We start from the raw sequence: 53,380 nt of genomic DNA on the forward strand, positions 1-53,380 counted from the left end.
ATATTGCGAAAGTGAGTGAGGATTATCGAAAAGCGACGATGGGGACTTTGCGGATGGCGTTTTTGTCTTCGTTTGCGCTGGACTTCTTTACGATGCTTTCGGTCGCAACGGTGGCGGTGTTTCTTGGGCTAGGCTTGATTGAGTCGACGATGATTTTGCAGCCGGCACTCGCGATTCTTATTTTAGCTCCGGAGTACTTTTTACCAGTTCGTGAGGTTGGTTCGGACTATCATGCGACGCTGGATGGGCAGGAGGCTGGACGTGTGATTCAGGAGATTATTGACAAGGATATGACGGAGGTTGTGACTGGTCAAGTTTTGGATTATGACGCAAGTACATCATTTACTTTGGAAAATGTGACGGTGCAGCACCAGCCGGATTCGCCGATATCGCTTGATGCGGCAAATTTTACGGTGTCGGGTTTTGAAAAAATCGGTATTATCGGTGCGACGGGGGCTGGGAAGTCAACGATGATTGATGTTTTAAGTGGTTTTTTGGAACCGACAGATGGTGCATTTTTGTGGAATGAGGAGGAGCGTGTGGGGTTGCGTGATGCGGCTTGGCAGAGTCAGGTGACGTATATTCCGCAACATCCTTATTTGTTCCATGAGACTGTACGGGAAAATATTCGATTTTATGCGCCGGATAGTGATGATGCAGCGGTGGAGCAGGCGGCGAATGCGGCTGGGTTGCGTGATTTAGTTGCGGAGCTTGATGAGGGTTACGATACGCTTGTTGGTGAGGCTGGGCGCATACTTAGTGGCGGTCAGGAGCAACGGATTGCGATTGCGCGGGCGTTTTTGAGTGATCGCCGGATTGTGCTGATGGATGAGCCGACTGCGCATTTGGATATTGAGACGGAGTATGAGTTGAAGCAGCCGATGCTTGATTTGTTCGCGGATCGTCTTGTCTTTTTTGCGACGCATCGGTTGCATTGGATGCTTGAAATGGACCGGATTATTGTGCTTGATCATGGCGCGATTGTGGAAGTTGGCACGCACGCAGAATTGCTCGCGAAAAATGGCTTTTATGCGAAATTAATCAAAGCCCAATTGGAGGAGATCTAGATGAGACAAAGTAGCTGGATTGGTCCTTATATTAAACAAAATCGGATGCTTTTCCTCTGGGTTATTTTGCTTGGTTTGCTAACAGTATTTTCAACGGGGGCGTTGATGTTTACGTCGGGGTATTTGATTTCGACAGCGGCAACGATTCCGGAGACGATTTTATTGATTTATGTACCGATCGTTGGGGTTCGGGCATTTGGGATTATGCGTGCGGTATCGCGGTATATTGAACGATTGGCGAGTCATTCGCTCGTTTTGCGAATTTTGGCTAAGATGCGTGTGCGTTTGTATCGTATTATTGAACCGCAGGCGTTATTGATGCGTTCGCGTTATCGGACGGGCGATATTTTGGGGCTGTTATCGGATGATATTGAGCATTTGCAAAATTATTATTTGACGACGCTATTGCCGAATATTGTAGCGATGGTTTTGTATGGCGGTATTGTGATCTCACTCGGCGTCTTTTCGATACCGTTCGCGATTTTATTTTTCGCCTATATTGCTTTGCTTGTGCTTGTGATGCCTTGGGTTTCGTTGCTTTATGCCCGTGGGAAAAATGCGTACATGAAGCAGGAGCGGAATAAGTTGTATCAAAAATTCACGGATGCGGTATTCGGGATTAGTGACTGGATGTTTAGTGGACGTGAAAAAAACTTTATTGCGAGTTATGAGGCGGATGAGAAGTTGCTTTTGGCAGCAGAGACGAAGCAGGCGCGTTTTGCGTCGTTGCGGGACTTTGTTGGGCAACTGATTATCGGTGTCATGGTGCTTTCGATGGTGTATTGGACGAATCGGCAAGCTGTGGATGGCGTTTTTGAGCCAACATTTATTGCAGCGTTCGTGTTGGCGATTTTGGCATTATCGGAGAGCTTTATTCCGGTGAGCAATGCAGTCAGTGATGGCTCGCTTTATAAGGATTCGATTACGCGATTGGAAGAAATTGAAGATGCAGAACTTCTGACTTGGGAAGAGGAAGGGGCGCTTGAAAAAATCGCTATTGATACGGAAAATGTGACTTTGCGCACGGAGAAACTGACTTTTAGTTACGCGGAATCGAAGGCACCGGTTTTACGTGATTTGGATTTTGAGTTGAAGCAGGGCGAGAAGGTCGCGATTTTGGGTCGGAGTGGTACTGGGAAATCGACTTTTTTGAAATTAGTGCAAGGAGCTTTGACGCCGACATCCGGAAGGGTAACGTTGAATGGAGATGATGTCGCAAGGCTCAGACCGCAAATCGCGGAGATGATTTCGATGCTGAATCAGAAGGCGCATTTGTTTAATACAACCGTTTTGAATAATATTCGGATGGGTAATCAGGATGCAACGGATGAGGAAGTGGCGGAAGTTGCGAAACAGGTGAAGCTGCACGACTTCATTATGAGTATGCCGGATGGTTATCGGACGCAGATGACGGAGATGGGCGCGCGTTTTTCTGGTGGCGAACGACAACGGATTGCGCTGGCTCGGATTTTGCTGCAGGATACACCGATTGTTGTGCTGGATGAGCCTACTGTTGGGCTTGATCCGATTACGGAGAAGGAATTGCTCGGCACGATTTTTGAGACGCTGCAAGGAAAGTCGCTCGTTTGGGTGACGCATCATCTTGTTGGTGTGGAGAAAATGGATCGGGTGTTGTTCTTGGAAAATGGTGATGTGATTATGGACGGGACGCATCAGGAATTGTTACAGACCGAAGAGCGGTATCGTCACTTGTATGAATTGGATCGTCCGATTAAATTATAAGTAGAGTATTAAAAAGGCCTGTTTTTGTTGTTTTTGACAATGAGAACAGGTTTTTTTATGTTGTGATAAAGTTGATATTTGCATTAGGAAGTTTACTTTGAGTGTGCAAAAAAATAGTAGACATCGATGCGTTGCAGGAGAGTATATTGTGATGCATGTGATTTTTTTACGTTAAGAAAAGCTTTACATTTACGGTTAAGTTTTATATAATTAAGGAACTTAATTAAGTGTTTTAAATATGTTTTGAAGTGGTGAAATAAATGGAAAATAAGCATGTGGTGAAAGTCGCGAATTTGGATAAAGTCAGGAGTGTTTTGTTCAAACATGGTTCAGCGACGAAAGCGAAGTTGGCGAGTGAGTCGGATATAAGTAGGGTTACGGTGAATGGGCTTGTCAAAGAACTAGTGGAGGCTGGCGAGTTTATCGGTGGGGAATTGATTCATCCTAAAATTGGCCGTCCGTCTGTGCATTATCATTTTAACTATAATTTTGAGCACTATATGTTAATTTCGATTCAAGAGGCGGCTGGGAAATTACATATTATTGCTCGCGTTGTGAACATGCGTGGGGATGTGAAACTGAGGAAATGTTATCCGATGGAAGAGGTAGAAGTAGGTGTAGTTGTAGATGCTGTCAAAGAAATTTTGACAGAAAAAATAGCGGTTACAAGCATTGCAATCTCGATTCCTGGCAAGACAATTGGTTCTAAAATTGCGGTTAGTTGGCGCAATGCACTCAACGGTTGGGATTTGGAGACAGAGATAGGGGACAGATTTGGAATCCCTGTTTATGTGGAGAATGACGCAAATCTTGCAACGATTGGTTACTGCAAAGCGGTGAAAGTTCCTGAAACAGATTATGTAGTTGGAATTTATTATTTGCCGATGAGTATGCCAGGCACGAGTCTCTTTCACAATAATCGGCTTTTCAGAGGTCAAGATGGCTTGGCGGGGGAAGCCCGGTATTTGCCACAGTTGATTGGTCAAGAATGTGCAAGTTCGTTTGATGAATCGGTGCAGAATTTGTTGGAGATTATCGGTATTTACAATAGTCTTTTGGCGCCGCATACATTTGTGATTCATATGGCGGGGCTGAGCCAGGCCGAGTTTGAGTTGCGAATATCTGAGAATGGGATTTTGCAAGATCAGCCGAACAAGGCACAATTTTTCTGCGCGGATTCTTTTGATGAGGATGTCATGGCGGGCTTACAGTGGCTCGCGATGTCAGGTGTAGCGTATCTCACCCTGAAATAGTGAGGAGTGTTGGCAATGAGGGGATTGTTGAAAGTTGAGAACCACCAATGTCAGTGGGAGCATGATGTGCGTTGTAAGCTGTCGCAGAATAGTTTGTATATGATGGCGATTCAGCAGGAGTCGGATTATGTAACGATTATTCCAATCCATAAAATCTTGGCGACATACGAGTTAGGTAATCGTGCTGGGCTGAGATTTCAAGACGCTGGATTTACGTATAGTATTCAAAATGAAGCATTGGTTGCAAAATTATGGGAAGCGGTGAAATAGATGATTAAATTAGTGATTACGGATATGGATGGTACTTTTTTAGATAGCAAGGGCGAGTTCAATCGTGAATTGTACCAGGAAGTAAAGGAAATGATGATACGTAAAAATGTGGCTTTCGCAGCCTGTACTGGGAAACAATGTGATCGTGTGGAGCAACTATTTGGGCCAGAGGATACGAAAGATTTGTGGATTCTAGGTGACAGTGCAGCGCGGATTAAGCGAAACGGGGAGTTTGTCTATGAGTCACTAATTAAGAATAAATTGGGGCTTGAGATGATTGCGAAATTGGAAGCGTATCGTCTAGATTATGTGATTATTGCTTGTACTTCGGCGGGGGCGATTGTGAAGGATACGGTTCCGGATGAGCTTTTTAATCGGATGAAATACTCGTATTCGGAATTGCGTCGGGTAGCTGATTTTAGTGAAATTGATGTTGATTTTGTGAAAATTTCAATTTATGATGTGAAAGAAGATAGCTTTCAGACGCGGACACAATTGGAGGAATTTTTTGATAAGGCGTATATTGTGGCTTCAGAAGGGGCTTGGATTGATATTTCGGATGTTGGCGTTCACAAAGGGACAACGGTGGCTAGGCTACAGGAGATTCTTGGCGTGACACATGATGAAACAATGGTCTTCGGTGATGGGCTGAATGATTTGGAGTTGATGGAGGCCGGGCTTTATAGTTTTGCGATGCGGAATGGTTTTCCCGAAACAAAAGAGGTAGCTAATTTTATCACACGGTCGAACGATGAGGATGGAGTATTGCGCACGATTAAGCAGATTTTAACATTGCAGTGAACGTAGCAGAAAAAGGAGTTTATATGGAGAAAAAATGGTATTATGCGATTTTGATTATTTTTACGACGTGTGGATTTAGTTTTTCGAGTTGGATTTCGCGAACGCCGGAATTGCGGGACGCGTTGCATGCGACGACTGGGACGATGGGCATTATTTTGCTCGGGTTGTCGATGGGGTCGATTCTCGGATTGGTTCTGGCTAACTTTTTTGTGCGGGCGCGGGGCGGAAGATTTGCGATTATGACGAGTGCGTTTTTCATGTTTAGTGGGTTTATTACGCTTTCGATTGGTGCGCTTATGGCTGGACAAATCGTGGTTTTCGCGGCGCTATTTATTTTTGGAATGGGCGCGGGAATGTGTAATGTTGCGATGAACCTGGAAGGAACCGAGATTGAGTATCGGATTCAAAAAACAATTATGCCAGTCTTGCATGCGGCGTTTAGTATCGGAACGCTTGTGGGAGCTGGAATCGGAGCGCTTTTTATCAAATTAGGCATATCGGTCAGTTGGCATTTGACGATTATGGCGTGTTTGTTGTTCATGATTCTGATGACTTCAACGCGGTTTGTGCCGGCGGGAATTGGTAAAGATTCGGTAGCGGATAAGAATGTGAGTGCGGAGGAAAGGGCTCTGGACAGACGTTTGTGGTTGAACAAGCGGACGGTAGCGCTGGCGCTTATGGCACTCTGTCTCGCGTTTGTTGAAGGCTCGGCGAATGACTGGATTCCGCTCGCGATGGTGGATGGTTATAACGTTTCACACAGTTTTAGTACGATTATTTATGGCGTTTTCTTGACTGGTATGATTAGCGGGCGGTTGGTGAGTGGTCGTCTAATTGATACGTACGGCCGTGTGTTGTTACTCCGCATCGCTGTAGCACTTGCTGCCGTTGGCTTGCTACTCGTTATTTTGAAAATTTCTATCGTTCTATGTGTTATCGCGATTTTCTTATGGGGACTTGGCGCTTCGCTCGGTTTCCCAATGACGATTTCAGCAGCTGGGGATGAGAGTCAGTTTGCGGTGCGGCGTGTAAGTTTGGTGACGTTGGCTGGATATAGTGCATCACTTGCAGGACCACCGCTACTTGGTTTTTTAGCGAATCATTTTGGTTTGCTTAACGCGTTTATTTTCGTGCTTATCGCAATTTGTGTGGCGGGCTTGTTTACGAGTAATGTGGCGAAGATAAAGTAGGTATCATAAAAATACCCCGAGTTCTTTGTGATTCATGAGAACTCGGGGTATTTTTGGTTGACTTATTGAACAGTTTGTGAGGAAGTGTAGAGAACGTTACCAGCTGTGTCTAATGCTTTTACTTCAAAAATAGTACCGGCGATGCGTAGAGCTGGGACGTCATAAATATATACTTTGTAGTCTGTTCCAGTGACTGCACCATAGCGGATAAACTTACCGTCTACATAGAGTGCAATCATGTGAACGTCGCCTGCGACTGTACCTGTGTTGTAAGTGGAAAGTGTTGTTGTTTCGTTAGGCATGACACTACCTTTGATGGTTTTTACTTTTACGTTAGCAGAAGCGCGTTCGCCTTCGTTGCCAAGGCTATCTACAGCAACTACTTCGAATGTTTGACCTTCTGATTTGAGCAAGGCAATATCGGATGCATAGATCTTAAATGTGTCACCTGTAACGGCGCCGTAGCGGGCGAATTGACCGTCGATGTAAAGCGCGATTTTCTTCGCTTCAGAGGAGACTGTACCTGTGATGTAGTTTGTGCCTTTGAAGTAGTCGTCAATCATTGGTTTAGCAATTTTTTCTGGTACTACTTTCGCAGAAACTATCGAGCTTGATTTGAGTCCAATTGTGCCGTCTGTAGCGATTGGTGCGACTTCGAAGCTTTGCCCAGCGACTTGTAGTTCGGGTGTTGTGCTAGCGTAGATTTGATACGTGCCATTGCTTGCGGCAGCTGTGCGGATGAGTTTACCGTTCACATAGATGCCGACTTTTGTTACGCCTGCTTTCGTTGTTCCTGTGATGTTGTGGTTGCCTACAGTATAAGTGTCGATCGTGACTTCACCGAGTGCGAGTTGGCGTTGTGCTTTGTTGATCGCTTGTTGTAACTCGATTTTCTTGGCTGGATCGATCACGGTGTTTACGAGTTGTTGGGTAGCGTCGATAGCAGCTTGGTCCGTCGTGTTTTTGATAGTACCTTTCGTATCATCGTTGTCGAATAAGGCTTTGACTGTATTCTCGGCGGCTAATTGATTGGCGATTTCTGCATTTTTGGTGTCTAACAACGCTTGAGCTTTTGCGATATCTTGTTCTAAAGTGGCTTTAATAGTCGGGTCTGTGACTTGGTTTACGAGATTTTTTGCATTGTCGATGTCAGTTTGGGCTACGCCGTTCGCTAGATTTGTATGGTTGGTGTCGCTAAACAAGTTATCGACGGTGGTTTTTGCGTTGTTTTGAAGGGCAAGTTGTGTATCTAATTGTGATTGTGCGTTGTCTAATTCGGTTTGTAACGCTGCTTTTTTTGCTGGATCTGTGACTGTATTTATCAGATCTTGGATGGTATCAATAGCTTCTTGGGTAGTTGTGTCTTTGATTGTTCCGTTTGAATCATTATTATTGAACAACTCTTTTAAGCCATTTTCAGCCGCATCTTGGCGTGCGTTTTCGGCTGTTTGTATATTTAGTAGGTTTTGAGCCTTATTTAAGTCTTCTAGTAGTACTGCTTTTTTAGTAGGATCAGTGACTGCGTCTGCTAATTTTTTTGCGGCGTCAATTTCTTGTTGTGACGTTGTGTTTTTAAGGGTGTTATTGGTTGAATCATCTCCTGTGAATAGTTCCTGCACAGCTTTTTCTGCAGCTTCTTCACGGGCTTTTTCGGCTGCAATTACTTCATTACGAGTATTTAGTTGCGTTTGAGCTTCGTTTAATTGATTTTGCAATTCTGCTCGTACGCTATCAGATAGTATAGCGTCCACTAGTAGTTTTGCGGCATCTATTGCTGCTTGATCCGTGTTGTTGTCTATAGTACCAGTCACTTCTTTATCGATAAATAGGTTAGCTACAGTATCCCGTGCCTCTTGGTTTGCCGCTTCATCTATTTCTTTTACAGAATAATTACTCATAGCAGCAAAATGATAGCCAGTGTTCGTACCAAGATTCTGGTAGGACATTTCTGCTGAAATAACGGTTTTATCGGAAGTCGCTCTAAATTCAATAATTTCATCCTTATTCGTTACGGTTTCTGCAGATCTTCCAGCTAAAGTATACGAATTACTTTTGTATGTCACATTACCAGTGTGTGTTGCTACTCGCGCGTTCATTTTGATGAGACCGTTTTGTGGGCTTGTAGCAAAACCGCCTGTATTATAGAGCTTCGTGTCATATTTAAACTGATATAATTTTCCAGGTTCTGTTTGGATAGTTGTCGCAATATACGCTTTCTTTTCTGCAGTAACTGCTGTATCACGTGTGGAGTAACTAAATGGGTTAGTTGCGGAAATTGCTTGAGTGGAGTTGATATTTGTACGTAACCAGTTGCTATCGTTGTACAAGGTTGGCGTTTTTGAGGGATCTGGGTTTGTTATAATGCTCGATTCACTGATTTGGTAATCTTTGAATTTGTTATTGATTGTTGTGAAGTCTTGGCTGATGAGATTCGGTCCGACTGGGGTGTTAGTATAGTTTCCTGTAGGTCCAATGATAATTGCATTTTCTTCAGCCGCAACTGATAATGCTTGAAAGGGTGTCATAAAGCTAGCTCCAACAATAGACGTTAGTGCTAGCGTGCTGACTAATTTTTTCATTTTCATAAATAATAACCTCTTTCGAATTTTTTGCTTTCTTTGTCTGTGTGGTTCTTGCTGATAACTCTATTTTAACCATCGAAGCCGAAAATTGTGTATTCACTTTTGTCAGTTGTAAGTGTCATTTTTAAAATAAAAAGTTGCGATAAAGTTGATATTGCATTTATAATGAGTCGCAGAAAGGAGGAATGATATGGAATATCTATTTTTTTAGAAAGGAGGAATGATATAGGAAATGATTTTCAAGTAGAAACGGTAACATGGAAAAGATATATATCATTTGAAGGAGGGTTTATCATGAATCATTTTTTTTCACAATTAGTTGCTGATAAAAAGATAAAACGCCAAATTAAATTGTTGACAGCTATTTATGAGGCCAACTATCCAATAACACTGGATGAGATTGCAGAGGAGTTTGGAACTTCTAAACGGACGTTATTTCGAGATATGAAGGATTTGGAATATATCTTGCCGGAAGATATTATTGTGGAGTTTAGTTCCATTTCTGGATACACTGTTAGTAACATGCATTTAATTGAAGATTTAGTTGTCCAAATCGCAGAACAATCACCACTATATAGGATTGTTAATAATGTGTATGATGAGATATTTCTAACTATTGATGAATGGGCTGATGATTTATTTTTATCAACCTCAACGTTGTATCGTTATTTGGGTTATCTGAAAAAGATATTAAAGGAATTTAAATTGGATTTGACGTTAACCCCTGTGACAATTGTTGGTGATGAAGTGAATATTCGTCATTTCTATTTTCATTTTCTCTACAATACGAATGACATTTCTTCTATGAACAGGCCAACAGAGCAAGATAGAGAGATTTTTCATCGGTGGTATAGTACGTTTATAGGTAAGATGAATCGTAAAATAGCGACACAACATCGGAGCGCTTTGTATTGGATTATGGTGATAAGGAAACGGTTGGAGCAGGGACATACGATTCTATTAGACCGGCGTTTGAAGGAGTCAGTAAGACAGTTGTCAACGCATAAGTTCATGCCTGAATCGGGGCAAAATTATTTTCCTGGTATTGAGGAACAATATATGACAGAAGATGAGTTCATGTATGGTAGCTTATTATCGCTGGACAACTACGTGTATGAGGAGAGCGAGACAGTTGATATAAAAGGCTTGATAGACACAGAGAATTTAGAAATAATTAATCGATTTTTAGTAGATGCTTTCAAGAAGCTAGAAAAGGAATTACCGGAACCAGAAATATTTTCTTTATATGTGATGTACTTGCGGAATATCTATTTCCTTACTCAGTTAACACCTCTTTTCCAAAGAAACAGCACTGAGGTAAATAGACTTATTAAGCATAGACATCCAACTATGTATAGCAAGTGGTTAGAAATATTGACTGATGCACCGATTGAAAAAAAGTTTGGGATAGAGTATATAGAGGATGTTGCGGTTAATTTTGCGATGTTTACCTATTTTTCGCATCAGAATAGAACACAGAGAAAAAAACATATTTTGTTTGCTTTTGATGGCAAAAAATCTTACCTGAATTATTTGAATGTTCTAGTAAAAAGTTTTATAAATTCAAATATAGAGATAACTTTTCTTGTGAATCAACACATTACGAATAAAGTAGCTAAGGAATTGGGGGTGGATATTGTGATATATAACTACAAGGAGGATGGTGAAAGGCTTGATTGCATTAAATACAGAACGGAACGTATGCCTACAGATCAAGATTGGGAAAAGATAAACAACCTTATTTTTGATATGGAGTAGGAACGATAGGAGCAAAGAAGCGTGGTTTAGTCTACGGTTCTTTGCTTTTTTTGATTCTTTTCACAATTGACAGCCTCTAGTGACAATTGTGATTACCTTAATAAACTAGAAAATGGTTAAATAGAGTTAGCAGCAAAGAAATAAGGTACTGCCGATAAGTTCACAAAATAGTGGAATCAGTAATATTTTTGAAAAACGCAAGATAATTATAACTGTTAGTAGAAATTTTGTATAGTAGACGCTTTATACTCGCTTATATTTAAATATAAGCGAGTGAGTATTTGAAATTTAATAATCATAGTTCACTAATTGTACACAAAAATGTAAAAAAGTCTATAATTTTAGAGCGAAGAGATTAAATTAAGCTGTTATCATATTATTCAGGAGGTATGAAATATGAATATAGCAGAGCTTTATGATGTTCAAGCCATTGAAAGAGATTTTCATCTTGAAAAATTGCTGCCAATATTATTAGCCGATGATAACTATCCTATTGACAGAAAAAGATTAGTCCTAGGGAAATCAGACATATTCGAAAGTAAGGACAATATTGCTTCATATGTATTTGCGATTGAGAGTGGTGTAAGTTCTGTGTGTATGGGAAATCAAATTATAGACTTTGCTGGTTCAGGTGACTTTATTGGTCTACATGGTGAAGGTGGTACTGGAAAAACGAGAGTAAGTGGCCGGGTTATAACAGACGAACTTATTGTATGGCGTTTTAAGTTTCATGATGTATTGGCAAAAATCATGAACATTCAAGAAGGATATCTATACCATTATAATTATATGATGGGTATTTATAGGACTCATCTCAAAAAAATGATGGCAATGCGCTCGGATAAGCAACAAAGAGTGTTAGCCTTTTTACAAATACTTGTAGAAAAATCTGGACAAAAGGATGGGCCATCTGATGAGTTTATAAAGCTCCCCAGTTTCTTTACAAGGAAGTTGTTAGCCGATTATATCAAAGTAAGTCCAATGACACTTAATACAACAATCAAGCAGTTAGAAGAAGAACGCGATATTATCGTGGATGATCGATTTATATATGTCAGACTATATAACACGATATAGGACTCAATATTCAGATTTATAAGATTATTAATTTAGCGTTTAAGGTGGTGATTATTGTGAGCATGTAATCTTAAGCTTAGTTATTTGCAGTAAACACGAATTAAAAATAGGAAAGAAGGAATTAAAACAGATGATTAGAAAGAATATGAAAAAAATAGTTAGTACAATGGCGATTGCAAGTATTTTAGGAACAACTGTGTTAACGCCGTTAAACGTACTATCGACAAAAGGATATGCTATACAAAACGATGTTGCTACATCACCTTACTATGAGTTAAGTAATCCTAACTTGATGACAACATCAATTGAACGAATATCTAATGATGCATCAGCGGAACTTAAACATTGGACGATAGGATCAAGTCATGCAAATCTAGGTACTGTTAGCACGCTATATTCAGAAATTGATGATTCGGTATCAGTTAAAGTACCTTTAGATTCACTGCAGAATAGCACCAGAAAGCTAACTAGTACTGGAGAAGGTAATCTAACAATGGATAACTATAGTGCTTACCTCATGGTAGTGCAAACGATAGCTACAGAAGTCGGTAAAGAGTATACAATATCGTTTAACTATACACAAACAAACTCCTCATCAAATAATAGTTTTTGGTTAGGAATGCTTACATCATCTAATACTATGAATGATGTGAAATATACAGCTGCAAGTGGGGTTGCTAAGTATACATTCGTCGCGACAGAAGATACGTCGCGTGTCTTTATTCAGCTAGAGACAGCTTACAAAGAAGCTAGCAAATTGAATATGACTAATATGACGACAGGTAAATCTGACAATCAATTAGCCAAAGAAGCAGTAGATACATTAATTGGTACAGATGGTAAAGTAAAAACAAACGTAAGTGAAGCATGGATTGAAGACATTCAAAAACAAATTGACTTAGTGGAAAATACAGCACAAAAAGCAGCTGTTCAAAAGACACTGAATGATCTTCTGGTGGAAATTAATGAGAATATAGCACTAGAAAATGAACGCCAAGAGGAAGCAATAACAAAAGTCAAAGAGCTATTTAACAATAACGATGTAACAGGAATAATCAAAGATACAACCGATCAAACAGCGATTGACAATGCTCAAAAAGCAGTAGATGCGGTAACAGATCCAGAGAAAAAAGAAGCGCTACAAAAAGAACTAGATGAAGCACAGAAACAACTAGAAGCTAGAAATGAAGCAGCAGAAAAAGCACGTCAAGAAGTAGCAGAAAACAGCATCAAAGAGTTGTTCAACAATAACGATGTAACAGGAACAATCAAAGATACAACCGATCAAACAGCGATTGACAATGCTCAAAAAGTAGTAGATGCGGTAACAGATCCAGAGAAAAAAGAAGCGCTACAAAAAGAGCTGGACGAAGCGAAGAAACAGCTAGAAGCTAGAAATGAAGCGGCAGAGGCAGTAGAAAAAGCGCGTCAAGAAGTAGCAGAAAACAGCATCAAAGAGTTGTTCAACAATAACGATGTAACAGGAACAATCAAAGATACAACCGATCAAACAGCGATTGACAATGCTCAAAAAGTAGTAGATGCAGTAACAGATCCAGAGAAAAAAGAAGCGCTACAAAAAGAGCTGGACGAAGCGAAGAAACAACTAGAAGCTAGAAATGAAGCGGCAGAGGCAGCAGAAAAAGCGCGTCAAGAAGTAGCAGAAAACAGCATCAAAGAGTTGTTCAACAATAACGATGTAACAGGAACAATCAAAGATACAACCGATCAAACAGCGATTGATAATGCTCAAAAAGCAGTAGATGCGGTAACAGATCCTGCCGTAAAAGAATCATTACAAAAGGATTTAGATACAGCTAAAGCATTACTTGAGATTGGTAAAATTACGAACATTGAGGTATATATCGCTGGTACGGGTTATGTTAAAGGAACAACATCGCCAGGAGTAACTCGCGTAGGTCTATTCGTAAATGGTGTTCTTGTCAAAACAGCGGCCGCAAGTAACGGTGCATTCCAAATTTATGCAGGCGGTACACCTGAAATGAAAGTTGCTGGGCAAATTTTTGAAATTGCTGCGATTACATCAACAAGCGTAGCAGGAATCAAAACAGCATCTACAGTTTCACCAAAATTTACTCCTAAATTAGTAGCTCCGACAATCAATGAGTTCTACAAAGGAGAAGGATATATTACAGGAACAGTGCCAACAGGTGCTGTGAAGGTTGCCCTTTATATCGATGGAATATTTATTCGTTACGGTGTCATCACAGGAAATGACTTCAAAATTTATGGATCTGATGTTGCGGACTTAAAAATACGCGGTAAAGAATTCCATGTATTAGTAGAAGACGCTACTGGACAAAAAAGTGATCTGACAGCAAGTACTGTGAAGTTAAAAGATACAACAGCTGAACCTGATGATGTGACTACGAAATCTAGCTATTTTACTGGAACAATAATTTCCGATAATGCGAAACGTATCGCTCTTTATGTAAATGGAGAATTTGTTCGATACGGAGCTATCAGTGATGGTGGATATCGTGTTTACATGTATGACGTAGCAGCATTAAAACAAGCTGGAGCAGAATATGAGCTACAGGTATTAGACTCAGGAAACAATGTCTTAACATCTATTAAAGGAACAGTTAAATAAGTAATAAATGGATATAAGGCCCAGTGCTTTATAGTATGGGCCTTATTTCTTAGACAATGAATGAGTTATGTCACTTCATAACAGTCACTATCCTCTACCTCAATAAAATACTGAAAAAACACATTATCCCTGGTTAAATAGAATTAAGGAGTCGAGCATAAGTGGTAGTCATCAACAAATAAAGGAGAGTCATTTTATGAAAAATAAAAAGAAGTTCACCATAGCAGGGATTATTGTAAGTACAGTAATCGTTGTTTCCCTCATCATCAATGCCACTTTATTAAAACCGCAAACAGATATTGGTAAAACACAAGATATAAATGGTTTACAGATTACGGTAGCTAATGCAGAATTAGTCAATCAGTCGAGTAAAATCCGAGTTCAGTTTAAAGTTAAAAATAATACGAACCAAACAACAGGAATTGGTGCAGGAAACTTCCACATCAAGGTCGGGAAGAAAGATTATCAAATGACTAGTGGAGACAATTTCGGCCAAGAAATAGCCAAAGATGAGGTAATAACAGGAAATGGCTATTACAAAATTCCAAAAGAGCAAAAAGAAACACTACTAATATACACCTCACCTGAGGGCGAAACATGGACTTGGAACTTAGGACAAGTCTATGAAAAATAGGAGATTGAACGAGAAAAAAATATTTGTATACAGTTCCGTTCATGTCTGGAACGATACACGAATCTACTATAAAGAAATTGAAACACTGCTAAAAGCTGGTTATCAAGTAGAACAAATGGCTGTAGAAGCGATGCAACAACCAGAGATACGTCAGAACTTGACGCAACACTTATTCCAAAATGGTAGCCGATTGAAGCGATTTACAAGATGGTTTACTATTTACAAAGCAATTCGCAAATCAGATGCCAAGTATTATCATTTTCATGATCCTGAATTATTGCTACTTTTGCCAATTTTAAGAAAACGAGATGGTGTTTTCATCTATGATATGCACGAAAACTTTCCGAAAGCTTTAGAAACAAAAGCTTGGGTTCCGAGGGGGCTCCGTAAGCCGATAGCTGAAATTGTAAAACGAGTGGAGCAGAAGTGTCTAATGTTATGTGACAAAGTTATTTTTGCAGAAACTTCATATAAAAAAGATTATCCATGCGTGACACAAAAGAATAAAGATGTACTGAACTACCCTGTATATCAAAAAGTAATACCAGCGGAGGAATTTACAGAGCAATCATTACTTTATGTGGGGGGCATTGAAGAAAATCGTGGCTTATGGATTATGTTAGAGGCATTGAAGAACTTGAAAAAGTCAGGATATAAGGAACTAAAATTAAAACTAGTTGGCCCGATTTCAGGAGCAGATAATGAGAAAATTGATGCTTTTATAAAAGAGCACGGTCTTGTTAGCAGTGTAGAACGATTAGGAAGAATACCGAACGCGGAAATAAGCGGGCACATGGTGACGGCGACGATGGGACTTTGTTTACTAAAGCCGATTCCTAATTATATGGAATCCATGGCAACAAAAATGTTTGAATATATGTCGGCTAAATTACCGATGATTGTGTCGGATTTTCCTATGTGGTCGGACTTAATGAAAGAAACGCAAAGTGGTCTTAGTGTTAATCCACTAGAACCTGAAGAAGTGGTCGGAGCGATTGAGCTTCTGTTGGAAAATAAGGGATTGCGGCAACAAATGGGAGCGAATGGACGTTATCACTATGAAAAAGCGTATAACTGGAGAACAGAAGGACAAAAATTACTCGCCCTTTACGAAGTGGCAAATAGTGAGGTGCTAAATGAAAGTCCTGTATATCAGTCAACATTTTGAGTCGGAAAACGGGCTAACAAGGCCTTATGAATTAGCGAAAAAGTTGACGGAAGAAGATATAGAAGTGACAATGCTAACAGGCAAGAATATGGAGGAGAAGGAGTTAGACGGCATACAAATTGTTTCAACAAAAACGAATTATGATCATACCTTTGCCTTTCATAAACGCTTATTTGCCTTTGTGATGTTTGTTATTAAAAGCATGTATCTTGGTTTAAAGGAAAAGAATGTGGATGTGATTTACGCTAGTTCTGCCCCGATTACAGTTGGGATTACAGCATTCATTGTGTCTAAAATAAAGCGAGTTCCTTTTGTTTTTGAAGTTCGCGATGTATGGCCAGATGCCCCAATTGAAATGGGTATTATCCGCAATAAGACATTTATAAGGGGGGTCCGAGGGCTCGAAAAAAAAATCTATCACCATGCTTCCCATATTGTGGCGCTTTCTGATGGGATTAAGCGAAATATTATGTCAAAAGGCATTGCGAAAAGCAAGATTAGCGTCATCACTAATCTTTCACATTGCGAAAAAGCGTCTCAATACGAAGCTGAAAAAGAAAAAAAACACATAGAAGAAAGGTATCCGGAATTAATTGGAAAAACTATTGCGCTCTATCCAGGTACATTCGGCGCAGCTAATGATCTTACTTTTATAGTAGATATCGCAACGAAATACCCCAATCCAAATATTCACTATATCTTGATTGGGCGCGGTAAAGAGAAGGCTATGATAGCAGAAACAATTCGGAATCGCGGATTAAAAAACATCTGGTTGCTGGATAATATGTCAAAAACAGAGGTTTTTGGCTGGATGTCAGCTAGTGATATTGGGATTGTGAATTTAGCGAATATCCCAATTTTGGCTGCTGAAAATAGTTCCAACAAGTTTTTCGATTTTCTGTCGCTTGGCAAGCCAATCATTTTAAATTTCAAAGGTTGGCAGGATGATTTGCTACGAAAGAATATGGCGGGTGCGGGCTTTCACTATAACGATAAGGCTGGCTATTACGATTTTCTAAAAATAATACATGAGAATAGAACAAGGAAACTAGCAATGGGAGCCAGCGCACGAGCGCTTGCAGAAAACCACTTTGATGCACGAATTTTGAAAAAAAAGTTTGTTGCATTAATTAATCAATATGAAAGTAGCACATTAAACTAGGAGGAATAAGGATGAAAATAGCAACGATTGGACTTGGATATATTGGCTTACCGACAGCGGTTATGTTTGCGAAACACGGGCAAGAAGTGATTGGTTTTGACACGAATAAAGATGTTATCGCAAGTTTGCAATCTGGTCGTATTCACATTGAAGAGCCTGGATTACAGGACGCATTTCAAGATGTTTTAGCCCGTGGATTATTACGTCCGGTGAGTCAGTTAGAGCGAGCGCAGACTTTCATCATCGCTGTTCCGACCCCACATACGGAAGATCATTCATGTGATACGAGCTATATCCGCCAAGCTTTGGAAGCTGTGATTCCTTTTCTTGAAACAGGAAATACGATTATTTTGGAATCTACAGTAGCGCCAAAAACAACGACGTGCGTGATTCAACCGATGCTTGAAGGAGCTGGTTTTACGGTAGGTGAAGATGTGTATTTGGTACATTGTCCAGAGCGTGTTTTGCCTGGTCAGATTATGATGGAGTTAGTGCACAATAACCGGATTATTGGAGGGGTGACGCCTGCATGTGCTATCGCTGGGAAGGCTGTTTACCAAGCGTTTGTGAAAGGCGAAATGCTATTGACGGATGCTTCAACGGCAGAACTATCAAAATTGATGGAAAACACGTTTCGCGATACGAATATTGCCCTTGCGAATGAATTGGCGAAACTATCAACGGAGCTTGGTATTAACTCGCTCAAAGTCATTGAGATGGCGAACAAGCACCCACGTGTGAACATTCATACACCAGGCCCAGGCGTTGGTGGACACTGTCTCGCAGTCGATCCATACTTCATTACGACGGCCGTTCCAGAGCAGACCCCACTTATTCAAACGGCAAGAGAGGTCAACAGCAGTATGCCAAAATTTATTGCGGATAGTGTGGATGCCATCACAAATAGCATGGCCAAAAAAGTGGTTATTCTCGGTGCTTCATACAAAGGCAATGTGGATGATATTCGCGAAAGTCCAGCGCTGAAAATCGCAGAGCACTTGCAACAACGCAATATCGAAGTCCATGTATATGATCCGCATGTGGCTTGTTATAATGTAAACCCAGAAAAAGCTTTTGCAAGCGCAGATATGGCTATTATTGCAACGGAGCATGATGATTTCAAGCAGGTGGACACCTCATTATTGACTAGTATGGCTCATATGCGCATTTTTGATACGAAAAATATTTTTGAGGGTGATCACGAGCAATTGATGTATATCACGCTTGGAACGCTATACCGTTATACTAATCATTCTCAGTTGCAGTCGTAATAAAACTTAAGGAGACGGTAAAACAATGGATAAAACAATCGATTTGAGTGGCATCATCGCGATTTTGAAACGTTTTTGGTGGGTTGTGGCTATCCTGGGTGTTATTGGAATGGGGGTATCGTTCATGTATACGAACCATTTTGTTGAGAAACAGTACGAAGCAACAAGTCAAGTTCTTGTGAAACCTGAAAAAAATGAAGACAATCGTAATTTTGATGTGCAGCTGAATAAACAATTGCTTGGCACATATCAAGTGATTATAACGAGCGGCAACGTATTAAATCAGGTACGAGATAAGTTGGATTTAAAAGAATCTAACAAGGAATTAGCAAGTCGTATTTCAGTTACAAATGAAGCTTCTTCACAAGTTTTGGTTATTGGAGTACGAGATAATGAGCCTGAAAAAGCAGTTCTCATCGTTAATACGCTGTCAGAAATTTTGCAAAAAGAGGCGGAAATACTGATGGATGAGAAAAATGTTCGTGTGTTATCGCCTGCGGAATTGAAAAATAGCCAAACTCCGGTAAGCCCGAACTTAAAAATGAGTATTGCGCTAGGATTTGTAGCGGGTGTTGGATTGGCAATTACACTATTTGTAGTGATTGAATTGACAAACACGAAGCTAAGAACGCGTGAAGATGTGGAAGCTTTTGTGGAGATTCCAATATTAGGAAGTGTGGAGGGGAGGAAACTATGATAAAAAACATGAGGAACAAAGAAGATAAGAAGTTAACGGTTTTTTCACAGCGAAATACGCAAATTGCCGAACAATTTCGGATGATTCGTACGAGTTTACAGTTCCTTGCAGAGAAGCGAAGCGCGAAGCATTTCATGGTGACTTCATCGGCCTCTGGTGAAGGGAAATCAGTTGTTATCGCGAACTTAGCAGCATTTTTTGCACAACAGGACAAGCGAGTACTGATTATTGATGGCGATTTACGGCGCCCAACACAAAATGAGATTTTTCAAGTCGAGAATTATTATGGAGTTGTAGATATTTTGAAAGATGGCGCAGATGTGAAGAAGGCTATTCAGGAAACGAAAGTGGAGAATCTGGATATTTTAGTATCAGGTATGTTGCCACATAACCCTGCAGAGTTGCTCGCAAGTTTTGACTTTGATTCTTTTTTTGCGGAATTAGATAAAATATATGATTTTATATTTATCGATGCCCCACCTGCAATTTTGGCAGATACGCCGATTATTGCTAGTAAGGTAGATGGCGTAATTGTCGTTGTGGCTTTACGAAGTGTGAAGCGCAAAAAGCTAGAGCAGACAATTAGAGAAGTAAAGTCAGCGGGTGCGAATGTTGTTGGAATCATTTGCAACAAGGCAAAACCTTCGAAAAGAACAGCCTATTACTATCAATAAAGAAAAGGTGAGCAGATGATGAAACAAGCAACGAATTTTAAGAAATTTGCATGGCGATTACTAAAAGGTAATGCATTTGCGCAATGTCTCATCTTCCTAGCAGCACCTTTCCTGTCACGTATGTATGGCCCAGAAGTTTTTGGAACGTACACGGTGTATCTCAGTATTATTAGTATTTTCAGCAATAGTATGGCGCTTTCGCTGGAACGAGCAATTCCAATCGCCCAAACGAAGCGTATCGCAACATTGCTCGTCAAACTGTGCTTGATTATTGCTTTAAGCTTATCTAGTTTGATGCTCCTATGCTATTTCTTCACAGGTATTTCAGCTTTCTCCCTTTTGAATGTTCGTGTATCCTCGCACATCATTCTATTGCTTTCTCTTGGCATCTTCTTCGGGAGTGCTATTCAAACTTTTACATTTTGGCAGATGCGAGAACAGCGATTTGCAACGATTTCACACGCGAAAATGGCACAGAGCGCTGTCACATCTGGTTTTCAGCTTGCTATTCCGAGCTTTGGACTTATTGTCGGTGATATGCTTGGTCGTTTCGGAAGTGCCGCGATACAAGGCTTAAGCTTTTGGAAAACGCGAGTAAAAATCGGTTTTACGAAGCGAAATATGGGATTTCTTGTTCGGAAATACTACCGATATCCATTGTTTTCATCAGGTTCCTTATTCCTTAACGCGTTAACGTTACAAGTGCCGGTACTTCTAATCACTTACTATTTTGGAAACGAAGTCGCTGGATTTTTCGGAATGGGTCAGCGCGTTATTGGGATGCCAATCTTTTTAATAACAAGCGTTCTTGGCCAAGTTTTTTATAGTGTTGCGGCAAAAGTCATGTATGAAGAATCATCACGCGTGTTCAGCTTATTTAAAAATGTGATTCGAAAAGCAGTCGTGTATGGGCTACCGATTTTTATAGTTTTAGCTGTGTTTGCACCAAGTCTGTTTGCGTTAGCATTTGGAGAAGAGTGGCGTGTATCAGGTGAATATGTACAGCGCCTCATACCAGTTCTTTATATGCAACTAATTACCGTCCCAGTTTCGCAGACGTTGTATTTGCTCGAACGTCAAAAAACACAATTTCTATGGGACTTCTCACGCTTAGTCAGCATTGTGATACTATTCCTCGTGGCGCATAGTCAACAATGGGATATTTTCTCGGTATTGACGAGTTACGCGATTATAGGTAGCTTTTTTTACGGGATATTTCTAGTGTTGTCTTATCGAGCGCTGAGAGGTTTCACGTTTGGCAGGCATAGATGACAAAGTAAAATACGATGAAATGGCTAATCATGGTTAAATAGAGGTAAGGAAAGGAGCGCGATTAGTGAAGTTAAGAGTAGAAAAGTTAGTCCTTGTTATTGGCGTATTATTCTATATTGCCAGTCTCTATATTGGGTATATTTATCTCATTTCACCAAGCTATAGCTACTATTCATTGATTGACCTCCAACCAACAATCTCCATAAAAGCGATATCCATCGTCTTAGCGCTTATTCCAATCATTTGGTCTGAATCAACGGTGAGTCGCCCCTCACAAGTCGTTTACTGGCTCCTCTACATCTTAGTTTATATTCCGACCATGGTGATGCCCGACTTCGTGCGAGAAAATCCAATGGACGGTTTCTTCCTTTACAAATTAGTGTTGCTTGGCTGTTTAGCACTTCTTGCAAGTGTCGGAAAATGGAAACACTTAAAAATATATCCATTGCGTATCAAGCAGGCCTTTGTTCGCACGATTCTCTATATTAGCTGGTTCGGTTTATTCGGACTCATTTTTCTCAAATTCGGATTTCACTTTCGAATGGTGAATTTGTATGACGTCTATGATATTCGCGAAGGCTATCACGAAGAGGGGAGAGGCTCTGTGGCCGCTTATGCCATGAACTGGCAGTCAAAAATTTTCAACCCATTATTGATGGGAATCGGGATTGTTAATAGGAGAATGATATTCATCGCCATCGGAGTTTTAAGCCAGCTCATTATTTTCTCTACAACAGGTCAGAAAAGTGTGGCTTTCTCCACGCTCTTCATTCTAGGAATCCTCTGGTGTGTCGGGAAAAAAGGCCAGAACTTTGGTGTTCGATTTTTGTTTAGTATCGCCTTTTTAGTATTCGCATGTATCGTCCTCGATTTTCTATCAGGAGGCATTCAATTCACGGAAATCATGACGCGCCGACTCATGATGGTGCCAGGTGTCCTCTCTAGTTTTTACTACGATTTCTTTACAGCGAATCCGCACACGCATCTTGGTTACAGTATCTTCAGCAGTTTTGTCGACTATCCTTACGATGCTAATCCACCATTCTTGATCGGTGAAGCGTATTTCAATAATTTAGAAGCTTCTGCAAACGCGAACCTTTGGGCAGATGCCTTCTCCGCATTTGGACTGTGGGGTGTCGGAATTTACACTGGTATCCTTGCAATCATCTTATGGATTTACGACAGCATCGCCAAGCATAATCAGTTCTTACTGAGTGTTGTACTCCTCGCTATGCCAATTTGGAGCTTGATTGATTCCTCCCTCATCACGACATTCCTCACGCATGGGCTACTCCTCGCGATTATTATCAACTATCTACTCACCGCTAAAAAAACGAATGAAGGAGCAAAAATAAATGAATCTACAACATAAATTGCAAATCGAAACCCGCACGGCCAAAATCACAATCATGGGTCTAGGATACGTTGGACTTCCACTCGCAGTAGCTTTTGCTAAAGCTGGTTTTACTGTGACAGGGTACGATCCGAGTGAGAAAAAAGTAGCCACAATCAACGCGGGCATATCAGATATTAGCGACATCTCGTCTGCAACCGTGAACGAACTTGTCACAACGAAACGATTGACGGCGACAACGGATGCAACAACGATAAAGCAAGCCGATATCATCATTATCTGTGTTCCAACACCGCTAACCGCTTCCTTTGAGCCAGATATGGGTTATATCGAGTCAGCGATGGCAGCCATTTCAGCGAATCTCAAAGAAGGCGCGCTTATCGTTTTAGAGAGCACAACGTACCCCGGAACGACCCGCGAAGTTATTAGCCAAGGCCTCGAAAAACAAGGATTGCGTCTAGATACGGACTTTTTCGCAGCATATTCCCCAGAACGCGTGGATCCTGGAAATAAACGGTTTACTGTTCAAAACACGCCAAAAGTAGTCGGCGGTATTACAGAAGCGTCTAAAGATTACGCGGTCAACCTCTACGATCAGATTATCAATCAAGTAGTTCCCGTCAGCACAACTGAAATTGCCGAAATGAGTAAATTACTTGAAAACACGTTCCGTAGCGTCAACATCGCCTTTATCAACGAGATGGCGATGCTGGCAGAGAAATTGGACATCAATATCTGGGAAACAATCGATGCCGCAGCAACAAAGCCATTTGGTTTCATGAAATTCACACCAGGTCCTGGAATAGGTGGTCACTGTATTCCGCTTGATCCGATGTATCTATCATGGAAAGCAAAATCGTCTAACTTTTTCAGTAGGTTCATTGAGTTATCGCAAGACGTCAATAAAAGCATGCCGGAACACGTTGTCGGAAAAGCGATGATGGCGCTGAATAAAGTAGGCAAGTCTTTGACAACGAGTAAGATATTACTTGTTGGAATGGCTTACAAGGAAAATATTTCAGACTTACGCGAATCACCAGCGCTTGATATTCATGAGTTATTGACGAAACAACGAGCGAGCGTCGATTTTTTAGATACGCATGCAACTTCTTTTATGGATCATGAAAAAGAGACGCAGCAAAGTATTCCGCTTGATTACGATCGTGTTGCAGCCTATGATTTAGTCGTTTTACTCACATGTCATGAAGATATGGACGTGACGAAGATTGCGACGAATGCGACGGCGATTTTGGATACGAAGAACTTTTTAGGAAGAACGTTTGCGGACAAGACGACAGTGCTCGGCTTTGATCCTAACTTATAAAATTGGAGCCCACGGTGAGACATCCCGGTGGCGGAAAGTGGAGGTAATGAATAATGGAAATCTTGAGGAGAGTTGGTCTTTGGTCCATCGTGGATACGGGAATGATTTGGTTGGCGGCAGTGTTTGCATTTTATGGTGCGATGAACGGGAATCCTGTAGTTACTGCCATTGTGTTGACTATTGCTTATCATGTTTTTGCCACTGGGTTTAAGTTGCAGGGCAGAACGTGGACGCATACGAGCGTGAAAGATTTAGTCGCCATCGCAAAAGTGGTTAGCTTGGCGTTCGCGGTAAGTATGTCTGTCGTCGTTGCTATGAAAGGATTCGTTCACCTCGAGATTCGATTCTTCCTCTTCTTTTTCATCGCCCAGTTGTTGTTGATTGGTGGGACACGGTTGTTGGTTCGATTACGTCGTGACCGATCGCAACACCAGGCACAGAGGCAATCCATACGCACGCTTATTATTGGTGCTGGTGAGGCCGGGACGCAATTAGTGCAGCAACTGCAAAAGGGTGCGAAATCAGATGTGTTACCAGTTGGATTTCTGGATGATGACAAGAAGAAGCAGAGAACGAGGTTGCTAGATGTGCCGGTACTTGGTGGAATAGGAAATTTGGAGGCATTTATCGCTAAGACGCAGGCGGAACAGTTGATTATCGCGATGCCTTCGATGCCTAGCGCGACGCTTCAAGTGATTACAAAACAAGCCGTGGCGACACAATTAGTCGTGAAAACGATGCCGAAAATGGCGGATATTTTGTCGGGTAAACTGAGCGTGAGTCAGGTGCAGGAAGTGGATGTCGAGGATTTACTTGGGCGCGAAACGGTGCAACTAGACTTGGCAAAAATTGCGGACAATTTGACGGGTAAAACGGTGTTAGTAACGGGTGCTGGTGGTTCGATTGGTTCAGAGATTTGTCGTCAAATCATGGACTTTGAACCGGAAAAGATTTTACTGCTAGGACACGGCGAGCATTCGATTTACCAAATTCATCGTGAGCTAGAACAGCTAGAGGCGAGCGTGGAATTGCTACCATTGATTGTGGATATTCAAGACATTAAGCGTTTGCGTGATGTGATGCAAACGTATGAGCCGGACGTGATTTACCATGCTGCGGCGCATAAACACGTTCCACTGATGGAATTCAATCCGCTAGAGGCTGTAAAGAATAACGTGTATGGGACGCGAAACGTGGCGCAAGTGGCGCATGAAATTGGTGCGGAAAGTATGGTGATGGTCTCCTCGGATAAAGCCGTGAACCCGCCGAACGTAATGGGGTCGACAAAGCGTATTGCTGAAATGATTATCCAGTCGTTCCATGAGAAGAGCAACACCAAATTTGTCGCGGTTCGTTTTGGAAACGTCCTAGGTAGCAGTGGTAGCGTGGTTCCGCTTTTTAAAGAACAAATCAAAAAAGGTCAGCCAATCACGATTACGGATAAGCGTATGACACGTTATTTCATGACCATTCCAGAGGCTGCGAAACTTGTACTTCAAGCAGGAAGTCTTGCACGAGGTGGCGAAATCTTTGTCCTCGATATGGGTGAGCCAGTGAAGATAGTGGACTTAGCGAAGAACTTAATTCGTCTAAGTGGTCTGACAGAAAAGGAAATCCCGATTATCGAAACGGGAATCCGTCCGGGGGAGAAACTGTACGAAGAGCTCCTAACGACCGATGAACTCGTTGCTGAGCAGATTTTCCCGAAGATTTTTGTTGGAAAAGTGACGCTGGTGGAAGAAAGTATATTGCTTGATTATTTACAAACAATTTTACAACTGGAAGATCGAGAAGCAGCCGAAAAAACAATTCAGTTAGCTAATGCTAGCCATATTCAAGGAGATGAGCAGATTGTATAATCGATTTTTGAAACGTTGGGTGGATATCGTTCTTGCGGTAATCGCGATTCTTTTGTTAGCACCCATATTTGCCTTTGCAGCCATTAGTATTAAATTAGATTCGAAAGGCCCGATTCTGTTCAAGCAACAGCGCGTCGGTGCGCATAAAACGCTATTTACTATCTTCAAATTCCGGACAATGTACGTGGATACGCCGAAAAATATGCCGACGCATTTATTAACTTCGCCAGACGCTTACATCACAAAAGTAGGGCAGTTTTTGCGGAAGACGAGTTTAGATGAACTACCACAATTGTTCAATATTTTGGGAGGAAGCATGAGTGTTATCGGCCCACGTCCAGCGTTATATAACCAAACTGATCTGATTGAAAAGCGCGAGGAAACTGGAGCTAGTGAGTTGAAGCCAGGATTATCAGGACTTGCCCAAGTCATGGGACGCGACACACTATCGATTGAAGAAAAAGCAAAATTAGACGGATTATATGGTCAAAAACTGTCTTTTGCCACTGATGTAAAACTGATTTTTAGTACGATACGTAAAGTTGTGAAAAGCGATGGCATCCAAGAAGGAGCGAGCTAATGCGCATTTTAGTAACGGGAAAGCAGGGTTATGTAGGGACGCAATTTGAGCGTTGGATGGCGCAGTATCACCCAGAAGTGAGCGTAGAGCTTTTATCTGTTCGGACGCAAAACTGGGAGGCGATTGATTTTAGCCAATATGATACGATTTTACACGCGGCGGCTTTGGTTCATCGCAAAGAAACACCGGAAAGTGCTGGAGATTATTATCGAATCAACACGGGACTCACGGAGAGTTTAGCGTTCAGGGCAAAATCGGCAGGCGTGAAGCATTTCGTATTCCTGAGCACTGTGGCTGTTTACGGGGAAGAGGGTAGCTTTGAAGAGCCAGAAAAAGTGATACCGATTCAGCAAGTGCCGCGTCCAACGAGTTTATATGGAAAATCGAAATACGAGGCAGAAAAACGATTGCAGCAATTAGAAAGCCGAGATTTCCAAGTCGCGATTGTTCGCCCTCCGATGATTTATGGCCCGGACTGTCCTGGTAACTATGCTCGCCTTGCGCAACTTGCCCGGAAAACACCTGTTTTTCCAGCTATTAGCGGGAGCCGAAGCATGATTTTCATCGATAATTTGTCTGCTTTTTTGAACGGTATTATTGGCGAAAAGGCTAGTGGAATCTATGTGCCTCAAAACAGCGAGACGATGAACACGACGCAACTTGTAACGCTCATTGCCGAGGCAAGTGGAAAAAGCATGCGAACATCGAAATTCGCGGGAAACATATGCCGAAAAGTATTACAAAACACCGCGATTTTCAAAAAAACATTTGGGACGCTAGTTTTTGAGATGGAGAGCACGATAAAATATGAAGCAGTTAGTTTGCCTGATTCGATTTGGAAAACGGAAGACCGCTAAAGTTAGCCAATCTAGCTTCAGCGGTTTTTTGTCATGAAATCGTCACAGAAAAGCATCTACATACATAGCTAGCCTAGAAAAGCAGCACCTACTTGTTGATAAAATAGACTTTCAGGCCTCTGAGATTGGACAAAATCACATTATTACTAGAAAGGAAAGTAGGTATATGAACAAGAATAAAAGGTGGCTGGCAATATGCATCCTTATTTTAGCGCTGGTCTTGGCTAGTTGTGGCAAAGCGGAGAGCGATGATATCGGCAAAACGAGGACTGTCAATGGCTTAGAAATCACAATCACGAATGTAGCGATGCAGGACGGCAACAACAAGGATAAGCAAATCGCTCAAATCGACTTCTCTATTAAAAATACTGGCAAAGAGGAGTCAGGAGCTGGGGCAGGCGATTTTAATATCCAAACAAAAGATGAAGAAAAACATCCGGTGCATGGGCTAAATGTGAATAATTTTGGGGATGTTATACCAGCTGGAAAAATACTTAAAGGCTCTGGATACTACGAAATTCCCACAGGGCAAAAAACTTTCACTGTTCTCTATGAGCCTTACGCAACAGCAATAACTGAAAGAATAGCGTGGGAAATAAACATGCCGACGAAATAGGCCGCCTAATTAGATAATCAAAACAAGACAAGTATGGCAATTTGATACTTGTCTTGTTTTGATGTAAGCAGGCAACCACTTAGTATAACAGAGCATTAAGCGTAAATAGCGAGGATTTCATTTTTTTTAAATAAAAATAAAAAAATACGAAATATATATAGTTATTAATATAACTAATAAATAGATTATAATAGGTTAGGATTGTTATGCTACAAATATAGTGAGTTTTTGATGCGTGTCTATATTTGTTAGGGGATTATGATTAAGCCCTTAAATATGAAGGTTTTTAGAGGTGTTTTGAAAAGGGGGAAATTCATTTTTTAAAGATTGATTGGCTTTTTTATGTAGCCTTTATATAGAAGTAAAATAAATTTTTATCCTATTTGGTACATTTTTTTGAAATGCATAAAAAATAATTTGAAATATCCCGATTACGCGGAGATAGTGTCCTATACTTGTTGTAAGAGGTACAGCAATTTGTATCCATAGTGAAAGGAGGAGACGTAGATGAGGAACCTAGAGCAATCTGTTGGTGTGAAAGTGAAATATGCCAAAAAAGCTATTATTTCGACGAAGGATGCAAGTTTTATCATTGAATCAGGTCATGTTGCGGTGTTAAATACGGAGGGTGATATTATTGATTTCTTGGGTGCTGGTAATGAGCTAGTGCAGGCAGATTCTTTAGACTCACCTTATTTTGAAGTGATATCTAATGAGCTATGTGTCATGAAATTCGATCGAAACACGATAGAAGCAAAGCAAACAAATGCGGTCTTAGCAAAAAAAGAGGCATTATTACAATTACCGACGGAGTTACGTGTTAGTCAGGCTTTATTTCAGTTAGGTATGCGTCATGGTATGGAAACGGGAGATCCTGCGCTGCTTCGTTTTCCAAAGGCTATCAATAAAGGAAGACTTGCTGAGTACACAAATCTTAATCCGAATACAATTACTAAAGTCTTGAAAAAACTACAAGTAGAAGGCGTCATTTATAATATGAGTCGAGAAATGCATATCGATATATTTGAGTTAGAGTTGAAAGTAGCGTCAATTTCACAATGAGTGCGTGATGCTAGCTTAAAATGTTAAAACACGAAAATAGAGCGTTGGTTATTGATATGAAAGGGATTTGAAAGCAAATGCAGGATGCTATATTGGCTTAGGATAGCCAGCTAAATCCTTTTTATGTGAAAATTAATACGTTAAATGTCATAGAACTGTCATTAAAAACTGCTTTTACCTCTAGGTAGAGTAAAAAACTTCACTTTAAACTTGTTAAGATAAGTAATAGATGTTGGATATAAGCATTTAGACTTTGGTTATATAAAACAAAAAGAACTCTGACAGCTTATACAGAGTGCAATAGATAGGAGATGACATAGGTTGGAGACCTATACGGAAGCAATAAAAAATCTTTATAATATAACGGAGATTAAAGAGTATTTTAATTTTTCGAAGTTTGCTAGTTTTCTTTGTACGAATGACATCATGCCAATTCCGTATGAGACAGTTTCTTTCAAGAAAAACACGTATCCACTTACGGAAATTGTTCCTACGGGAGGGCTTGAGGATGATCGGGCAGCTGCCGAATTTATTTACATTATTGAATCTGGGATTGCTACGATGGAAAAGGAAGACATTGTTTTGGACATAAAAGCGAGCGATGATATTGTTGGTTTTTCAGATTTATTTACGTTTAATAGTTCTAACTACTCGTATAAAGTTATCTCGAATGTGATGAATGTTGTTAAATTTAATAAGGCGCATGTGGTCGACAAATTGTTGAATACACAAGAAGGCTATTTGTATCATTATAGCTATACGTTGCGAGAGCGGCAAAATCTAGAATTTAAAGAACGAATACGTCGTGAAAAAGCGGAAAGTAAAGTGGTTTTGGCGATACATCATTTGTTGGACAAACTAAACTTATTGAATGTAGAAAAATCTGATTTGTACACAGAATTCCCGATTACGATGGTAACGATGGCAAATTATGTGCATCTCAATGTCAATACAGTGTCTACCGTATTACACAACTTGATGAAGCTTGGCATAGTGAAGATAAATAATAAGCAGATATTTGTCAATATTGGGAAAATAAAATCCTACATTATCGATATTGAAAGACAATATTAATTTTTAAAAGAAAGGCGGTATAAAGCATTGTTTTATACATCGCGAAATTTACCGGTAGTATTGCAAAACAGGAAAATAGAGAGACGATATCGTATTTTTGACATCTTAGTGGCTTCTGTAGCTTTATGTGTGAGCGCTCCGATTTTACTTTTGGTGGCGATATGCATCAAGATATCGGACTGGAATGCGCCTGTATTTTTTAAGCAGCGGCGTATTGGGCGGCATGGAGAGGCGTTTATGATGTATAAATTTCGATCTATGCAGGTGGATGCGGAGAAGCAGAAGGGCGCGATACAAAGTCAGAATGAAATGTCTGGACCGATGTTCAAGATAGAAAATGATCCGCGTATTACGAAGCTTGGAAAATGGTTGCGCAAATTTAGTATTGATGAGTTTCCGCAATTTATCAATGTTCTACAAGGTGATATGAGTTGTGTAGGGCCGCGACCACCTTTGCCAGAAGAGGTTCAGGATTATGAGACGCATCATTTAGAGCGTCTTCGTGTGAAACCTGGGTGTACTGGGCTTTGGCAAGTCAGCGGGCGCAATCAATTGAGCTTTGAAGAAATGGTCGAGCTAGATATGGCGTATATTAAAAATCAATCAATAAGGCTAAACATCCGAATTTTACTACGGACCTTTAAAGAACTTTTAGGAAAAGGTATGTAATCATATTTAGATTTATTGCGAAATGGAAAGGAGAACGACATCAAGTGCACGCCAAACCTAATGTAAGAGAAAGGATCCTTTTCCTCAGTTTTTTTTTACTTATGTTATTTGCCCCGGCTATAGAGAATTTGACGTTTTTGCCCCTATCTCTTAATATCAACAATCTATTATTAGTCGTCATGTTGGCGTATTTATTTCTGATACAAATGCTACGGCCGACAGCGCTTTATCGAAAAGAATATTTGCTCTTGATGCTCTTGGCTCTGCTGCTCGGAGTGGGTGTGTTGGGCAACATGGAGTCTAGGCTTGGGAGTACGAAAGGCATGATACTGGATATTTGGAGTATTTTGAAGTGTTTCCTTGCTTATTTTGTGGGAAGGCTAGCTTTTAAAGAGGCGGTTTTTTCCGTGAATATGAGGCTCATTCAGAATGTGAGCAAGTTTATTTTAAGTGGGCTGTTCCTGTTATTACTCGTTAATTTGGTGATTCCTATTTGGCCTTCAACGGAATATCGGATGGGAATTACGACGCAATATTTGATTTTTCCGCATGCGACGTATTTGAGTGCAGCCAGTTTTTTTTGCATGGTATTGCTGGGATTGAAAAATGCGAGACGGAACATTCCTTTTTTGCTGATGGGTGCAACGCTTATTTTTTTTGCAGCTCGGAATAAGGGATTAATTTTTGTGGCTATTTTCTTCTTTTTACTCGTTTTGATGACGTTTCTTGAGAAGAAGAATATCAAGTTTATGTATTTGATTGGGCCTGCATCAATTTTGTTGCTCTTATTTTGGAATGTAATTGAGAGTCGGTTATTGTCATCGGAAACGTCGGCGCGGAGCTTGTTATTCCAAGGCGGATTTAAAATCGCGGATCGGTTTAAACCGCTTGGTTCCGGGTTTGGGACATACGGATCGGGAAGCTCAGTGAGTGAGTATTCACCGATTTATGATTGGTTACAATTTTATAAGACGTATGGGTTTACGAGGGATAATCCGCAGTTTTTGAATGATAGTTACATTGCGATGTTGATTGGTCAGTTCGGCTATCTTGGGCTGGCTGCTTTTGCAGGGATTGCTATTATTTTTTTGGTGCTAATCAGTAAGAAACGGGGAAATATTCAGTTGTTTGTCTTGATTTTATTCTTGTATTCGATGACTTCGATTGTGACAGAGCTTTATCTCACAACGAATTTAGGTGTCTTGGCGTTCTTTTTCATTGGTGCAGCGATGAATGAGACAGATGAAAATTTAAACGTAGAGAAGGAGTCATTATGGAAAGCACTATGACCATCAAAGATATTTTTGATGTATTGAAGAAAAATGTCCTGATTATTCTGGGCATCATGATTGTTTGTATGGGTGTGGCTTTTTGTTATTTTAAATGGTTTGTGGATCCGAAATATGAGGCGGTTTCGCAAATTTTAATTACGCAAAATGCACAGGATCAAAACTCTGCTGTTCAAAATTCGGAAATTCAAGCGAACATTCAAATGGTGAATACGTACAGTGTCGTCATTAAGAGTTCTAAGATTTTGGGCGATGCGGTGGAGCGACTTGGCGATGGAACGACGATGGGGGATTTGGCGAAGAAAATTACGGTGGATAGTGTGCAGAGTTCACTCGTGATTAATATTCGGGTGACGGATAAGGATCCCGAGCGTGCGAAATTACTTGTCAGGACGGTTACGACGAGTTTTCTGTCGATTACGCCAAAAATGATGAAGGTGAATAATATTGAGCAGTTAACGGATATTTATTCTGTTGCATCGGTTGGAGCTAGCTTGAAAGTGGGCGTCGCATTGGCGATGATGATTGGCCTTTTTATCGGGATTGTGATTAGTTTTTTACGGCGTTTTCTGGATGATCGTTTTAGAACAGAGGCTGAGATTATGAAGCGTTTGGATATTCCTGTTGTCGGTGTGATTGGAAATATTGAGGACAGCGAGTTTCAGGAGAAAAGTCGTTATCTGAGGAGGAGTAGAAAATGAGTGCAAGTAAGAGAAGGAGCGATCAGCGGAAACTTATCGTATACAATCAACCACTTTCTTCGTTAGCGGAGCAGTTTCGAATTCTGGTGGAAAATATCGAGTTGATGGGGCTGGATCAGAAAATTCATTCCATCTTGATTACATCAGCGGATCCTAATTCGGGTAAATCGCTTATTTCGAGTAATTTGGCGATCGCTTTTGCTCAGAAGGGTAAGAAAACGCTACTTTTGGATGCGGATTTGCGGAAGCCGACGATTCAGAATTATTTTGATGCGAGTCGTTCGGAAGGTTTGATGGGTGTGATGCGGAATAATGTGACATTGGATGAGGCGATGATTCGGACGGATATGGATGGGCTTGATGTTCTATGTGTGGGACTGACACCAATTAATCCTGCGAGTATTTTGGCGACGAAGCGGTTTGCGGAGGTTTTGGAGGAATTGAAGGGGCGTTACGATCAAGTTATTTTAGATACGCCGCCGATTTTAACGGTTGCGGATGCGCAGGTTTTGGCCCCGCATGTGGACGCGTCGTTACTCGTTATTCGAAATGATTATACGGTGACGGATCGCGCGAAGAAGGCGTCGGATCAGCTACGATCGAGCTCTAAGCAGTTTTTGGGTGCGATTTTTAATAATCAGAAGCAGAAGAAAGAACATTACTATTATAAGGAGCATTCGTGATGGAGTTAGTCAGTGTAGTTATTCCAACGCGACATCGTAAGGAACTTTTGGCGCGCGCGATCGAGAGCGTGATGCAGCAGACGTATTCGAATATCGAGGTTTGGGTAGTTGTAGATGGCGAAGATCCGGGTACGATGGCTTATTTGAAGAATTTAGGAAAAACGAGATTTCCAGTCCATTATGTGAAAACGAGCGGTATCGGCGGATCGGCTGCGAGAAATTTAGGTGTGGAAAAGGCTAGTGGGAAATGGGTGGCTTTTTTGGACGATGATGATGCATTTTTGCCGGATAAGATTGCCTGTCAGTGGGAGCAGTTACGGTATAGTTTGGATGATTTTCAGCTTTGTTTTTGCCCAGTATTGACGAATTCGCTGAAGAATCCGGATCTGTTTTTACCGATGCGAACGATGGATTTGAACGCGGAACCGTTGACAGTAGCAGAGTTTCTTTTTTGTAAAAAGGGGCGGCGAACGCTTGGGTTTATTCAAACGTCGACATTGTTCGGTACGCGGGATTTATTCCGGAAGATTCCATTTACAGAAGGATTGCTGAAGCATCAGGATTGGGATTTATTGTTGCGAATGGCGCAAGATGGCGTTCAATTTCACCAGTTGCAGGAGCCGAAAACACGATTTTATCGGCATCATGCACCAGCGATTGGCAACACGAATGCGTGGAGGTTTTCGGATGCGTGGATCAAACGAATGGAGATGTCAAAACTAGCACGAGATTATTTTACGCTCTCGATAATTTTACGAGGAGTGGCGAAGGATGTGACGTTAACTCGAACCGAAAAACGCAGTCATTTTAAACGAAGAATAGGTGCGATAACGTGGCGAAAAGGACATTATTTTCAGTTTTTACGCTTGATTTTTGTTAATTTCACTCGAATTTATATGTAAAAGGATGATAAAAATGAATATTACGGTGATTGGGGCCGGTTATGTAGGGCTTGTAACTGCAACTGCTTTAGCGAAGATTGGCCATCAAGTAATCTGTTTAGATAGAGATAAGAAGAAGATTGGGATGTTGAAAGTGGGGCGAGTACCTATTTTTGAACCTGATTTGGAAACATTAGTGGAGCAGGGGATAACTGCGGGTTGTTTACGGTTTACGACGAAGGGCAAAGAGGCGTTTTTAAGCCCGGATATTATTTTGCTGGCGGTTGGGACACCAGAGAATGCGGACGGTTCGGCTAATTTATCGGCGATTTTTGGAGCATGTCAGGAAATTGCGGATTCGGTTGGAAATCCAGTCATTGTTGGTGTGAAATCGACGGTTCCGGTGGGCACAAATGACAAATTAGAGACGTTTTTCAAAGCCCAGAACGCGCTCGTGGAAGTGGTTTCTAATCCAGAATTTTTATCACAAGGGACGGCGGTTCGAGATACGTTGCATGCGAACAGAATTATTATCGGGGCGGAATCGGAGGATGCGATGGCGCGGATGATGGAGATGTATGCGCCATTCCAGCAACCAATGGTAACGATGAAACGTCGGAGTGCGGAAATGGTGAAGTATGCGTCTAATGATTTTTTGGCGCTCAAGATTTCGTTTATTAACGATATTGCAAATCTCTGTGAGTGCGTCGAGGCGGATATCGATGAGGTTGTCGAAGGCATGAAATTTGACGAACGCATCGGGTATCAGTTCTTATCACCTGGAATTGGGTATGGCGGATCATGTTTTCCGAAAGATACGAAGGCGCTTCATTGGCTAGCGGAGGAATCGGGTTACACATTACGCACGATTCAAGCGGCGATTCAGGTGAATGAGAAGCAGAAATTTAAGCTGATTCAAGCGGCAAGAAAAGATATCGCACAACTCGCAGGCAAAAAAATCGCAGTACTTGGCGTGGCATTTAAGCCTGGAACCGATGATTTACGTGAGGCACCGGCCCTTCCGAATATTCAGTATTTGCTGGATGCAGGTGCGGAAGTTAGCGTATATGATCCTGTTGCTATGGGGAATGTGGCATTGATTTTTGGTAAGGCTATTCATTACAGCGCGAGTATGGAGGAATGCTTGGCTGATGCGGATGCGTGCTTTATTTTTACGGAGTGGGCGGAAATTCGTGAGATGGATTTGGCGCTATTTCAACGGATGAAGGATCGTAACGTTTATGATGGGCGTAATTGTTTTGACTTGGTAGACGCGAAAAAAGCGGATCTCAATTATTATTCCATTGGCCGTAAGAAGGTACAAAGGAGTCGGGTACGGTGACGTCGATTTCAGTTATTTTGCCAGTTTATAATGTAGCGAACTACTTGGAGCAGTGCTTGAACAGCTTACTTTCTCAGACGTTTCAAGATTTTGAGATTATTGTGGTGGATGATGGAAGTACAGATGGGAGTTCTGATATTTTGGCGGTGTATAACCAGATGATTCCTAAGCTGCATCTTTATACACAGGAAAATGCGGGGCTTTCTGCGGCTAGAAATATCGGCTTGCAACAGGCGACTGGAAAATATATTTACTTCTTGGATTCGGATGATTATTTGGAATTAGATACGTTTGAAAAATGCATGCAATTAGCGGAGAGTTATCAGTTGGATTTCGTGAAATTTGATGCGCAACCTTTTTCTGAAACGGGACAGGTGGGGTGGAATAGATATGATTCTAAGGCGGTTTTAGAGCCTCGGAGGTTGTATCAACTAGACGAATGGCTGGAAAAGCAGTATCAGCATTATAATTCGCCTGTCTGGTTATTTTTGATTCGGCATTCGGTTATTCGCGAAAATGGATTAGCTTTTCAAGAGGGGTTATTGCATGAGGATGAGCTTTTCACGCCGCAATTGTTCGCTGTTTCTAAGCGGATGATGTATCTGGATAAGGCCTTTTTCAATCGGAGATATCGGCGGGATTCGATTATGGGACAGGCCGGGCAAGGGAATGCGTCGCGTAGGTCAAAGCAGTGGATTGTGTTGGAGCTTCATGAAGAGGCAAAGCGAGCAACGGAAAAAAGTGTTCGGCGATTCATGTTGCACCGGCGAGACGTCTTGTACATGGAGACGCAATGTGGGCATCCGATACCATTAAAACGGCGCTGGCTACTCGATTTACGTGTATACTTGCGTCAACTGAAACAGAGATTGAGGAGAATGTAATGGAGGCAGATGCTAGTAAGAAAAGACTGTTTCGAAATACGCTGTACCTTTACATTTTGACGTTTTCTTCTTATTTTTTTAGTTTGATTACTGTGCCATATCAAACGCGGATTTTAGGGCCAGAGTTTTATGGGAAAATCGGTTTTGCCCTTGCGATGATGGTTTATTTCCGCTTAATCATTGATTTTGGTTTTATTTTATCAGCGACTGCGGATGTGTCGCAACACCGAGAGGATAGGCGGGAAGTTGCCAAAATTTATACGGCCGTAATGCGTGCCAAGATGTGGCTGACGGCGTGTAGTTTGCTCGTTTTGTTGCTGATATGTTACGCAATTCCAATGTTCAGACACGATTGGTTACTTTATCTACTAACCTTTTCATCCGTTGCGGTGAGCGCATTCTTACCGGACTTCTTGTATCGAGGTTTGGAGACGATGAAACGAATTACGGTGAGAACGGTCATCATTCAAGTGTTTTTTGTATGCATGGTTTTTATTTTTTTAAAAACACCGGAAAACTATTATTTCGTGCCTCTTTTCACGTTGATTGGCAATGCGGTGGCGCTACTATTTGCCGTACTTCATGTATCCAGGAAGCTCCAAATCAAGTGTGTGCCACTCGAGAAAGGCTATATGAAGCAAACTATTTTAAAGTCATTTCCCTTCTTTTTATCGCGAATCGCTGGGACTGTCTATCAAACGACGAACACTTTTTTTCTAGGATTAATCTACTCACCCGGAAGCGCGAAAGTTGGCATGTACGTGGCGTCAGACCGGCTGGTTGTAACGGCGAATACTGCTTTTTCTCCAATCGCGGATAGTCTGTACCCTTACATGGTGAAGTATCGTGATTTTCGATTGTTACGAAAAATAAGCGCGATTGTGATGCCACCGGTTATTATCGGATGTATTGTGCTAGGCATTTATGCGAATGAATTTATGGCTTTTCTTTTGGGAGCGGAGTTTTATGAAGCGGGTTCTATTTTGCGACTATTGTTGCCTATTATCGCGATGACGCCGCTGACCTACATGTTGGGATTTCCAACACTTTCGCCGATGGGGCTTGCAAAACATGCGAATATTTCGACCGTTGTTTCGGCAGTTGTTCAGGTTGTAGGAGTTACGATGCTATTTCTGACAGGCATTTTCAACATCACGACGCTTTGTATCGTTACCGTGATTTCTCAAAGTTGTGTGTTGCTTTATCGGGCACGAATCATCTGGAAAAATCGTCACCATTTTGCACGTAAGGAGTTAACAAATCATGATACAACAGATTAAACAAACAGCGCGCCTGCTGAAAAAAAGACTGGAATTCGGCTGTTTTTCCTATCATTATTGGCTACGACCTATTGAAAAAAATAAAATTGTAGTTTGTGCTTATTATGGTCGTGGCTACGCGGACAGTCCAAAAGCCATCGTGGCGGAACTTCTCCATCAAGGTTTGGATATTGTTTGGCTAGTTCGCGATGGGCAAGAAGAGACGCTACCAGCTGGTGTTCGCGCCGTTCGCTATGGTTCAAAGCAAGCAATTCGCGAACTGGCTACTGCAAAAATTTGGCTGGATAATTGCCGACAAAAATATAGTCCACCGAAAAGGAAACAACAAGTTTACTTCCAAACTTGGCATGGCTCACTGGCGCTAAAGAAAATCGAAAAAGATGCGGAGGAACAGTTGCAACTAGGCTATCTTGCTCGTGCGAAAAGCGACGCTAAAAAATGCGATTATATGATGGCTGGCTCTGATTTTTGCGAACGTATCTATGTTGAATCTTTTTGGTTTCGTGGGGAAGTATTGGCTAGTGGCACGCCAAGATGTGACGCGCTCTTAAAAATGGATATGGCATTAATCCAGCATGTAGCCGAGGCATTCGACTCCAAACCCATGACGAAATTTGCTTTATACGCGCCGACCTTTAGGCAAGGAGAGAATTTAACGGCTTATTTACACGATTTTTCAAAAGTACACGACGCGTTACAAAGCCGATTTGGTGGAGAATGGAAAATTCTTGTTCGACTGCATCCTAATGTTGCTAGGCTGGCAGAGCATATTAACTATGACGAAATTATTCTAAACGCAACGGATTATCCCGATATGCAAGAGCTGCTGGCCGTGTCAGAATGGCTCATCACCGACTATTCATCCAGCATGTTCGATATGGCGATTGCCGGGAAAAAAGTAGTGCTGTACACACCGGATTTGGATAACTACCTGAAAAAGGAACGAGCGATGTATTTCGATTTGAAAGAGCTCCCATTCCAACTTACTAAAACGCCAGAAGCGCTAGTCTCGCAAATGGAGCAGTTTGATGAAATAGATTATCATAAAAAACTCGCTATTTTTCGGCAACAAATTGGTTCCTATGAAACTGGAAATGCGTCAGTTATTGTGGCTAATAAAATAAAGGAAATCATGACAGAGGAGTAGAGTTATGGAAAAGCGTTTAGATTGGATAGACACAGCAAAAGGCATCGGGATATTCCTCGTTGTTTGGGGACATTTCTATGCGAGCGATGCCGTGAAAATCGTGATTTATGGTTTTCACATGCCGCTTTTCTTCTTCCTGTCAGGTTATCTTTATAAACAAACATCGATTGGATTCCTGTCATTTTTACGAAAGACGAGTAAGAAGTTATTATTCCCGTTTTTTATCTTTCAAGTAGCAACATTGCTCGTCGTCAACGGGATAGCGCTGATTGGTTCGCAACAATTATATGAAACGCCAGTAACACTTGTCACCCAGCTATTCTTTCTAGATGGTGAAGTAGGATTCAACACGCCACTTTGGTTTTTAGTCGTTTTATTCAATGTGGAAATGCTGTTTTACCTATTCGCCCGCTATCTGAAAAAAGGAAAATGGCTCGTGGTTATAGCAGTTCTCTTGCTCGCCTTCTTACTCAGTAGCCAAGTAAATGAACGATTCGCATTTGGCTTACACATCGTCCCACTAAGCTGGTTCTTCTATTATGCGGGTTTCCAATGCAAAGCGCAATCTGTATTCCGTTGGCAGCTATGTCAGCGAGGCTATATTATCACGCTAGGTGCTGTCTCGTACCTCTACACAGTCATTTACTTAAATCATAGCCAAATTGCCGGTTTTCGAAGCAATAACTTGGGGAATTTCTTCGTTTTTATAATCGGAGCACTACTAGGCATTTTCGTCCTGTGCCTCTTATGCCAAAAAATTGGGAAGTCTAAGCTATGGGGAGCATTCGGGCGAAATTCGCTGTTCATTTTTGGAACGCATTATTTTTGCCTGATTTTGTACGCCCACCTTATTAAATATATAACAGGCGATTTGGCACAGGCGACTTATCCTATCTGGATGACACTGGGCCTCACAATCATCGCTTTTGCTGGATACTCGATTTTTTTCAAAATCACTCGAAAATTAGGCATAGCACACTATTTCTTCATCAAATAAAAGACAAACATTCAAAAAAGGAGAACATCACATGTTAAAAAAACTTATCCTCTGTATTTCTATCATGTTATTACCATTTACCACAGGACTTGCGCCAACCGCGCAAGCCAGTGAAGAAAAGACGTTTGAGGAACAGTTTCCAGACCGGATTTTAGCAGAGAAAATAGCAACGATTTGCCAAAAGAAAGTGACGGACACCATTTCGCAAAAACAACTGGATAGCATCGGCTCCCTCATTATTAAAAATGAAAATCTGCACAGTATCGCAGGTATTGAGCGATTGACGAACATTACTGGCATCCAGATTACGAATACATCGTTGGAAGATTTAACGCCACTAGCTACCTTGAACAAACTAAAAGACTTGAACATTCCATACAATAAAATCAAGACCATCAAGGGAATTGGCAAACTTCCTGTACTTAAAAACCTCTACTTGCAAGGCAATCAGATTTCTGATATTCAGTCGCTAGAAAACACGAGCATGCGGAATTTGAATCTATACGATAATCAGCTAGCATCACTTGCAGGAGCAGAAAAAATGAGCGGCTTGACTCAGCTAGACGTTGGTAAAAACCGAATCAAGGATACGTCGCCCTTGACAACGCTCACCAATTTAACGATTTTGCGTCTAAATTCTAATCAAATCACAGATATCGCACCAATTAAATCACTCGTGAATCTAACGCGGCTAGAATTATTCAGTAATAAACTCCTTTCATTCCGGGAACTAGCGTCTTTCTCTAACCTGGAATTTTTAGATGTGACGGAAACGGATATGGAAGATTTAACGCCTGTTAGTCTGTTGAATAAGTTGAACTATTTGAAGGCCAACCGGAATAAGTTGTCTGATGTGAAGGCGGTGCAAGGATTGACAGGACTAAAATACTTGAATGTCGCGGAAAATCGGATTTCTGATGCGACGCCGATGCAATATTTGACCCAGCTGGAGGAGCTGAATATTAGTTACAACGTGTTTTCAGATATTAGCAGTTTAGGAAAGTTAAAAGAGATCAAGAATTTCTACGCGCAAGGCCAATCTATCGTTTTACCAGAAGGGGCAAAAGATCAGCCGACTGCGATTATCGTGAAGGATCGTCAAGGTGTAGCGGTAGAATTTTATGCGATGAGCTATTTTCACTATGATAATGCTACCAGCACGTTGACCTTTGATGCGAACGGAAAACATACGGTTCAATTCCAAAATGATGCGCTTGATTTTTCCGGTGTTATCCAGCAAACCATTGCGAATAAAGGGTTGACGACGCAGCTTAGTATTTTGGACAATTTCCGACTTGGCGATAAATATATTACGGGTGTCTACACGAATCCTGAAATTGTGAAAATGACGGTGAATATTAACGGGCAGATTTACTATGGCGGTGATGTAAAAAGCAATCACATGAAATACTATATCTATGATAGGAATTTGAAGAAGCAGGATAACGTAACGATTCAGCTCTACGATAAGACGGGCCAGCTACTCGAAAACTACACGCTGAAAATCGAGGATAAAATGACGACATCTACCAAATGGAAAAACAGTGAGGTCGCGTTCTTTGGCGACAGTATCACGCTTGGCTTGCGGGCGAATATTGCTTTTCCAACGCTCGTGCAGAAAAACTTATTATTGCCCAGCATTCAAAACTGGGGTGTCAGCGGTGCTTCCCTTGCGCAGAGTTCGGGCCAACTTTCTTTAATGAGCAAGATAAATAGCACGAATTATGAGGCCATCACGGATGTTGTTTTATTTGCAGGAACGAATGATTTTGCCTACAATATCCCACTTGGAACGCCGCAGGGCACGGATGTGAAGACTTTTTATGGTGCGCTAAATACCAGTGTACAGAAATGGAAAGCTAGTAATGCCAATGTTTATTTCGTAGGGCCGATGTGGCGAGCGCGCTTCAGTGGTAGTGATACGCGAAATAGCGATCAATATCCTAATGACATCGGGGTTTACCTTTCGAGCTACAATGAGGCGATGCGTGACGTTGCCAAGCGCAATAACATCCCATTTTTAGATTTATATGCGGAAAAAGATACGTATAAAGGAACATTGGAAGATGGTTTGCATCCGAATAATACTGGTCAATATTATCTAGCTGATCGGGTTTCAGAGTTGTTGGGACGCTAGCCTAAGTAATGATTCGAAAGGGGAAAATCATGAAGGATACCATTTCTAAATCAGGCTATAGGAAATTAAAACTGTTGAATTACCTTTTGTTTAGTGAGGATAGAGTGCAAAAGAAATATTTGGCCAATCGGTTGAGTATTTCGGTTCCAACCCTTGAAACCTATGTGCAAGAAATCAATGAGGATTTGGAAGACTTTGTGTTTATTTCGAATGAGGACAAGCGCTATTGCTTAACACGAAGGCAAGATATTAATTTCGATACGTTGACGGCGTTCATGATTAAGCATAGCTTTTCGTTTGATATTATTATCGCCACGTTGCGTGGGCAGGAAAAAACGGTGAATAGTTGGCTTGAGGAAAGGTTTATGAGTAGGACGGCTTTTTATGGAAAGCTAAAGGAACTAGATAATTTGCTAGCGCGAAGTAACTTGATTCTAGAGAAAAACCCGATTTTTATTGCGGGAAATGAGCTTAATATTCGCTTCTTTTACGTGCATGTTTTGGCCAAAGCTTTTCCGATTACTGGTTGGATTATTCAAGATTTTTCCTATGAGGATTTTGAGCCATTTATTCAGAAACTAGAAGATCAGCTAGGCATTTATTTTTCGCCGAGTACGCGTGTGGAATATGCGATTTCGCTCGGTGTGATGTTGACGCGTTTTCAGCATGGGAAATTCGTTCAATTAGACGCGTACCAGAGGAAATATTGGGAGGAAGCGGTTCGTTATTTTCAGGTGCCTCAATTTGATTTCAGTGATTTGGAGAAATTAGTCGATACACCGATTCCTGATTTAGAGCTGTATTTGCTGTTTTTATCGCATTTCTTAGTACCTTTTACGTACTACGATAGGAAAAAAATCACAGAAAGACTATCACAGGAAGTCGTTTATTTAAAACCATTGCGCGATTTAGTCGAGACTTTAGTGAACTTTTTCTTTCATGACAAGCCATACAATACAGACATGTTGAAAGTGTACCTGCTCAATTTTCTTGTGCGTTTCGTATTCGTTGGAAAAATTACCGATTTGCTAGACATTAACTATTTCTCTAAAAAAATATCGCCAGTGATATTTTCGAAGGCGAGAGTGGATGAAAAAGTAAACCGATTATTGAAAACAACGGATTACGGCGTGTTGAAGAATAACCGGGCGACAATTAGTCAATATGCCTTTGATTTATTCAATGTTTTCATGCTGGACAAGCAAAAAGAGGCGCAGCTAACGATTAAAATTGTCGCGAAGAACGGAAGCATTTGGGAGGAATACCTCAAAACCATTTTGCGAAAAAGGTACCCTACGAATGCTATTACTTTTTCGAATGATTTAGAATCTAAGGAACATTTGCCGCAGTATGACTTGATTATTAGTGATTTTCCGATTGAAAATAATTATGGTTGCCCGCTGCTTACGTGGAATTTCCCACCGACAAAAAAAGAATTAGAAGGCTTGGAGTCTTTTTTGAAACCAGTGTGAGAGGCCTAATTTTCCCAAAACGACAAGGATGGAATGAAATAATTTTGGAAGAAAGGTGAAGGAAGCTATGAAAATAACAACAATTGGTTTGGGGTATATTGGATTTCCGACTTCTGTTCTATTCGCGATGCATGGGCATCAAGTGATTGGTGTGGATGTGAATCGGCGAGTGGTGGAAATGCTGAGTCGAGGGACAGTGCATATTGAGGAGCCTGGTTTGCAGGAGTTGTATCAGGAGGCGCGAGTGCTGGGGAATTTTCAAGTTTCACAGACGCCGAGCGCTTCGGATGCTTTTATTATTGCGGTGCCGACACCGAATAGAGATGATGCGTATAAATCGTGTGACCTTTCTTATGTGAAAGCCGCGATTACAAGCGTGGTACCTTATTTGAAAAATGGTGATTTGCTGATTATCGAGTCGACGATTGCGCCGCGGACGATGGAGGATGTTGTGCGACCGATGATTCAGGCGGCTGGTTTTACAGTTGGCGTCGATGTGTACTTGGCGCATTGCCCAGAGCGGGTTTTGCCAGGAAATATTGCTTATGAATTAGTGCATAATCCGCGCATTATCGGTGGTGTGACGCCAGTTTGTACAGAAAAAGCGAAGAAGTTGTACGCGAGCGTTGTGCAGGGTGCGCTCATTTCCGCTACGGCGAGTGAGGCTGAGCTGAGCAAATTGATGGAAAATACGTTTCGTGACGTTAATATTGCGTTAGCAAATGAGCTCGCAAAAATTGGCGGTGACCTGCAAATCGATGCATTAAAGGTCATCGAAATGGCGAATTATCATCCTCGGGTGAATCTACATGCGCCGGGGCCAGGTGTCGGTGGGCACTGCTTGGCGGTTGACCCGTATTTTGTGGCAGCAGCTGCGCCAAGTTTTTCACCACTTATTCAAACAGCGCGAGGGATTAATACATCGATGCCACATTATGTGGTGAGTCTGACGGAGAAATTGATGCAAGATGCACCGACGCAGAAAATCGCGGTTTTCGGACTCGCCTATAAAGGAAATATTGATGATACGCGTGAAAGTCCGGCGATGAAAATTGTGGCGTTGTTAGAAGCGCAAGGCTTTGAGGTAGCGAAATATGATCCACACGTGGCGATTGGTTGCTTGACTATGAAGGAGGCTTGTTCTGGTAGCTCTTTGATTTTAGTGCTGACGGATCATTCGGAATTTGTCACGATTAGCGAGGAAGCAACGGCGTGTATGGCGCTACCTCATCTTTTGGATACTAAAAATATTGTGAAAAGAATGGCGCCAAATGTGAATTATATGAATTTGGGCAATGTGTATCATTATACGAAAAGCTGTTAAAATACCGAAATGAGGTTAAAAAGTATGCGCATAAAATTACTAGGTAGTAGGTTAGATGCCTTGACGATGGAGGCCACAGTCGTGAAGGTAGAGCAAATTATTAAAGCACAAATACCGATGCAGCATGTAGTTATCAACGCCAATAAGATTAATTTAATGCAAAAAGATGCCAAGTTACGAGCGATTGTAAACAGTTCGGCGCTTATCAATGCGGATGGAGCTTCTATTTTGGTAGCGGCAAGAATGTTGAAACTGAATGTCCCAGAACGCGTTGCCGGCATTGATTTGATGGATGAAGTGTTGAAGCTAGCGGATAAGCAACGATACCGGGTCTTTTTCTTTGGCGCAGCACAGGAAGTCGTAGCTGAAGTTGTTGCGCAGAGCCATAAAAAATATCCAAACATCCAGATAGCAGGTTATAAAAACGGTTATTTTGAAGAGCATATGTCAGGGGAAATTGCAGATGATATCCGCGCGAGTAAGGCGGATATTGTCTTTGTCGCGTTTTCGAGCCCGAAAAAGGAGTTTTGGATTCATGAGCAGCTGGAACGTATGAATGCCCCGTTTGTGATGGGAGTCGGTGGAAGTTTTGATGTGATTGCGGGCAAGACGAAGCGGGCTCCACGTTGGATGCAAAAAGCAGGTTTGGAATGGTTTTACCGATTTTCACAGGAACCTGTACGAATGTTCGAACGCTATATCAAAGGGAATTTTATATTTTTAAGACACATCCTACAAGCAAAAAAAGAAAGCAGGAATACAAAATGCGAATCTTAATGATTGGGCCGGACGCCAAGGCAAAAGGCGGTATCGCGACGGTAATCGCGAATTTTAAACAACACTTCCACTCGAAAAATCATGAAATAAGCTTTTTAGTGACGTGGCAAGAAGGCTCAATAGTGACGCGAATGAAGACGACAATTTCTTCTATTTTACGAATTAGATCACGAATCCGTCGCGAAAATATCGATATCGTACATGTGCATATGGCTCAAGACGGCAGTTTTTTTCGGAAGGCATTGCTCCTTTTGCAAGCAAAGAAGGAGTGCGCGGTAGTTTTACACATACACGCCTCTCAATTCGATGTTTTCTACGATAAGAGCCACCCGTTGATTCAGAAATATATACGTTATATTTTAGGTGAACCGGATAAAGTGGTAGTTCTAAGTAAAGAGTGGGCACGGTTTTACAACGGATTGACGAAAGTTCCTGTGAGTATTATTGAGAATGCGGTCGAGATGTCGCCAAGGAACTGTTACAAAGTTGACGCCAAAAATATTGTGATGTTTGGCCGAATCGGCGAGCGGAAAGGCAGTTATGATGTACTAAAAGTTGCCACAACCATTGGACGAAAATTCCCCGATGTTCGTTTTTATTTATATGGAGACGGCGAATTGGACAAAATGGCGGCACAAATAACTGAAATGAACGTAGAAAATGTCATTCTTGGTGGTTGGGTAAAGGAAGCTGAAAAAGAAAAAATTCTACAAAACACAGTCCTTCATGTTTTACCCTCCTATCACGAAGGTCTCCCAATGGCGATTCTAGAAACAATGGCATACGGCATTCCCAATTTGAGCACAACAGTCGGAGGTATTCCCCAAGCGATTCGCCATAAAAAAAACGGTATCCTAATAGAAGCAGGCGATATAGCCAGGTTAGAATCAGAAATTACGCAGTTTTTAACCGATGAGACAATGCGCAGTCACTACTCGAAAGCCGCATTCGAAACTATAAAAAGCCGATTTTCGATGGATGCCTACCAGCAAAAATGGGAGTCATGTTATTTTAGTATGCAGAAAAGGGTGTGACATGTCACTAAATTGTCATATAAAGGACGTGCTATATCTACCTCATCTGAAAAAGTCTTAGTTTATTTTGATAAACTAAATCTTGGTGGTAAAAGGGTAGCTTTTTTCAAAGTAAGGAGATTAAATTTCGTGATTTTTTTAACTTTTTTAAAAAAAATGAAATATCCTAGTTTCAGCCAACTGATGATCTATACTAAGGTTAAGCAAGACAAAAACTAAACGAAAGAGGTTGATTTAAATGACAAAGAAAAAAAGTATGAAGAAGATGTTAAACGTATTGACGGCCAAGGCGATTATTGTATCAAGTATTAGTGGAGCGGTACTAACACCCTCTTTAACTGCACTAGCAGCAGAAGATCAGAATGTAATTGGAACAGCGAGCACAGGAACACAAAGTGATAGTTTACTAAACTTTAATTGGGAACTAGATAGCACAAATAAATTGAAATATTGGCTTTCACAAGGAGCAACAACTGCTTTCACGAATACCGATGTGTATACGAAGGTTGGAAATGTATACACCACTTCGGATGGATTTAAAACAATAACTGTAAATAGTGATAACTCATTTACATTATCTAGTACGAAGCTTTCTCATACGATTGCACAAAATGTAGCTACTGAAATAGGCAAAGAGTATACTATATCTACACGTGTGCAGCAAAGCGCTATGCCTGCACAAGATGGTGCACAATTGATCGTAGGAGATAAAAAAATTGTGCCGACAAGTAAAGACGAACTAGTAAGCTATACGTTTGTAGCGACTTCTACCTCAACAAAAATTAGCTTTGTAAATCAAAAGAACGGTGTTGGAACACGTACAATTACATTTGGCGATATCTATGCCGGAAAATCCGAGGCACAGTTAGAAAAAGATAGTGCGGCCATCAATGCACGTGCAGCAGTCAACAATCTTTTTGAAAATCAAGATCCAACTGGCCAAATTCGTGCAGATTTAACGCAAGCAGAAATTGATGCGGCTCAGAAATTAATTTTCCTTGTAGCTTCAGCAGCAGAAAGATTACCGATTGGCGACGACCTAAAAAAAGCACAAACACAGCTTAACGAGCGCAATGCACAAAGTAAAGCAGAACAAGAAGCAGCAGAAAATGCAGTTAAAGCGCTATTCAATAACAATGACGTAGCTGGAACAATCAAAGATACGACAGATCAAGCAGCAATCGACAATGCAAAAGAGTTAGTGGTTATAGTGAAAGATGCAGACAAAAAAGCTGAGCTAGAATCTCAAATTGCAGAAGCACAAAAACAACTAGATGCAAACGCGGGAGAAGCAGCAGAGCAAGCGCGTCAAGAAGCAGCAACAAACGCAGTCAAAGAACTTTTCAATAATAATGACGTAACGGGAACAATCAAAGACGCGACAGATCAAGCAGCAATTGACAATGCTAAAACAGCTGTAGAAGCAGTCACAAATCCAACTAAAAAAGCAGAACTAACAGCACAACTAGATGAAGCACAAGACCGATTAAACATTCGAATTGCAAAAATTGGTGTTAGTCAACTTTTCAATAATAATGATGTAACAGGCACAATTAAAGACGTTGTGACACAAGCCTATATTGATGCTATCCAAAACCTTGTAAATGAAGTATCGAACCCGGCTGAAAAAGCAAAGTTACAAGCAGACCTAAATAAAGCCCAAGCACAACTAGATGCAAAAGGTGAAGCCACAGAAGACTTAGTACGCCAAGAAGCAGCATCGAATGCAGTCAAAGCCCTATTCAACAACGACGACGTGACAGGAGCAATCAAAGAAAGCACAGACCAAGATGCAATCAACAAAGCAAAAGAACTAGTAGCGGCAGTAACAAACGCAGCGAAAAAAGCAGAATTAGAAGCACAAGTAACAGAAGCACAAAAGCAATTAGATGCAAAGACAGAAGCGGTAGCAGAACAAGCCCGCCAAGAAGCTGCTAAAAAAGCGGTGGAAGAACTATTCAATAACAATGATGTCACAGGAACAATCAAAGAAGATACAACCCAAGATGCAATTGATAAAGCAAAAGAACTCGTATCGACCTTGACAGACACAGACAAAAAAGCAGAGTTAGAAGCACAAATAGCAGAAGCACAAAAACAACTAACAGACAAAGAAACCAAAGTAGAAGTAAGAGGAAAAGGCAACACGTTCATCTTGCAACAAGATCGCTACCTGACAGGAACATACACTGGTGACGTAGCATCAATGAGCGTAGAAGTAAACGGTAAACTTTACTACGGTGGAACAGTTAAAAATGGCGAATTCAGTTTCTATGCCTTAGACAAAATTGCATCAGTAAGTGATAAAGTCATCATTAACTTGCACAGTGCAGACAAAACAATCCAAGCATCATTCCCAGTAGTAGTAAAAGAAGCAACAAAAGTAACACAAAACGCCTTCAAAGTGAAAGATTCCTACATCACAGGAACATTTAACAACTCCGACATCACTAAAATGGGTATCGTTGTAAACGGCAAAGCATACTGGGGCGGAACAGTTGCAGATGGTGAATTCAAGTACTATGCCTTAGACAAAATTACTAGCGCAACAGATGAAGTCGTATTAAATTTCTACAGTGCAAACAACGAGTTAATTATCTCGAAAAATCTTGTTATCACGGCACCAGTTGTAACATCAGGTGACATTACATCTGCAAGCCTAGCAGTTGGAGACAAGAACATCGTTGGAACTATCACAGGCGACATTAAGAGCTTCGGCGTGACAATCGACGGCACAACATACAACGGTGGAACAATCGCAGCAGACGGCACATTCAAGTTCTATGTATCCGACAAGAAATTCACAGCAGACAGCGTTATTACAATCGTTGGTTACGACAAAGCAAAAAATGTATTATCAGAAATGAACCTCGTAGTTTCTAAATAAGCAGACCTAAAAAGGCGATAAGAGCTATCAAATCCAGCTTCTTATCGTCTTTTTTATGCCTAATAATCTATTTTATTTTGTAAAATATCACATAAAATTCACAAACAACGACACTCACATCTGGGTAGAAAGGAAAACGACCTGAAATTTTTGTTAAAGTGAACTTAGCCACAAAAGTGAGCTAAATTAAAAGATTAAGAGGAGACAGGACATGATTTTTAGAACACAGATTACCAAGAAAATTTTAGCAACATCTGCAGCATTAGCCATTTTAGGAGGAGCGATTGTTACACCGGTCAATGTACTATCAGTAGCAGCTGCACAAACAACAGTAGATCCAATGGAATTAGCAGTCAGCCAAAATGTACAAGCATTGTTCAACAACAATAATGTAGCAGGAACTATCAAAGCCGAAACGACCCAAACTACAATCAATAGCGTTAAGACTACGATAGCATATGTCTCAAACGCAACGAAAAAAGCAGAATTCACAGCACAAGTTGCAGAAGCTCAAAAACAACTTAACGAAAGAACATCTGAAAAACAAGGAAGAGCAGCAGTAAACCAACTTTTCAAAAACAATGATCCAAGCGGTACAATCAAGGATGGGCTGACACACTCATATATCGATGGGATGGAAATGATTGCAAGTTTTGTAACAAATCCAACTGTACGAGCAGAATTACAAGCAGATATTGCTAACGCTCGTGCACAAGTTGATGGAAAAACAGGCGGAGAAAATGCAGCAGAGCTAGCACGTCAAGAAGCGGCGAAAAAAGCAGTAGAAGGCCTTTTCAATAATAACAATACAGCTGGCACAATCAAGGAAAATACAGATCAAGCAGCAGTAGATAGTGCGAAAAAATTAGTAGCGCTAATCACAGATACTACTAAAAAAGCAGAGCTAGAAGCAGCCATTGCCAAAGCACAAACTCAAGTAACGGAAAAAGAAACAGCAGTATCCGGAACAGTAGATGCATTCATGCTAAAAACTAGCCGTTATATTACTGGAACATACGCAGGCGATATCACATCTATGAGTTTAGATGTGAACGGAAAACGTTACTACGGCGGTACAGTGCACAATGGTACATTTAATTTCTACGCTTTAGATAAAATTTTCAATGTAAATGACGTTGTTGTCGTGAATTTACACGGTGCCGATAAAGCTATCAAGACATCTTTAACAGTTACAGTGAAGTAATGCCCAATGAAAATGATTTTTCTGTTAACAATCCAGTATACCATTTAACTTTACTCTCTACTTTGTTAGTATATGTCCAGTCACTAGATTGTCATATAAAGTATGCACCATATCTACCTTATCAGAAAAAATCATGATTTATTTTGTGATACTAAACCTTGGCAGTAAAAGGGTAGTCCTTTTCAAGGGGAAGAAATTAAATTTCGTATTTTTTTTAGTTTAAAAAAATTATGAAATATCCTAATTTCATCCAACCGATGCTCTATACTAAGGTTAAGCAAGACAAATACTATTGAAAGAGGTTGATAAAATGGGAAAAAATATGTTAAGAAAAGTAATGAATGTTATGACAGCTACGGCTATAATTGGATCAGGGGTAGTAGGTGGTGTAATCGCGCCATTGTCAACTACACAAGCACAAGCGAGTGTGATGCATGAATTAGATTCTAAGTGGACTTCGTATAAATTCCTAAATGCGAATGGAGGGGCTGTTTCTGAAGGTGGCGCTACTCTGAATAACTCCCTTATTAAACTTACTCAGTCAAATGGCTATTCATATGGTCGCGTACTAGTCAATTCTAAAAATAATTTAGAAGCAGGAAAGGAGTATGAAATATCCTATTCTACAAAAGCAACGACAACTGTCGCAAAACATTCCGTGGATGCTCGCGTTTCTCTAGGAACTTTATCCGCAGGAGGACGGATACTTTCTTCTGGAGCCAAATTTAAAATGACTGCAGGTTCATTAATCATGCTAGATGTAGCAACAAAGAACTCGGCAGGTACAATTACTAATTATAACTTTGACGTAGAGATCAGTGGTTTAACGATTCAAAAAACACAAGCCCAATTAGAAAAAGATGCGCTTGAAGAGGCGAACAGCGATAAAGTAGCACAAGATAATGCACGTGAAGCTGTCAATAACCTATTCGAAAATAAGAACCCACAAGGACTAATCACAGCGGATGTGACACAAGAAAGCATTGATAAGGCAAAAGAACTTGTTGACAAAGTAATGGACCCGACAATAAAGGCAGAGCTTGAGGCGTATATCACAGAAGCCCAAAAACAAGTAGATGCCAAAACAGCGGAAACAGCAGCCGAAGAAGCCCGCCAAGAAGTGGCAACAAATGCAGTCAAAGAACTTTTTAACAATAATGATGTCACAGGAACGATCAAAGAAAGTACGAATCAAGAAGCCATCGACAATGCAAAAGAGCTAGTAGCAACTATCACAGATGCAGGCAAAAAAGCAGAATTAGAAGCGCAGATAGTAGAAGCGCAAAAACAACTGACTGATAGAGTTACAGGAACAGGTAACACATTTACTTTAAAGCAAGATCGCTATTTGACAGGAAACTACACTGGTAATGCAACCGCGATGAGTGTTGATGTAAACGGCAAACGCTACTATGGTGGTAAGGTTAAAGATGGCGCATTCAGTTTCTATGCCTTAGATAAAATCGCGAAAGAAACAGATGAAATTATTGTGAATCTTCATGGTGTTGACAAGTCTATCAAGACAACTTTCTCAGTAACAGTAAAGTCTTTGAAGAAGGATGCCGCAACAACATCCGCAACATTCACGATGGGTGAGAAGAACATTGTAGGTACAGTCACAGGCGATATTAAAACATTCGGAGTTACAATCGATGGCACGCTATACTACGGTGGCACGATTTCACCAGATGGCACCTTCAAATTCTACGCATACGATAAGAAAATTAAAGTAGACAGCGTTGTTACAATCGTAGGTTACGATGCCTCAAGAACCAATGTACTATCAGAAGGAAACGTAGAGATTTTAAAATAGAAAACCAATTTCTATAGCAACCGAGGTGATAAGGAATTCGTAATGGGTTTCTTATCACCCATGTGTGATGTGCACCGCAAAAGTTAGACCAAAAATCTAGCTCTTGGGGTTTTTTATTATCGCAAAATATGATGCAGCATTTAAAGTTTATGTAGTACAAGAATATTTAATTGGAAGAAAAAATGATGGAAGATGGCGTGGAGGAACTTACGAGATCAATGGAGAGCCTTTCATTGACGAATAAACTAAAGAAAGTAAAAAAGAAATAGATGACAAGAGAACAACAGTTAGAACAAGAAAATGAGTTACTACGAGCGGAGCTCGCCTTCATAAAAAAGCTCCGAGCTTTTGGGGGAAATATTTCGATCCACCTGCTAAAATTCAAGTCCGAATCATCCGGGTGCTTCGGCAAAAATTCCGATTAACGCTACTCTTGAAAATCACTGGTATGACTAAGTCTACGTATATGTATTGGCAACACTAATTAGACATGATACCATCGAATGATGATTTAGAAACAGTCATTCAGTCTATCTATGAAGAGAATAACCACGACTACGGATACCGTCGTATTGGCTTAGCTGTAAAAAGCGCGACATCGTAGTGAATCATAAAAAAATACTAAAAATAACTCGAAAATTAGGCCTCCTATGTACAAAATATACGCGTAAATCCAGAACGAAATACCGTACATATAAGGAAAAATTGGCTGGCTTGAGTCCGGTAGAGTACCGTCTTCAGGTCAGCCAAGAAGTCTAATTAAATTTGGTCCAACTTTTGGGGTTCAGTACAAATAGATTGTAGTGCTTTAAAAATTCCTTAGCGGGAGTGTAAAATAAACTGTGTAAATAATGAATCTTAGTTCATTGTTTATACAGTTTTTCTTTTTTGATACAATGA

The 53,380-nt window shown here is 40.9% G+C and carries 43 protein-coding genes (1 of these 43 running past the window's edge); 42 read left to right on the forward strand and 1 reads right to left on the reverse strand.

Annotation, left to right across the window (positions count from 1 at the left end; translation table 11 throughout):
* From cydD to R8925_RS04780, 6 genes are all read left to right on the forward strand, one after another.
* Positions 1–1,067 carry the 3' portion of a thiol reductant ABC exporter subunit CydD gene (gene cydD, locus R8925_RS04755; protein ID WP_430534765.1) on the forward strand. Its footprint begins 649 nt before the window's first position, so only the last 1,067 of its 1,716 coding nucleotides appear in the window; the start codon falls outside the window, past its left edge; its stop codon occupies positions 1,065–1,067.
* Positions 1,068–2,810 carry a thiol reductant ABC exporter subunit CydC gene (gene cydC / locus R8925_RS04760; RefSeq protein WP_430534766.1) on the forward strand — a complete coding sequence of 581 codons (1,743 nt, stop codon included), beginning with the start codon at positions 1,068–1,070 and terminating at the stop codon, positions 2,808–2,810.
* 260 nt (positions 2,811–3,070) lie between these two features.
* Complete coding sequence (locus R8925_RS04765) at positions 3,071–4,063, forward strand: ROK family protein (RefSeq protein ID WP_430534767.1); 993 nt, start codon at positions 3,071–3,073, stop codon at positions 4,061–4,063.
* A 15-nt stretch (positions 4,064–4,078) separates the two neighbouring features.
* A complete protein-coding gene (locus R8925_RS04770) occupies positions 4,079–4,333 on the forward strand; it encodes a hypothetical protein (RefSeq protein ID WP_430534768.1) in 255 nt (84 codons plus the stop codon).
* Positions 4,334–5,134, forward strand: coding sequence for an HAD-IIB family hydrolase (locus R8925_RS04775; protein WP_430534769.1), 801 nt, complete (start codon positions 4,334–4,336; stop codon positions 5,132–5,134). It begins immediately after the preceding gene.
* Positions 5,135–5,157: 23 nt separating this feature from the next.
* Positions 5,158–6,324 carry an MFS transporter gene (locus tag R8925_RS04780; protein WP_430534770.1) on the forward strand — a complete coding sequence of 389 codons (1,167 nt, stop codon included), beginning with the start codon at positions 5,158–5,160 and terminating at the stop codon, positions 6,322–6,324.
* A gap of 62 nt (positions 6,325–6,386) precedes the next feature.
* On the opposite strand, the gene R8925_RS04785 is transcribed toward R8925_RS04780, so the two are convergent.
* Positions 6,387–8,909: a toxin Cry1Ac domain D-VI-related protein gene (locus R8925_RS04785; protein WP_430534771.1), complete on the reverse strand. Its 2,523-nt coding sequence runs from the start codon at positions 8,907–8,909 to the stop codon at positions 6,387–6,389.
* A 291-nt stretch (positions 8,910–9,200) separates the two neighbouring features.
* Here R8925_RS04785 and R8925_RS04790 point away from each other — a divergent pair, with 291 nt between their 5' ends.
* The 36 genes from R8925_RS04790 (at position 9,201) to R8925_RS04965 (ending at position 52,480) form a co-directional block, all read left to right on the forward strand.
* Positions 9,201–10,664, forward strand: a complete 1,464-nt coding sequence (locus R8925_RS04790; RefSeq protein ID WP_430534772.1) for an AcpB/EbpR/MafR family transcriptional regulator — start codon at positions 9,201–9,203, stop codon at positions 10,662–10,664.
* A gap of 396 nt (positions 10,665–11,060) precedes the next feature.
* Positions 11,061–11,741 carry a Crp/Fnr family transcriptional regulator gene (locus R8925_RS04795; protein WP_430534773.1) on the forward strand — a complete coding sequence of 227 codons (681 nt, stop codon included), beginning with the start codon at positions 11,061–11,063 and terminating at the stop codon, positions 11,739–11,741.
* Positions 11,742–11,871: 130 nt separating this feature from the next.
* A complete protein-coding gene (locus R8925_RS04800; protein ID WP_430534774.1) occupies positions 11,872–14,355 on the forward strand; it encodes a toxin Cry1Ac domain D-VI-related protein in 2,484 nt (827 codons plus the stop codon).
* Positions 14,356–14,551: 196 nt separating this feature from the next.
* Positions 14,552–14,989: a DUF4352 domain-containing protein gene (locus R8925_RS04805; protein WP_430534775.1), complete on the forward strand. Its 438-nt coding sequence runs from the start codon at positions 14,552–14,554 to the stop codon at positions 14,987–14,989.
* A 4-nt stretch (positions 14,990–14,993) separates the two neighbouring features.
* Positions 14,994–16,157, forward strand: a complete 1,164-nt coding sequence (locus R8925_RS04810; protein ID WP_430534776.1) for a glycosyltransferase — start codon at positions 14,994–14,996, stop codon at positions 16,155–16,157.
* A complete protein-coding gene (locus R8925_RS04815; protein WP_430534777.1) occupies positions 16,126–17,319 on the forward strand; it encodes a glycosyltransferase family 4 protein in 1,194 nt (397 codons plus the stop codon). The genes R8925_RS04810 and R8925_RS04815 overlap by 32 nt, the downstream gene beginning before the upstream one ends.
* Positions 17,320–17,330: 11 nt before the next feature.
* A complete protein-coding gene (locus R8925_RS04820) occupies positions 17,331–18,590 on the forward strand; it encodes a nucleotide sugar dehydrogenase (RefSeq protein WP_430534778.1) in 1,260 nt (419 codons plus the stop codon).
* A 25-nt stretch (positions 18,591–18,615) separates the two neighbouring features.
* Complete coding sequence (locus tag R8925_RS04825; RefSeq protein WP_430534779.1) at positions 18,616–19,287, forward strand: YveK family protein; 672 nt, start codon at positions 18,616–18,618, stop codon at positions 19,285–19,287.
* Positions 19,284–19,961 (forward strand): CpsD/CapB family tyrosine-protein kinase, encoded by a 678-nt coding sequence (locus R8925_RS04830; RefSeq protein WP_430534780.1) that lies wholly within the window; start codon positions 19,284–19,286, stop codon positions 19,959–19,961. The genes R8925_RS04825 and R8925_RS04830 overlap by 4 nt, the downstream gene beginning before the upstream one ends.
* 15 nt (positions 19,962–19,976) lie before the next feature.
* Positions 19,977–21,233 carry a lipopolysaccharide biosynthesis protein gene (locus R8925_RS04835; protein ID WP_430534781.1) on the forward strand — a complete coding sequence of 419 codons (1,257 nt, stop codon included), beginning with the start codon at positions 19,977–19,979 and terminating at the stop codon, positions 21,231–21,233.
* Positions 21,234–21,297: 64 nt separating this feature from the next.
* Entirely contained in the window at positions 21,298–22,605 is a 1,308-nt protein-coding gene (locus R8925_RS04840; RefSeq protein WP_430534782.1) for a hypothetical protein, read from the forward strand.
* Positions 22,589–23,911, forward strand: coding sequence for a nucleotide sugar dehydrogenase (locus tag R8925_RS04845; protein ID WP_430534783.1), 1,323 nt, complete (start codon positions 22,589–22,591; stop codon positions 23,909–23,911). The genes R8925_RS04840 and R8925_RS04845 overlap by 17 nt, the downstream gene beginning before the upstream one ends.
* Positions 23,912–23,964: 53 nt before the next feature.
* On the forward strand, positions 23,965–25,770 hold the full coding sequence (locus tag R8925_RS04850) for a polysaccharide biosynthesis protein (protein ID WP_430534784.1): 1,806 nt from the start codon (positions 23,965–23,967) through the stop codon (positions 25,768–25,770).
* Positions 25,763–26,350, forward strand: coding sequence for a sugar transferase (locus R8925_RS04855; protein ID WP_430539405.1), 588 nt, complete (start codon positions 25,763–25,765; stop codon positions 26,348–26,350). Before R8925_RS04850 ends, R8925_RS04855 begins: the two co-directional genes overlap by 8 nt.
* On the forward strand, positions 26,350–27,207 hold the full coding sequence (locus R8925_RS04860) for an NAD-dependent epimerase/dehydratase family protein (RefSeq protein ID WP_430534786.1): 858 nt from the start codon (positions 26,350–26,352) through the stop codon (positions 27,205–27,207). Before R8925_RS04855 ends, R8925_RS04860 begins: the two co-directional genes overlap by 1 nt.
* Positions 27,208–27,373: 166 nt before the next feature.
* The gene (locus R8925_RS04865) at positions 27,374–27,823 is read left to right on the forward strand and encodes a DUF4352 domain-containing protein (RefSeq protein WP_430534787.1); all 450 of its coding nucleotides are present in this window, start codon (positions 27,374–27,376) and stop codon (positions 27,821–27,823) included.
* A gap of 507 nt (positions 27,824–28,330) precedes the next feature.
* On the forward strand, positions 28,331–28,885 hold the full coding sequence (locus R8925_RS04870; RefSeq protein ID WP_430534788.1) for a cyclic nucleotide-binding domain-containing protein: 555 nt from the start codon (positions 28,331–28,333) through the stop codon (positions 28,883–28,885).
* A 321-nt stretch (positions 28,886–29,206) separates the two neighbouring features.
* Positions 29,207–29,959, forward strand: a complete 753-nt coding sequence (locus R8925_RS04875) for a Crp/Fnr family transcriptional regulator (RefSeq protein WP_430534789.1) — start codon at positions 29,207–29,209, stop codon at positions 29,957–29,959.
* 60 nt (positions 29,960–30,019) lie between these two features.
* Positions 30,020–30,628 carry a sugar transferase gene (locus R8925_RS04880; RefSeq protein ID WP_430534808.1) on the forward strand — a complete coding sequence of 203 codons (609 nt, stop codon included), beginning with the start codon at positions 30,020–30,022 and terminating at the stop codon, positions 30,626–30,628.
* A gap of 323 nt (positions 30,629–30,951) precedes the next feature.
* Positions 30,952–31,917, forward strand: coding sequence for a hypothetical protein (locus R8925_RS04885; protein ID WP_430534790.1), 966 nt, complete (start codon positions 30,952–30,954; stop codon positions 31,915–31,917).
* Complete coding sequence (locus R8925_RS04890) at positions 31,902–32,618, forward strand: YveK family protein (protein WP_430534791.1); 717 nt, start codon at positions 31,902–31,904, stop codon at positions 32,616–32,618. The genes R8925_RS04885 and R8925_RS04890 overlap by 16 nt, the downstream gene beginning before the upstream one ends.
* Positions 32,615–33,301, forward strand: a complete 687-nt coding sequence (locus R8925_RS04895) for a CpsD/CapB family tyrosine-protein kinase (protein ID WP_430534792.1) — start codon at positions 32,615–32,617, stop codon at positions 33,299–33,301. Before R8925_RS04890 ends, R8925_RS04895 begins: the two co-directional genes overlap by 4 nt.
* On the forward strand, positions 33,301–34,203 hold the full coding sequence (locus R8925_RS04900; RefSeq protein WP_430534793.1) for a glycosyltransferase family 2 protein: 903 nt from the start codon (positions 33,301–33,303) through the stop codon (positions 34,201–34,203). The genes R8925_RS04895 and R8925_RS04900 overlap by 1 nt, the downstream gene beginning before the upstream one ends.
* A 13-nt stretch (positions 34,204–34,216) precedes the next feature.
* Complete coding sequence (locus tag R8925_RS04905) at positions 34,217–35,524, forward strand: UDP-glucose dehydrogenase family protein (RefSeq protein ID WP_430534794.1); 1,308 nt, start codon at positions 34,217–34,219, stop codon at positions 35,522–35,524.
* Positions 35,521–36,408, forward strand: coding sequence for a glycosyltransferase (locus R8925_RS04910; RefSeq protein WP_430534795.1), 888 nt, complete (start codon positions 35,521–35,523; stop codon positions 36,406–36,408). The genes R8925_RS04905 and R8925_RS04910 overlap by 4 nt, the downstream gene beginning before the upstream one ends.
* Positions 36,408–37,688: an oligosaccharide flippase family protein gene (locus R8925_RS04915; protein ID WP_430534796.1), complete on the forward strand. Its 1,281-nt coding sequence runs from the start codon at positions 36,408–36,410 to the stop codon at positions 37,686–37,688. The genes R8925_RS04910 and R8925_RS04915 overlap by 1 nt, the downstream gene beginning before the upstream one ends.
* Positions 37,672–38,835 carry a CDP-glycerol glycerophosphotransferase family protein gene (locus R8925_RS04920; RefSeq protein WP_430534797.1) on the forward strand — a complete coding sequence of 388 codons (1,164 nt, stop codon included), beginning with the start codon at positions 37,672–37,674 and terminating at the stop codon, positions 38,833–38,835. Before R8925_RS04915 ends, R8925_RS04920 begins: the two co-directional genes overlap by 17 nt.
* Before the next feature lie 4 nt (positions 38,836–38,839).
* Entirely contained in the window at positions 38,840–39,832 is a 993-nt protein-coding gene (locus R8925_RS04925) for an acyltransferase family protein (protein WP_430534798.1), read from the forward strand.
* A gap of 31 nt (positions 39,833–39,863) precedes the next feature.
* Positions 39,864–41,969 carry a leucine-rich repeat domain-containing protein gene (locus R8925_RS04930; RefSeq protein ID WP_430534799.1) on the forward strand — a complete coding sequence of 702 codons (2,106 nt, stop codon included), beginning with the start codon at positions 39,864–39,866 and terminating at the stop codon, positions 41,967–41,969.
* A gap of 29 nt (positions 41,970–41,998) precedes the next feature.
* Positions 41,999–43,441, forward strand: a complete 1,443-nt coding sequence (locus R8925_RS04935) for an AcpB/EbpR/MafR family transcriptional regulator (RefSeq protein WP_430534800.1) — start codon at positions 41,999–42,001, stop codon at positions 43,439–43,441.
* Between the two features lie 67 nt (positions 43,442–43,508).
* On the forward strand, positions 43,509–44,765 hold the full coding sequence (locus R8925_RS04940; RefSeq protein ID WP_430534801.1) for a nucleotide sugar dehydrogenase: 1,257 nt from the start codon (positions 43,509–43,511) through the stop codon (positions 44,763–44,765).
* Positions 44,766–44,789: 24 nt separating this feature from the next.
* A complete protein-coding gene (locus R8925_RS04945) occupies positions 44,790–45,542 on the forward strand; it encodes a WecB/TagA/CpsF family glycosyltransferase (RefSeq protein ID WP_430534802.1) in 753 nt (250 codons plus the stop codon).
* Complete coding sequence (locus R8925_RS04950) at positions 45,530–46,576, forward strand: glycosyltransferase family 4 protein (RefSeq protein ID WP_430534803.1); 1,047 nt, start codon at positions 45,530–45,532, stop codon at positions 46,574–46,576. The genes R8925_RS04945 and R8925_RS04950 overlap by 13 nt, the downstream gene beginning before the upstream one ends.
* Positions 46,577–46,814: 238 nt before the next feature.
* The gene (locus R8925_RS04955; protein WP_430534804.1) at positions 46,815–49,463 is read left to right on the forward strand and encodes a toxin Cry1Ac domain D-VI-related protein; all 2,649 of its coding nucleotides are present in this window, start codon (positions 46,815–46,817) and stop codon (positions 49,461–49,463) included.
* Between the two features lie 211 nt (positions 49,464–49,674).
* Entirely contained in the window at positions 49,675–50,667 is a 993-nt protein-coding gene (locus tag R8925_RS04960) for a toxin Cry1Ac domain D-VI-related protein (protein WP_430534805.1), read from the forward strand.
* Between the two features lie 310 nt (positions 50,668–50,977).
* Positions 50,978–52,480, forward strand: a complete 1,503-nt coding sequence (locus R8925_RS04965) for an immunoglobulin-like domain-containing protein (RefSeq protein WP_430534806.1) — start codon at positions 50,978–50,980, stop codon at positions 52,478–52,480.
* The last annotated feature ends 900 nt before the right edge of the window (positions 52,481–53,380 follow it).

It is taken from the genome of Listeria rocourtiae subsp. hofi (genome assembly GCF_963575615.1).
Classification (GTDB): domain Bacteria; phylum Bacillota; class Bacilli; order Lactobacillales; family Listeriaceae; genus Listeria_A; species Listeria_A hofi.

Excerpts from the sequence above, each read along its gene's own strand:
- R8925_RS04940 (WP_430534801.1), top strand. The coding sequence starts at position 43,509 with ATGAAAATAACAACAATTGGTTTGGGGTATATTGGATTTCCGACTTCT.
- R8925_RS04785 (WP_430534771.1), bottom strand. The coding sequence starts at position 8,909 with ATGAAAATGAAAAAATTAGTCAGCACGCTAGCACTAACGTCTATTGTT.
- R8925_RS04775 (WP_430534769.1), top strand. The coding sequence starts at position 4,334 with ATGATTAAATTAGTGATTACGGATATGGATGGTACTTTTTTAGATAGC.
- R8925_RS04890 (WP_430534791.1), top strand. The coding sequence starts at position 31,902 with ATGGAAAGCACTATGACCATCAAAGATATTTTTGATGTATTGAAGAAA.
- R8925_RS04845 (WP_430534783.1), top strand. The coding sequence starts at position 22,589 with ATGAATCTACAACATAAATTGCAAATCGAAACCCGCACGGCCAAAATC.
- R8925_RS04825 (WP_430534779.1), top strand. The coding sequence starts at position 18,616 with ATGGATAAAACAATCGATTTGAGTGGCATCATCGCGATTTTGAAACGT.
- R8925_RS04800 (WP_430534774.1), top strand. The coding sequence starts at position 11,872 with ATGATTAGAAAGAATATGAAAAAAATAGTTAGTACAATGGCGATTGCA.
- R8925_RS04905 (WP_430534794.1), top strand. The coding sequence starts at position 34,217 with ATGAATATTACGGTGATTGGGGCCGGTTATGTAGGGCTTGTAACTGCA.
- R8925_RS04930 (WP_430534799.1), top strand. The coding sequence starts at position 39,864 with ATGTTAAAAAAACTTATCCTCTGTATTTCTATCATGTTATTACCATTT.
- R8925_RS04780 (WP_430534770.1), top strand. The coding sequence starts at position 5,158 with ATGGAGAAAAAATGGTATTATGCGATTTTGATTATTTTTACGACGTGT.
- R8925_RS04935 (WP_430534800.1), top strand. The coding sequence starts at position 41,999 with ATGAAGGATACCATTTCTAAATCAGGCTATAGGAAATTAAAACTGTTG.
- R8925_RS04885 (WP_430534790.1), top strand. The coding sequence starts at position 30,952 with ATGATACTGGATATTTGGAGTATTTTGAAGTGTTTCCTTGCTTATTTT.
- R8925_RS04770 (WP_430534768.1), top strand. The coding sequence starts at position 4,079 with ATGAGGGGATTGTTGAAAGTTGAGAACCACCAATGTCAGTGGGAGCAT.
- R8925_RS04915 (WP_430534796.1), top strand. The coding sequence starts at position 36,408 with ATGGAGGCAGATGCTAGTAAGAAAAGACTGTTTCGAAATACGCTGTAC.
- R8925_RS04815 (WP_430534777.1), top strand. The coding sequence starts at position 16,126 with ATGAAAGTCCTGTATATCAGTCAACATTTTGAGTCGGAAAACGGGCTA.
- R8925_RS04900 (WP_430534793.1), top strand. The coding sequence starts at position 33,301 with ATGGAGTTAGTCAGTGTAGTTATTCCAACGCGACATCGTAAGGAACTT.
- R8925_RS04860 (WP_430534786.1), top strand. The coding sequence starts at position 26,350 with ATGCGCATTTTAGTAACGGGAAAGCAGGGTTATGTAGGGACGCAATTT.
- R8925_RS04945 (WP_430534802.1), top strand. The coding sequence starts at position 44,790 with ATGCGCATAAAATTACTAGGTAGTAGGTTAGATGCCTTGACGATGGAG.
- R8925_RS04865 (WP_430534787.1), top strand. The coding sequence starts at position 27,374 with ATGAACAAGAATAAAAGGTGGCTGGCAATATGCATCCTTATTTTAGCG.
- R8925_RS04820 (WP_430534778.1), top strand. The coding sequence starts at position 17,331 with ATGAAAATAGCAACGATTGGACTTGGATATATTGGCTTACCGACAGCG.
- R8925_RS04850 (WP_430534784.1), top strand. The coding sequence starts at position 23,965 with ATGGAAATCTTGAGGAGAGTTGGTCTTTGGTCCATCGTGGATACGGGA.
- R8925_RS04870 (WP_430534788.1), top strand. The coding sequence starts at position 28,331 with ATGAGGAACCTAGAGCAATCTGTTGGTGTGAAAGTGAAATATGCCAAA.
- R8925_RS04925 (WP_430534798.1), top strand. The coding sequence starts at position 38,840 with ATGGAAAAGCGTTTAGATTGGATAGACACAGCAAAAGGCATCGGGATA.
- R8925_RS04830 (WP_430534780.1), top strand. The coding sequence starts at position 19,284 with ATGATAAAAAACATGAGGAACAAAGAAGATAAGAAGTTAACGGTTTTT.
- R8925_RS04805 (WP_430534775.1), top strand. The coding sequence starts at position 14,552 with ATGAAAAATAAAAAGAAGTTCACCATAGCAGGGATTATTGTAAGTACA.
- R8925_RS04955 (WP_430534804.1), top strand. The coding sequence starts at position 46,815 with ATGACAAAGAAAAAAAGTATGAAGAAGATGTTAAACGTATTGACGGCC.
- R8925_RS04895 (WP_430534792.1), top strand. The coding sequence starts at position 32,615 with ATGAGTGCAAGTAAGAGAAGGAGCGATCAGCGGAAACTTATCGTATAC.
- R8925_RS04795 (WP_430534773.1), top strand. The coding sequence starts at position 11,061 with ATGAATATAGCAGAGCTTTATGATGTTCAAGCCATTGAAAGAGATTTT.
- R8925_RS04920 (WP_430534797.1), top strand. The coding sequence starts at position 37,672 with ATGATACAACAGATTAAACAAACAGCGCGCCTGCTGAAAAAAAGACTG.
- cydC (WP_430534766.1), top strand. The coding sequence starts at position 1,068 with ATGAGACAAAGTAGCTGGATTGGTCCTTATATTAAACAAAATCGGATG.
- R8925_RS04765 (WP_430534767.1), top strand. The coding sequence starts at position 3,071 with ATGGAAAATAAGCATGTGGTGAAAGTCGCGAATTTGGATAAAGTCAGG.
- R8925_RS04790 (WP_430534772.1), top strand. The coding sequence starts at position 9,201 with ATGAATCATTTTTTTTCACAATTAGTTGCTGATAAAAAGATAAAACGC.
- R8925_RS04960 (WP_430534805.1), top strand. The coding sequence starts at position 49,675 with ATGATTTTTAGAACACAGATTACCAAGAAAATTTTAGCAACATCTGCA.
- R8925_RS04965 (WP_430534806.1), top strand. The coding sequence starts at position 50,978 with ATGGGAAAAAATATGTTAAGAAAAGTAATGAATGTTATGACAGCTACG.
- R8925_RS04835 (WP_430534781.1), top strand. The coding sequence starts at position 19,977 with ATGATGAAACAAGCAACGAATTTTAAGAAATTTGCATGGCGATTACTA.
- R8925_RS04950 (WP_430534803.1), top strand. The coding sequence starts at position 45,530 with ATGCGAATCTTAATGATTGGGCCGGACGCCAAGGCAAAAGGCGGTATC.